Source organism: Streptomyces sp. NPDC006923 (assembly GCF_040635655.1).
Taxonomy (GTDB): domain Bacteria; phylum Actinomycetota; class Actinomycetes; order Streptomycetales; family Streptomycetaceae; genus Streptomyces.
In genome coordinates this window covers 55,391-113,061 of sequence record NZ_JBEYIF010000010.1, presented here as the reverse complement: position 1 = coordinate 113,061, position 57,671 = coordinate 55,391, and the positions used below count along the sequence as shown (strand labels likewise).

Below are 57,671 nucleotides of genomic sequence, written 5' to 3'. Positions count from 1 at the left end.
CAGGTCCGCCAATGCGGCCCGCCGGGCGACGAGTTCCCTGGACTCCGTCAGCGCCGCGTCGTTGGCCACGGTGTCCAGAGCGGGCGGCCCACCGATGTACTGGCCGCTGTTGCCCCACCGGTAGTTGTTGTCCTGCCGGGCGCTGCTCCTGGCGTAGACGACGGTGTCCGTACGGCCGTCCGGCGCGAGCGCGAAGAAGAACGCCGCGCCTCCGCTGCCGGAGTCCAGATGGGCGTGCAGGGCGGTGTTGATCCGGCGGGTGCCGGGGGCCTCCCGTACGCCCGTGGCCGAGGTGGCGATCCGTTCCAGGGCCTCGTGCTGGAGAGGGGTGAAGTCGCCGGGGCCGAGGCGTCCCGCGTAGCGGACCCGGCCGCTGTGGTGCCAGGTGCCCGCGTCGTTCGGACGGAAGTCCCTGAACCGCTCCGCCTGTTCCCGGCGCTCGGCGTCCAGCCGGCTCTCCCGGTCGGACACCATACGGCGCCACGCCACGCCCGCGGCGGCCTTGACCGCCGCGTAGTGCTCCCCGGGGGCGATGTCGACCGACTCCAGGAAGGCGTCGAACTGCCGGTCGAACGAGTCCACGGGGGCGTCACGGTCGACGAAGTTCTCGAAGACGTACGCGTCGAGCCGCTCGGGATGCCGCCGGATCTCCTCGGCCGCCATGGGGGCCGCCGTGAGCAGGGGCAGCAGCTCGGGGTGGCGCGACATCTCGTCCCCGGTCCGCTCCCCCTGGGGGGCGGCCAGGAGGTCCGTGAGTTCGGGGGGCAGCGGCGCGACGCTCCGCGGCACGGGGGCGGGCCGCTCCGCCGCCGACGTCCCGGACTCGACGGCCGGGGAGACGGCGGGCGCCTGCTCCGTCCGGTCCCCGGTGGACGCGGCCTCCTGGGACAGGACCGGGGGGATCCGCTCGGCGCGCGCTGACCGGCCCGCGTTCCGCAGCTCGTCCACCGCGTCGAGGAGCCGGGTGTCGTCGGGGTCCGCCACCAGCTCCCTGAACCAGGGGGCCCGGGTCTCGGACAGACGGCGCACCGTGGCGCTGAACTCGGTGTCCTCGACGGCCCGGCTCTGCCAGGAGCGGCGTGCCAGGAACGCCTTCGCGAAGCCGCTGTGCGCCGCGAGCAGCGGCGCCACCCCGTGGCGGGTGACGGCCTGCCGCAGGAGCTCGGCGTCCTCGGGGCGGAATTCGCCCTCGTGCTCGATGAGGGACCTCGCGGCGCCCGGGTGGCGCTGCATCGCGTTCCTGAGGGAACGGTTGAGGAACTGGGCCAGCACGGGGTGGCGCTGGACCACCTGCCAGACCGGGGTCTGTCGGGTGGCGTCGTCAAGGAGCGTCCTGTTGGCCCGTACGGCGTCGAGGAGCTCGGGGCGGGCCAGGAACGTGTCGAGGAGTTCGGGACGGGCCCCCAGCAGTTCCGGCATGCCGCGCAGACCGGCGACCGCGGCCCGCAGCGCCTCGTTCCCGGCGAGCTCGGTGGCCAGCCGTGGCTGTGCCTGGACCAGCTCCACCACGGCTCGGCCGCCGAGGCCGCGGCGGGCACCGTCGGACGTGGCGGCCAGCGCGGCCACGAAGTCGGGTGCCGCCAGCGCCGCGGGCAGCAGGGACGGTGTCAGGACCTCTTCCATCAGTGCGGGATGCGCGATGAACTGCCGCATCAGAGGCACGTTTCCGAGCAGTCGCTGCCACTGCCCCGGGTCCGCCGCGATCCCGGTCCGGTCGCCGAGGACGCCGGCCAGTCCGGGCACCGCCGCCAGTACGGACAGCAGCTCGGGGTTGGCCGCGGAGTCGGTCAGTCGTCCGTGGGTCGCCGTCGCGGCGCGTACGACGTCGTCCGGCGAGGCGGTCAGTGTCTGCAGGAGCCGCGGGGACCCGGCGATGACCGCGAAGGTCTCGGCGCGCTCGGCGACCGCCTTCGCCACGTGCGTGCTGCTCGCCACGAAGGCGTCGATGTGCTGGAAGCTGGGGAGCAGCAACTGGTGGGAGCGGAGGCTGAACGCCTGGAGGTAGTGGGGGTTGTGCTCGATCCCCCGGACCCAGCCGTCGTCGTAGTTGTCCCGCATGCCGAGGTTCTCCACGAACAGCACGAACGCGTCGTCGTTGTTGCGCAGCAGGCGGGGCAGGCCCTCCACCCGTGCCACTTGGCGCAGCACGTCGGGTGAGCGGTCGAAGACGTCGAGCAGGGAAGGACGGACCTCGATCAGCTCGTGCACGCCCTCCCTGAAGAAGATCACCTGGCCGAGGTACGGGTTGTCCGCCACGGCGCGCTTGAGGCGATCGTTCTCCAGGACGCCCTCGTAGCGGCGCAGCAGCGTGTCCGTTTCGGCGCTCCCGGTGCCTTGGCGCAGCGATTCCCCGACGGTCTCGCGGGAGTCGCCCCGGGCGATCGCCGCGACCAGCTCGCGCACGCGCGGAGCGAGTTCCGTGTCCAGCTCGAAACCGTCGGGGGTGATCTGCATCTCCCCGGTGGCCGTGACCGCCGCGAGCAGCTCGCGCACGGCTGCTCCGGCCGGGCTCTTGCCGCTCGCCCGGAGCGTCCGGGCGGCGAGTTCGTCGAACATCCCGGCCTGCTCGGTCCAGGCGTCGACGAACTCGGGGCGGGCGATGGCTTCGCGCAGCACGGCGGGGTGGGCGGCCAGCGCCTGTGCGGTCGGCTGCTCGATCCGCTCGGCGAGGGTCCTGAGCAGCCGGCCGTCCGTGATGAGCCGCATCCAGTGGGTGGCCGACACCTGACCGGCAAGGGGAAGAAGCCGCGAAAGGATGTGGGGCGCGGCCGTGAGATGGTCCACCGCCGTCTGCCACTGCGCGGGCGAGAGCTCTCTGCTGATGGTCGAGTGCCGGTACATCAGACGCAGGAGGGCGGATCCGTCCGCGACGGCCGCGTCCGCGAACGCCTTGCCGCGGTCCTCCAGGAGGGTCAGGGCGAAGGGGACACGTTCCAGCACGCCGGCCAGCCACGCATTGCCGTCGAGGAAGGGGGCCGAGAGCGACTGGACGGGACGCAGGTCGTAATAGGCGAGTGACGCCAGCGCCGGGCTCTTGTACACGCGCGACCGAAACTGCGCCGACCTGGCCAGCGCGTGGTCGAAGAGGCGCCGCTGATCCAGTTTGGTCGCGTCCTGGTACAGCGCGAGCAGGTCCTCATGGCGTGAGGCGGCCATGAGGCCCGCGATGGCGGCGACATCGTCCCCCGGAAGGGTGACCTCGTCCAGCCTCGGGTCGAAAATCCGGCGGAGCATGTGCGGGAGGCCGACGAGTTCCGGGCGGCGCGCCAGGATGCGCACCCGGTCCTGGTGAGCCAGCAGGCTCCGCACGACGTCCCTGTCGTCCGGATTGGTGAAGACGGCGTTGACCGCGGGGTTCTTCGCCCGGATGTACTGGAGGAGGGCGGGGGTGCCCGCCTGCTGGATCTCCTCGGGCGTGAGCTGCCGCGGAACGGCCCCGGCCGGTGTCCGAGGTACCGGGTTCACGGTCTCCACGAGCGCCGCGAGGAGCTGGTCCCCCTCAAGTCCGTCGTAGCGGCGCGGGCGGTACGAGAGCGCGGCCGCCACCATCTTGTTCTGCACCGCGGCACTGATCAGCCGCTCGTCGGACATCAGCCGGACGGCGGTCTCGGGCATGTCCTCCAGTACGTCGGTCAAGGTCGGGGACTGCTGGAGAAGGGCGGCCGAGCGGGGGTTGGCGCCCAGGACGCCGAGGAGCCGCGGATCCGACAGGAGCACATTGTGCTGCTCGGGGAAGTCCCTGAGGAGCGACCTCAGCCGGTCGTCCTCCAGCAGGCTCCGGTAGAAGTCGACGGTGCCCATACGCCTGCGGAACACCTGGGTCACCATCGCCGAGAGGAGGCCGGCCTCGCCCCCCAGCCGCCACAGCGCCTCGACCGGGTCCTCGACGGACAGCAGCGCGGCCCCGAAGTTCGGGGCGTTGTCGGCGAGCTGGCTGATGTTCGCGCCGAGTTCCATCACCTCGCGGAGGATGTCCAGGCGTCCGCCCAGATTCCGCAGCAGGTAGGCGGATCGGAAGACGTACGAACGCAGGGCGGGGTCGGACTCGAGTCCCCGCAGGACGTCTTCCCTGCCGAGGATGTGGGAGGTCTCCCCGGCCTGCCGCGCGTGCCAGTCCTCGCTCGCCGAGACCAGTCCCTCCAGCACTCCGGGGACACCGCTCAGTTGGTCCACGAGGGCCGGGCTGTCCCGGAAGAGGTGGGACAGGCGGGGCTGCTGGACCACCGCGTACAGCACGTGCGGATGGTTCAGGAGCCGGTCCTGGAGCCCGTGGCTCTCGCCGACCAGCCAGTGGACGGCGCCGACGAGGCCGGAGACCGGGTCGCCGGGCGGATAGGCCATCCTGGGCAGCAGATCGAGGGTGACCGAGACGATCTGGCCGCGCTTCTGCCGGGTCAGGCTGCCCGGCAGTTCGGCGACGGCGTTGCGCACGGCTCCTGCGGTCGCCTCGGAGACCGCCGCCGTCGCGGGGAGGGGTTCCTGAGCCGGTGTCCGGGTCTGTGCCGGGGACTGGGACTGGGACTGGGACTGGGCCGCGGTGTCGCCGCCCTGCCCGCCGGCCGTCGCTCCGCTCCTGGCCTTCTTCTTGGCTCCGCCGCCGAGTTCGGCCTTCTCGCCCCACAGCATGGTCTGCGCGATGATCGCGGCCCGGTCGTGCACCACCCGCCGCAGATCGGTGGCGGACAGCTCGCCGTGCAGCCGCATCACCTCGTCGACATCGACCTGCCCGCCGTCCCAGTCGGGAGTCCGTCCCAGCTCCAGTGCGACAGCGGCGGTCAAGTCCGCGGGCAGGCGGGTGTCGGCGGTGGCGACGGGAGCGGTGGCGGTCTGCCACCCGGCCGGCAGCGCGGGGCTCACGTCCGGGTTCCGCTCCGCCTCCGCGACCGGACGCGGGGCACTCGTGTCGCCCGGTGCCCACACGACCTGCCCCGTACCGGCGTCCCAGGTGCCCGTCCGGTCACCCAGGTTGTCGTAGACGCGGACGATCGCCTGGGGGCTGACGCCCCCGGTGAAGGCGACCTCCTCCTCCTCGGGGAACGGAGGCTGGAGTCTTTCGCTGTCGAGGGTGGCGTTGACATCGATCCCGATGGGGTCGGGGTTGCGGGACGCCTGGATCTCGTAGCGGTACGGCTTCATCCGGTACCACAGGTCGCGGTTGCGGGTCGTGGAGAGGTACGGGGACGCCGGATTGTCCTTCGCCCAGGCGCGCAGGGTCACCTGGACCGATGGGTCGTCCGCCTGGAAACCCTCGGTGAACACCGTGCCCGGCGCCGTCCTGGAGAAGCGCCACAGCGTCTCGTCGGCGTCCGTCTCCACGATGAAGTCGGAGTCCTTCGGATGCACCATGGAGTAGTCGACCGCGGGCCCGACGTCGGCGGCCTGTTCGTCCGCCCAGTCGTCGCGGCCTCCGGGGCGCCAGGTGACGGTTCCGGAGTCCGTGTCCCAGGTGCCGGTGCGGTCGAGCGTCCGGTCGTAGACACTGACAACGGCCTGCGCGTCCAGGCTCCTGGTGAACGCCACCTCCTGCTCGTCCTCGTTGATTTCCCTGGCCGGGTCCTGCTGCGCCTCGAAGGTGGCGTTGACGTCGACGCCGGTCCTGTCGCTGTTGCGGAACGGGTCGATCCGGTAGCGGAACCGCCGCCTCCCGAACCACAGTTCGGCGTCCCGGGTGGTGGACACGAACTGCGCCGCGGGGTTCTCGAAGGCCCAGTCGTGCAGATCCACGACCTGGTTGACGTCGTCGGCCACGAAGCCCCGGGTGAAGACCACCTCGGGGGCCGCGTTCGAGAAGCGCCACAGGGTCTCCCGGGGGTGGCTCTCCCGTACGCCGGTGTCGTCCTCGTGGATCAGGCTGTAGTCGACCGCGGACTCCGTGTCGGCCCCGTCGCGCGGCTGGTCCGGAACACTCGCCGCCCGCTGCGCCGCGAGCGGGCCGCCCGCGTGGACATAGGGCGCGAGGACGTCCGCGATCTGCTGGAGGTGGTCGGACGAGAGGACAAAACGCGGCGGCCCCGTCCGGTCGTCGAACGGGCCCATCAGGCTCGATTCGCCGTCGGCGACGATCTGCTCACCACGCCCTCCGGGGGTGAGCAGCGCGCGGGCGTCGGGCAGGTCGTCACGGACACCGAGACCGTGCACCAGCTCGTGCGCATACGCCGCCGGATGCACTCCGGTGAACCACACCCCCTGGACCATGGAACGGTCCACCGGAAGCCCGTCACGCACCTGGACGACCGTGTGGGCGGCTTCGCCGCTGTCGACGAACTCCGCGGTGAGGTGCAGGACGGGGCCCGGCAGCCGGGGGCCGCTGATCTGGTCGGGCTGCAGCCGGGGCAGCCGGTACCGCTTCTCGTTGATCACCTCGTCGAGGGCCCGGGTGATGTTCTGCCGCAGCGCCGTGAGCTGGGCGGGGGTGGCGTCCGCGGCCTGAAGGTGGACCCGCCGCGTAAAGCGGACCGTCTCGTCGGCGGGTGTGCCGCCGCGGTGCCAGGCCCAGTCGTAACCGATGTCGGTCCGCTCGCCGGAACCCTCCGGGCGGCGCACGCCGACCGGCGAGCCGTTCGGGGACACGGCGATCTCGAACGCCTCCGGTCCCGCCGCGGCGGCGGACCGGGAACCGAACGGAATCCAGCGGTCCGAACGCACCTCCCCGGATCCCCACAGCGAGGTGTCCGTGAGCGCGTCCTGAGCCGCCGCCGGCCCCGCCTCGGTCCGCTCCGGCGTCCCGGTCTGCTCCTGGGCCGCGTCCCAGCCCTCGGGAAGGAGCGCGAGCCCGTCGTACGCGGGCGGCTCCCCCCCGTCCGTGACGGAACGTCCCCCGGCGGTCCATACGACGGTGCGCCTCGCGGGGTCCCAGCGTCCCGTACGGTCCTCGCGCCGGTCGTAGACGCTGACAACGGCCCTGGGGTCGATCGCCCCGGTGAAGGCGACCTCCTGCTCCTCCCCGAAGCCCTCGAACTCCTCCAGGGCCTCCGCCGGGAGGACCGCGCGGGCGGCGAGCTGACGGTCGATCGTGGCGTTGACGTCCACACCGCGCGGGTCCGCGTTGAGGGACGCCTCCACCTCGTACCGGTAGCGCTTCCTGCGGAACCACAGCTCGGGGTCACGGGTCGTGGACACGAACGGCGCTTCGTCCGGATCGGCGACCGCCCACTCCCACAGATGCACGACCTCGGCGCCGTCGCCCCGGAACCCCTCCGCGAAGATCTCCTCCGGCGGGTGGTCGGAGAACCGCCACAGCCGCTCGCTGCTCCGGCTCTCCACCACGTATCCGTGGTCGTCGCGGTGCACCAGGTTGTAGTTCACCGCCGGATCCACGTCCGCGGCGGCGGTGGCGGTCCGCTCCCCGGGCGGCGTCAGATACGGGGGAACGAGCCCGGGGACCGAGTAGAGCCGGTCGACGCCCGCCTCCAGCGCCCGCTCCTCGACCGGCGAGGTGGCGTCGGCCAGATAGGAGCCGCGCAGGACCTCGAACAGGGAGTGGTCCTGGCCCGGCAGCATCCACCCCATCAGGGCCTTGCGGAAGTCGGAGACCCCGGTCTCCGGCACATCGAGCCACTGGAAGGCCCGGAGCATGCGCAGCGCGGTCCCGGAGACCCCCGCGACCAGCGGCATCCCCCGGCTGTCGTGCCACTCCTGGTACCACGGCGACGACCTGTCCACGTCGAAGTAGGCCCGTCCCTCGACCCACTGCAGGGGGAACTCGGGGCCCTGCTCGCCTTCGAGTGTGAGATCGGCGGCACGGGGATTCTGCACGGTGGCGGGGGCACGGACCACCGCGAAGACCTTCTCGACGGCCCCCCGGCCGCTCTCCCCGGTCCGGTCCCCGGCCGGCCGGCGCTGTACCTCCACCGTGAAGACGTCGGAGCGCGCCAGGATCCCCTCGACGAGCGGATCACCGGTCTCCGGGTCGAACTCCAGGGTGCTGAGCGGGATCTCTTCGAGCGCGAAGCCGATCACCGTCAGGGGGCGCTCGCTGCGCGCGAGGAAGGTCCGCTCCCGCTCGCTGAGCGGTAGGCTCAGATAGGTGTAGTCCCGCGACGACTTCTTCCTGGGCCCCGTCCTGTGCTGCTCCTCCGGGAGTTCGGTGCGCGAGAGCTGACTGTGCACCATCTCCATCGGGTCCTTGAGGGTGTCCCGGGTGCGGTAGGCGGCCAGATTGCCCAGCGCGAAGGGGTCGTCCGGGGTGAAGAGATGCGCCTGGGACCGCGTCCGGGGGTCCTGTGCCGTCCGGGCGCCGAGCGCCTCGCGGGCGCCGCCGTGCAGGAACGCCGCATAGGTTTCCAGCGCGGCCCTGTCGAGCCCCAGCCGCGCGGCGCGGTCCATGCCGGTGGCGGAGACCGGGCCCGCGTCCTCGGGGCGCGGCTCCAGGACCGACCGGAGCACGGCGGTCAGTGAGGGGACGCCGCTGTCCCGCTCGTACAGGGCCTTCTTGCCGACGGCGTTGAAGAAGGCGGTCATGAGTCCGCGTACCGAGCCGTCCGCGATCAGATCGTCCAGCCATCCGGTGCTGGTCGTGTCCCGGGGGAGACCGATCTGCCCGGCGCTCGTCGGGTCCTCCGTGAAGAAGGCGGCGTCGAGCACCTCCGCCGGTTCCCCGGGATACGCGGCACGCAGCACCTCCCTGAGCCGGACCACGGCCGCGCGGGCTGCCGCCCGCGCCACGGGGTCGGAGCCGTAATGCGCGCCCAGGACCTGTTCGAACACGGCCCGCTCGGCGTCGAGGTCCCGCTCCACGCCCTCCGCGGTCAGAGGTTCGGAAACCGTCTCCCACCGGTCGGGAAGACCGGACCGGGTGGCCGCGGCCGGGCCGGGGCCCGGAACGTGCGCGTCCGAGCCCGGCCGGGCGAAGGGCGCGAGGACATCGGCGATCTGGCGCAGGTGATCGGAGGTGAGGACGAGCGGTCCGGCCAGGGCGGCGCCGCTGATGGGGCCCATCACACTCGACTCGCCGTCGGCCAGGGTCTGTTCGCCGCGGCCACCGGGGGTGAGGAGGGTGCCGGGCGAGGGCAGGTCGTCGATGACGCCGAGACCGTGGACAATCTCGTGGACGTACGCGGCGGGGTGCACGCCGGTGAACCACACGCCCTGGCTCATGGCCCGTCCGGTGTCGGGCAGACCGCTGCGTACCGTCACGACGCTGTGGGCCGCCGCCGGATCGTCCACGAACTCGGCCGCGACATGCAGCCGGGCACCGGGCCCGGCGGGGCCGGTGATCCGGTCGGGCTGCGACGCCGGGAGCCGGTAGCCCGGTGCGTTGACGATCTGGTCCAGTGTCCGGACGAGGGACGCGCGCAGCTCCGCCACCTCGGCCGGGGTCGCGCCGGAGGGCACCAGGTGGATGCGCCGCGTCAGGCTCAGCACCTCGGAGGCGGGGCCTTCGGAGGCGGACGCGTCGGTCCTGTGCCGGCTCCACTCGTAGCCGACCTCGGTCCGTTCCCCGGAACCGGCGGGCCGCCGTACTCCGATGGGTGTCCCTTCCGCGGACACCGCGATCTCGAACGCCTCGGCGCCGTCCTGCTCCGCGTTCCGGGACCCGAAGGGGATCCAGCGGTCGGTGCGCACCTCTCCGGCGCCCAGAAGTCCGGTGGACCGCCAGGGGTCGGCGAGCGCGACGGCCCGCTCCTCCCCCGCCTGCTGCAACGCCTGGTCCGCGTCGCCCGGCACGGGCTCCGGGGCCGGTGTGTAGTCCACCGACGGCGCCACATCCGTGCTCGGCGCCTGCTGGTCTCCGGCCCGCCAGCGGACCGTACCGCTCCCCGCGTCCCACACCCCCGTACGCCGCTCCAACGCGTCATACACACTCACCACAGCCCGAGCATCAACCCGCCCCGTAAAAGCAACCTCCCGCTCACCCGACAACTCATCCCCGGCATCCAACCGCACCAACGTCGCGTTGACATCCACCCCCACCGGATCACCATTCAACGCCGCACTCACCTGATACCTGTACCGCTTGACCCCGTACCACAACTCCCGATCACGCGTCGTCGACACAAACTGCGCCACCGGATTGTCACTCACCCACTCAAACAACGACACCACCTCGGACACACTGTCCGCCACAAACCCCCCAGCAAAAACCACCACCGGATCAGCATCAGAAAAACGCCACAACGTCTCCCCCGCACCACTCTCCACCACCACCGCCACATCATCCGCATGAACCAACCCGTAATCCACCGACGGCGCCACATCCGCGGAGATCTGCGTGGCGACGGCGGCCTGGAGCTGTCCCTCGTGGCCGCGCGGGCGCCACTCGACGGTGCCGGTGCCCGGGTTCCAGACTCCGGTGCGGTTCAGCTTCCTGTCGTACACACTGGCCACGGCCCGGCCGTCGAAGCTTCCGGTGAACGACACCTCCCGCTCCCAGTTGAGGGAGTACGTCTGCTGTTGGGCGGCCAGTGTGGCGGCGACATCGACACCGGTGCGGTCGGAGTTGAGCGCGGGGCTGAGCTGATACCGGTACCGCTTCCCGCGGAACCACAGATCGGAGTCCCTGGTCGTGGAGACGAACTGCGCCACCGCGTTCCCGTGCACCCAGCGGTGCACCCGCACCACTTCGCCGGTGTTGTCGGCCTCGAAGCCCTCGCCGAAGACCGTCTCGGGCGGGTGGTCGGAGAACCGCCACAGGATCTCGGTGGGGGAACTCTCGACGATCCTCGTGTCATCCGGATGAATGAGGGCGTAGTCGACCGTGGGCTCCCCGTCGGACAGCCGTGCCTCCGCAGACGTCTCCCCGGCGGCTGCCCCACGGGCGGACGCCCCGTGGCTGAAGGGGTGGGCGTGGGGGGCGTGGACCTCGGCGATCTGCCGCAGATGGTCCCCTGTGAGGGTGAAGACATCGGGGTCGACGCCGTGCAGCGTGCCCATCAGGCTGTCGCCCTGCTCGTCGTCGCGGTCGTCGTGCACACCCAGGCCGTGGACGAACTCGTGGACGTGCGCCACCGGATGCACATCGGCGTACCAGACCCGTTGGTTCATCCCGTGCCCGCCGGCCGGCAGCCCTGGCCGGACCTCCACCACACCATGGGCCTCGGCCGGATCGGCGACAAACTCCACCGCGACATGGAGCAGCGGCCCCGGGACCGGGCCGGCCGTCCCGCGCACCGCGTCCGGCTGCAGCTCGGGCAGCCGGTGACCCACGTCGTTCACATACTGCTTGAGACCGTACGCCAGGGCGGCACGGACCCGGCTCAGTTCCGGCTCGTCGGCGCCCTGCGCCGCGACCAGATGGATACGACGAGTCAACGACAGGACCGGAGGACGGTCCTCCGCTCCCTCCCGCCATGTCCACGCGTAGCCGACATCGGTCCGCTCACCCGAGTGCGGCCCCCGCTCCACCCGGCGCGCGCCCGCACCGTCCTCGGTGAACACGAACGCACCAGGCCCGGACCGGTCGGCCACCGGCCGCCAGCGGTCCGTCAGGACGACGCCGGAACCGGTGACACGGCCGTACCGCTGGGCCTCGGCCCCGGCCACCAGATCCAGTCCCGCGAACGCGACCTGCCGTCCGCCGGATTCGAGACCGTAGTCGACCCCCGGGGGCCAGTCCGACTGACCACGCCCGTACCCCCCGTGGTGGCCGCGAGCGCCGCCCCTGCTGCTCTGGGCAGGCGGATTCAGCGCCTGGTACTGGACACGGACCACAGCGGCACGAAGTCGCTCCTGATCGGTGTTCCCCATCTCCATCAGCACGGGATCGAGCGTGGCTCCCCGGCTCACGGCGTTGACGGTGAAGTCCCCGGTCGTCAGACCGCGCGCCGCCGGGCCCGCCGCGGCCAGTTCCGCGGCGATCCGGTCCATGAAGAAGCTCGCGACGGCGTTGGCCCGGCCGAGAGCCGTACGCGTCGCGCCGGAAGACCCCAGCAGAGTACGGCCACTGCCATGCCCTCCGATGTCCACCAGCGTATGTCCGGGGCCGTAGGCGCGGCTGCCGACGGCGGCGGCAACCACCTGGCTCGCCAGATCGGCCACCATGTTCATGGCCCCGGGCGAGAGGACGTCACCGCCCTGGGGAAACGCCACCACGGACACCTGGGGTACGGGGCCGGCGTTCCGCGTCGGGCGGCCCGACGTCCAGAGAACGCGTTCCGTCTGGTGGTCCCACACACCGGTCAGACCTGTCTGACGGTCCAGCACCCGTACAAACGCGGCAGGATCGATGTGGTCGACGAAGACCACCTCCTCCTCACCGAGGAGAGCGGGCTGCCCCTGACGCTGAAGAGTGGCGTTGACATCCAGTCCGGTCGGATCTGAGCTGCGCCACGGCTCGATCTCGTAGCGGTACCGCCGGTTCATGAACCACAGTTGGCTGTCCCGCGTCGTCGCGATGAACTGGGAATCCGCGTTCTGCGTCACCCAGTCACGCGTACTGATCACATTGTTCGAGGCACGAGCGGCGAACCCCTGCCGGAATACGTCCTCAGGGGGCCGCGTCGAGAAATGCCACAGTGTCTCCCCGAGCCGGCTCTCCACCACACTGTTGCGGTCACGACGGGCGACGAGCGCGTAATTCACCGGCGGCGGGACATCGGCGTCGCTCTCCTGAGCCCGCGTGACCACGGCGTCAGCGTGGTCGGCGACGTCCTCCGGGCCCACCCGTTCCCGCGCAGGTGCCGCGCTCCGTCCGAGATCGTCCACGCGGACGGCCTCTCGCGGGGCGAGCTGCTGCTCGCTCTCCGGCCGGGGCTCCGCCGTCTCGGTCCGGTCCGTGCCGACCGGTGGCGCGGAAACGGTCGGCAGGGGGGCGGGCCTGGTCGTGGTCTCATCGGTACGTACCTGGTCAGTGAGCTGCTGGACCGTGCCGTCGGCGCCGCCCGGTGTGTCCTCCCGCTGGTCCCCCGCGCCGTCGGCGGCGGGGGCTCCGGAGCCCTCGGAATCGGCCGGGCGCGGCGGGGCGCCGGCGTTGAGGGGGGTGGCGCGGGCCGCCGTGACGGCCTCTTCGAAGGCGTTCTCGTGCCGGCGCTCGTGTGTGAGCCAGGCCTTGATGTCCTGTTCGACCCGGGCCCAGATCTCGTCGTACCGGGCGATGGTCTCGTCCCGGAAGTCCTTGCCGATCCGCTCGACGGCTTTCTCGTCGACGTCGTAGTGGTGGACCAGGCTGTCGGGGTGGCCGACGATCGCGTGGAACTCCTCGGCGGAGCGGTTCAGGACGCGCTGCAGCTCGGACTCGTGGGTGAGCCGCGGCTCGATGGTCTCCCGCAGCTCCCGGAATGTCTCCTGCCAGGGACGGGGAGGAGGGACCTGGGAATCGGCCGGTGACCCGGCGCTGTCGTCGCGTGCGCCGGGAGACCGCGGATCGCCGGAGGACACCGTGTCGAAACGCGGCAAGGGGGCGGCGTCCGTGTCCAGCGGCCCGTCGAGATCCAGCGCGGTGACGGGATCGAGGGACTCGGCCGCGGGTGGGACCCGGAAGTCCGGCTGTTCCCGGTATCCGAACCAGTCCTCGTCGACGCCCTTCTCGACAGCCTTGTCCCACTCCTCGCTCACCCGCTCCCGGCCCGACTCGTGGAGGTCTCCCCCGTTGGCGAAATCGTCCTCGAACCGGTCGAAGGACTCCGTCAGAAGGCGGCGGGCCTCCTCCGTGCGCTGCTCGCGGAATTCGGCGTAGGCGAACCGTTCGTGCAGCGCCGAGGGCGTGGTGACGCGTTCCAGATGAGTCTCCCAGCGAGCCCCGAACAACCGGCTGGTCGAGTCACCGCCCATCGCGGTACGCAGCGCCACATGCGCCGTACGCAGCTCCTTCTGGAAGTCCTCCCGTGCTCGGATCTCCGCGGCCTCGCTGAGGGTCCCGCCGCCCGCCAGGTCCTCCTGCCAGTCCTCCAGCGCCCGGTCGAAGTCCCGCGTGGCGTGCTCCACATGCCGCTCACGCTCGCTGAGCTGCCGTATCTCCTCACCGAGTCCCGCCCGGAGGCGGGTGAGCTGCTCGTCGAGCGCGGCGCGGCGGACCGGATCGGGGCGCGGTCCCGATTCCGGCGTCCGGTACGCCTCGTCCACCGCGCGCAGGTAGGTGAGCTCTGCCCGCACCCGGATCTCGTGCAGGGTGTGCGGGACGTCGGTGCTCTCCGCCTGCGTCAGCAGGTCTTCCTGCTCGATCTCCCTGCTCCGGGCCGTCTCCTCGGCGCCGTCCTCACGGACGGGGTGCACCTCCTCCGCCAGATAGTGTCCGCCGAACAGGTCCGCGGCCCGGAAATCGGACAGCGCCCGTTCGAAGTCGCCGCGGAACATCTCGGTGTGGCGTTCTCGCTGCGCGCCCCACTCGAAGAAGCGCGTCATCCCCTCTCGCGCCGCGGCATGGGCCGAGCCCCATTGCTCGGGGGTGATCCCTTCGGGACCGGCTCGCCGTGCCAAGTCCTCGTAGGCGGCGCGCAGTTCCTCGCGGTAGCTCTCCTCGGCATGCTCTCGGCCCGGTCCGTCCTCAGGCACATACCGGCCGCCGAACAGGTCGTCGTCCGCGAATCTCCTGGCCCCGTCGGAGAGTTCGTCCGTCAGGTCGCCGGACGCCTGCTGGAACCGCTCCTCGACCGCCAGCCTCCCGTGGTAGGCCGTGTCCCGCTCATTCCGGAAGTCCGCCCACTGCTGGGACCGCGACGGCGGCTCGGGGGCCAGAGGCTGAGGCGGCAGAAGGCCGTCCTCGTGCGGAGAGGTCACCTCGTCGGGCGTGGTGTCGCCATCGCCTTCGAGGTGCTGCTCCTGCGACACCACGGGCTCCGGCTGCTGGGGCGCCGGCTCGGGCTGCGTGGTGGTGTTCTGTGCTGTGGTCGTCCCCGACTGGGGCTGCTGCGCCTCCTGGCCGGTCCCGGTGAGGTCGCCCGACACGGTGGCGAGACGGTTCACCCCTGCCGGATCCGAGTCCGCGGCGGGGACCGCGTCGTCACCCGTGGCGATCTCCGGACCGGAGGAGGTCAGGCGGTCGGCCGGCACAGGCGCGGGCACGCCGAGGCCGGTGGGACCGGTGTCGGCGCGGCCGGTCCCGGCAGGGGCGTTGTCCACGCGGACCTGCCCCGTGTCGTCAAGGGTGATGCTGTCCGGGTCGACACCGAGGTCCCGCAGGCCCTGGGCGGCATCGTCACGCCGCTGGACCGCGTCGGCGAGCCGGCGGTCCGCCACGCCCTGCCCGGCCTGGCCGCCCTGCTGGCCTGGCGGACCCGACGCGGCCTGCGCCGCCGCCCGGACCTGAGCCTGCGCAGCGCCGAACTCGGCGATCCGCTGGTCCCGCTCGGTGACCACGGCGTCCGGCCCGCCGTCCGGCCGCCGCTCCGCCCCGGACGTGCCCCGGTCCCGGACGTCGTCGCCGGACCGGTCGGTACGGCCGCCCTCGCCGTCCCGTACCGGGCTGTCGGTGGCCGTCGTGTTCCCCGAACGCTCCCCGCCGGCCGCGTTCTCCGGGCCGAAGCCCGAGGTGGACGTGGGCAGCGGCCTCGGGCCCGGGACCCCGGCCCCGTCGCGGCCCTGGCTCTGATCCTGGCTCCGGTCATGACCCGGGTTCTGGCCGGTGCCGAACTGCCGGCCGTCGGACGGAACGGTTTCGCCGGCCGCGCCGGAGAAGTCCGTACGGGAGAAGTCCGTACCGGAGAGGTCAGTAGCGGAGAAGTCCGTGTCGAAGGATCCCTCCGAGAGACCGGTGAACTCAGGACTCACCAGCGGCAAGTCGACCGAGCGGACCGCGTCGGCGCCGCCGAACGAACCGTCCCCACCACCGGGCCCCGGCGTCAACGGGCTCCCGGCCGGCGGACCGTCCTGCCCGACGACGAGCCGGAATCCGGCCTTCGAGTCATGGAGCCGGTCACCCGGACCCGAAGCGGGATTGAGCGCCCCCGACAACAGCGAGCCGAACTTGTCCTGCAGGCCAAACTTCTGCCCGATCCCCCCACCCAAACCGGCCGCGTTGCGGCTGAGCACATGCCCCACCAGGCCGGCACCCGCACCCGACAGCCCCGTCTCCCAGGACGTGGTGAACTTCCCCGTCGTGAACAGGTTGTACGTGCCCTCGGAGACATTCTGATGTGCCGCGTTGGCTATCGCGTCCCCCAGATAGCCGCTGAACTTGCGCCCCCAGTCCGCCGACAACGCGTCAGCGACGCCGTGCGACAGCGCCGATCGCAGCCCTCCGCCCAGCTCCTTCGGCAGATCGTCCAGGCTCCGGAACAACGTGTCGCCGAAGTCCTTCTTCCCGAACCGCGTCAGAAAGGCCCCCGCCCACTTCTCCCCCAGCGCTCGCGCCTCTCCCGCCCCCATCGCCCCACCAAGGTCCCGGGCGAAGATGTCCCCCACGTCCGCCACGAAACCATTGCGGACCTGGCGGCCGACCTCACCCATCTCGAACCTCTGCGCGATGTTCGCCGCGGTCACACCGATGTCCCGGCCGAACCCACCCCTGCCGACCCCGCCACCCACCGGCCCCGAACCCAGATCGTCACCGCCCTCCTTCGAGAGGTTCCGACCCAGGTCCTTCACCGAGTCCCGGCCACCCCCGGACATCGCTCCGCTCACCAGGTTGTCAATGTTCCCGACAACGTTCTTGCCGACCGCCTTCGAGAACAGACCCGCCAGCGCCGAACCCGCGTACGGCACAAAGACCATGAAGGCGCCCTGGACCGCACCGAACGCGATCGCCTGCTTCAGATACTGGTCGCCGTTCTCCGTGTACTTGCCCTCGTTCGCCAGCGACCACCGCACGAAAATGTCCATCGCGGCACCGAGGCCGATATTGAGGGCCTCGAACACCGCGATCGTCGCCAGCAATCGGACCAGGAAGCTCCGCAGAATTAGCTGGTAGAGCGCCTTCAGGAAGGTCTGCTCGATAAATGCCGCGATCGGATTGAAGATCGCCAGAATCAGCGTCAACGCCCACTCGAACAGGAACTGCACCACCTGAACGATGATCATCCGGTTCGTGTAATCGATCTGATAACCCGTCTCACGGGCATAGTTCGAAATCTTGCCCGCGGTGTCCTTCAGATTCTTTACATAATCCGCGCCCGCGCCCGCGCCGAACGTCGACATCGCCTTGACATAGGCTTCGTTCCACTGGCCGCTGACCTTACCCGAAACCGACTTCGCGATCTGCGCGATCAGCTCTTGAAACTCATCAAGAGCCTTCACCAGAGCACTGTGCGGGATCTCGACTTCCACATGCATGCGCTGCGAGCTGCCGCGCGGGATGTGCATGCCTGTCAGAAAGACAACGACACCGTCGAGAAACGGGTTGACAGCCATGGGCTAGGGGCTTTCGTTTGAATCCGGCTGGGTCAGGGGGCGGGGTCTGGTGCCGTGGATCGCAAGGCGGAGGAGGGAACCGACGCGGAGCGTCGGCTCCCTGCTGTGACGACAACGCCGCGAGGCGTGGTGCCGGGGCACGCGAGCCCAGCAAGATCCGAACGAGAGGCCCTAGTGTCGTCCTCCTCCACCATTCTGGCGGATGTGCTCCAGGGCACCGTCCTGCGTCTTCTGGAAATTCTTGCCCGACTCAAGAGTGAGCCGGGCCGCGTTGGTGACGGCGTCCGCGAATGAGGCGACCGCGTCACGGAGTTGGGCGTGCGGCTTCACATAGTTCTCGGCGAATCCGTGCCCGATCTGGTCGTTTCCCCACGGAGGATCCTGCGGGTCGAACTCCGTCGCGCTCACGAACGCCTTCGCGGTCCGCTCGATCAACTGGCTGACCTCATCGGTCATACCGCCGCCGGCCTGGACGTGCGACGGGTCCGCTATAAACATGTTGTCGTCAGGCATGCCTGCTGCCCCCGTCCTCGCGCGTGGAAGATTGGCGGTTCTCGGCGGAACCCGGCTGCTTTGTCAACAGCCCCTCGGCGCCCAGTGGTTCGAGAAGCCGGTCGAGATCGAAGCCTTCCATCCCCTTGCCCGCGACCCCCAGTCCACCACCCGAGACGGACTCGAACCGGGCCGCCACCTGGTCGGCGATCTCCTGACGAGCTTTGGCCAACGCCTCCAGAATACTCGTCGCCAGAGCCTGGCCCGACATCTCCTTGTACTTGTTGTTGAGGAACCTCAGGCCACTGGCCTCCCCCTGGGAGCCGACGGTCACCTCCACCGCCCGGTCCTTCGACCTGACGGTCACCGAGAGGGACATCACCTCGTCCCTGGCCTTCATCAGCGACTCGTGCTGCTTGGTGAATTCGGACATGGCCTGCTCAAGCTGATGCTGCAGGGAGTCGTCCATGGTGTCTTCGCCCCTCTGTGTGGTCGTGCGGCGCTGCTTGTTGATCAGAAAGCGGTACGGAGCCGACAGGAGCCGCGCTCAGCGTCCGATGGAAGCGGGAAGTCCGCCTTCCTCGGTGCCCCAGACATCGCCGTCCCCGTCCGACCACGAGCTCTGTGTCGCCGGCCGGGCAGAGCCGCCGCCGTGGCCACCGGGCCCCGACTCCGTCCGAGAGCGGCTCAGCAGGGCGCGTGTGTCCTCTTCCTCCTCCTCGTACGCGTCCTCCGCCGGGGTGGACTGCTGCGGCATCCGGGGGTGTTGCAGAAAAGCGCCGTCGGAGTCGCCGTCCTCGTAGACCTCACGCACGCGTTCCTGGTCGCCGCCCTGCTGCCCTCCCTGCTGCCCCATGCGCGCCATGCCCATCATCATCATCATGGGCGACATCATTCCCATGAGTCCGGGGTCCGCACCGGCGCCCGCGCCTGCCCCGAGACCCGCCCCCAGGCCGCCCACACCGCCGCCGCTCGCTCCGGAGCCACTCACTCCGAAGCCGCCCGCCCCGCCGGCGCCGGCGCCGGCCGTGGCCGGACTCGGCAGCGCCTGGAATTGTCCGTTCGGGCCGGAGACCGAACTGCTCCCGTCCGGGAACGTGGTGGTGGTGAGACCGTCCGGGCCGGTGGTCGCGGTGGCGCCGCTCGGGAAGTGAGTGGTCACGCTGCCGTCAGGGCTGTGGGTGGCCAGCGCGTGGTTCAGGTCGTTCTTCAGCCCGCTCAGGTCGGGGGTCTGGAGACCGCTCGACACGGTGGGGGTGCGTGACAGGTCCCCGAGGTCATTGGCGCCGGTCGGATTCGTCGTGCTGACGGTGCCGTCGGGGTGCAGGGTGAACGAGCTGCCGTCGGGCATCGTGGTCGTGATCTCACCACCGGATCCGAGCGTCGTGGTGCTTCCGTCCGGGTTCACCAGACTCTCGCCGGGGTCGAGTTGGCTGCTGATGGTCTGCCCGTCGGGCGTAGTGGTGGTGACGGTCCCGTCCGGGTTCACCGTGGACGTACTCCCGTTGGGGAACGTCGTGGTGGTGCCGCCGTCCGCGTTCTGCGTGGTGAAACTGCCGTCCGGGCTGGTGATGTGCACCTGGCCGTCCGTGCCCACGCTCTGGACCACACCGTTGGGGAACTGCGTTGTCCGGGACCCGTCGGCGTTCGTGGTGGTGAGGCTGCCGTCCGGATGGGCGGTCAGTGAACTCCCGTCCGGCATGTGGGTGGTCACGCCACCGTCGGAATCGATCCCCGTCGTGCTGCCGTCCGGATTCGTCACCACATCGCCCGCGCCCAGATGACTCACATCCGTCAGACCCTGCGGCGATGTGGTGGTCACCGTCCCGTCCGGGTTCACCGTGGTGCTGCTGCCGTCCGGGAATGTCGTCTTCAGACCCCCGTCGCCGTCGGGCATGGTCACACTGCCGTCCGGGTTCGTCACCTCGATCCGGCCGTCCGGGCCGAGAGTCTGGGTCGAGCCGTTGGGAAGCTGTGTCGTCTGGGTTCCGTCGGGGCTCGTCGTGGTGACGCTGCCGTCCGGATTGGTGGTGACCGTGCTGCCGTCCGGCATCTGGGTCGTCACCCCGCCGTTGGGACCGATCCCCGTCGTGCTGCCGTCCGGATTCGTCACCACATCGCCCGCGCCCAGATGACTCACATCCGTCAGCCCCTGCGGCGATGTGGTGGTCACCGTCCCGTCCGGGTTCACCGTGGTGCTGCTGCCGTCCGGGAACTGCGTCGTGACACTGCCGTCCGGGTTGCTGGTGACGCGGCTGCCATCGGGGTTGGTACGCAGGGGCAGCCCGCCGGCGGTCAGCGTCTGGGTCGAACCGTTGGGGAACGTGGTGACGGGCACTCCGTTCGGGCCCATGGTGGTGGTCGTGCCCTCGGGGCTCACAGGGGGGCCGCCGCCGATGAGCGGGAGACCGCCGGGGCCGAGCGTGGTGCCGTCCGGCAGGCTGGTGACCGGCTGGTCGGCCCCGCCGGTGAGCGGGAGACCGCCGGGGCCAAGGGTGGTGCCGTCCGGCAGGCTGGTGACCGGCTGGTCGGCCCCGCCGGTGTCCAGCAGGCTCTTGAAATCGTCCGGTCCTGTGACGCCCTCGGGACCGCCGAGGAGATTGTTCGCACCGTTCGGCATGTCGGTCACAGGCGGCGGAATATTACTCAGATTATTTCCAAAACCGCTCAGATTGTCGCCGAAATCTCCAATGTTCTTCCCGAAATCTCCGAGATTGTTGCCGAAATCGTTGAGCCCTTTCTGGAAATTCTCGTTCTGCCCTGCCAGCGCTTCCTGATTCTTCTTGTTCTGATCTTCGAGTTCTTTTTGCTTATTGTCCAGTTCTTCTTGCTTCTGTTCCTGCACCTCCTGCTGGTACACCTGGTCGAGGCTCACCGAAGGCGTGTCCTCGAACGCGAAGCGGGTGTTCCAATTGGGGTCCAGGACCCGGGTCCAGTTCTGCTGGAGTTCGGTGACCACAGGTATTGCCGGGGCGTCAAGATTGGTCTGCACATTGGTCGTCCACCGGCGTACGGCCTCATTCGCGATGGCCGACCAGGTGGAGGTGTCCTGCAAGTTCCCCCACGCCGGACTGGAGGAGAAACCGTCTGTCGTGTCCCAGATGGGCGCGGTCCCGTTGCCGTTGTATCCGGCTCCGCCGCCGTTCGCCGTGTACGTGACGTGATTCCAGTTGTGCTGGGTGATCCAGTTGGCGATGTCCACCATCATCTGGTTCATGATGTCCCGCGGGTCGGCAGGGAGATTCTGCGAACTGGACGAGCCGTCCGCGTTGGTGTACGAGACCGGCTGACCCTGCTGCCAGAAGAACTTGAAGTACTGGTCGTACAGTTTTTGTATCGCGGCGTGCAGGGACAGCTCCGCCCCGATGAGCGAGTCACCGTGCAGCGTGGTGGTCTGATAACCCGGATTCGCGAGCGACTGGTTCTGCGGCTGGAACCCCGGCGGCCGCAGCTCCGAGGTGAAATTCTCGTACTTGTTGTGCAGGTCGTCCAGAAGATGCCAGAAGACGCCGGCGGCCGTGCCCTTCCAGGCAGCTTGCTCGTCCCCCAGACTCTCCAGCCACTGTTTCAGGATCTCTGTACGGTTGGCGAAGAAGTCACCTGCCGCGTCGAAGGACGCGGCCGCCTTGGCGAAGCTGTGCATGTCGACGCCACCGGTGCCCGTCGGCCCGCCGCCCACCGGATCGGTCAGGCCGACCGTCGTGTGATTGTTGAGCAGGTGCCACAGCGCGAAGTCGCTGCGCGTCCAGAACTGCTTGCCCAGGGAAATATCCGCATAGCTGATGTCCGCCTGGTACATGCCTACCGAGAAACCCTTGGCGGTGTAGAACTGGAATGTCGCGCCCATGTCGCCGAGGCTGTTCTTCGGCGACAGACTGTTCCCGATCTCCTTGATATTCACATTCATCCACGGAATACCGCTGTCGCCTTTGGCACCCGTGATCTCTGAACGTTCCGGCAACGTCCAGCCCGTCACCAGGTTGAGGATGTGTTCCCAGTTGTCAACGGCCATGGTGAGGGCTCCAAGGGGACTGGCACTGCTGACGTGCGTCAGCCGGTCCTCGGCCGGCGCACGCGCTCAGAGGGCTGCAAGTGTTTCGGTGGTTTCTGCTGTGCCCGCGTCAGCCGGCCGTCGGCGGCGGAATCGTGTTCGACTTGCCCCCGCCCATGTCTCCGTTGTAGTCGGCGATCGCGGTGAGGAACTTCTGACCGTCGACGGCCGCAAGGTTGTCGCCCTGCGTCTTGAGCATGGTGGTGACAACGTTCCGGAGATTGCGCTCCAGGTCGTCGATGGCGGTCGAATGCCTGTTCAGTACCCCGTCGATCGCCTTGGCCGCGGTCACGATATTGGTGACCACGTTCTTGCCACCGGAGTCACCGTCTTCGGACATCGGACCGATCACGAGTGGGAGCGTCGTGGTCGCGAGGTCGTACAGGGACTTCCGGTCTTCACTCGTCGTACGGAGTGTCACGATATCGGTCTTGAACTTGTGGACGTCTTCATCGATGAAGGCCCGGAGGGCAGGCGCGTCCAGTTTTGTCAGGTCAGCCATCGCATCCCCTTTGTAGCGTGAATGAGGACAACGTCGCCGCCCCTGCGCCCTCAGGTAGCGCAGGGGTTACTACGTGGTGTCAGAACTTGATCTCTTCGAAGCCCTGCGCGTTCTGGTAGACCGTCCGCTTGTAGCCGTCCGAGACATTGTTCAGGGTCGTGGCGTGGCTCTGCAGAATGGTGCCCAGAGACTGCACTTCGGCGTCCCACGTGGGCTGGACCTTCTGGAAGTACACATCACGGTCCGGGCCGAGCCAGCTGTTCACGAGCGGGGCGAGCTTGCCCTCAAGCCTGTCGATAACGCCCGCGATGGCCCTGGTCTGGGCCATCATGTCTTCCGAGAAGGTGGAAGTCTGGCCGTGGTCAATGTAAATGCCGTCTTCAGCAGCGCCCATGAGGCTCTCCTAGGAAGTTCATGCGGATGGAGTGTTCGCGGCCGGTTCCCGGCCACACCGGGAAGGCTGATCAGTTGCCGGTCATCGCCGAATAGGCGCCGCTCTCGATGGAGCTGCCGAACGCCGTCAGCTTTCCCTGGTCGGAGACCGCCTGGAGGTTTTGCTGCTGCACGTTGTTGGACGTCTGCATGGAGATTCCGAGCTCGTTCTCCATCGCGTCACAGGTGCTCTTGATGCGGTCCACCTCGGCCAGCCAGGTGTCCATGACCTGGGAATACGCCTGACCGTCCGGGCCCTGGTAGCGGACCTGCAGAGCGGCCTTCGCCTCCAGAACCTGCCCCTGGATGGTGTTCATCTCCGTCTTGGCGTCCTCCAGTGCCTGGATCGCCTGGCCGTATGTAGCGGTGGATGACTGCTGCTGCCCTATCGGGGTGCTCATGCACATACCTTCCGTTTGAATGGCATTTCAGCGGAAGCGCTACCGCTCAAATGTTGATTCCCGCTCACATCTGCCGGAATCAGACTGCCGCCATTGCCGAGTGTGCCGGAATGCACCGGTCCACTCAATCAGAGGAGCCTAGGCTCCACATATCAGAAATTGCAAGGAGAGAATTGACCGGAAGGCGAGGAGACGCCCGTTTTCACCCTGCCCGGTTCAGGTGCCCGAGCTTTTTCAGGCACTGTTTTTACCCGCGCAATGCTGTGCACCCCGTGCCGCACTGAGGCCCGCCTTCGCCGCTTCCGGTGACAAATCCGGCCCCGTCGGCACCATGCTGAGCAACGGTGACGGCAACGCCTGGGCCGCCGTCAGGTCATAACCCAGCGCTGCCGCCGCCGCCTGGGACGGTATCCGGTACTTCACTCCGGTGTCCGTGACCAGGTAGGTGGTGTCTCCCACCGCACCGCCCGCGCTGCTCAGCACGCGGATCAGGCTGCCGCCCGAGGGCGGCACGGAGATGGAGTCCACGGCCAGGCATGCCTGTACGAGCGCCTGCGCCGGCTGCACCGAGGTCGCCCGGAGGACCGCCGACTCGACGAGCACGACGCTCACTTCGGTGCCCTCGTCGCCGTGGGGAGCGATGCGCACACAGGCGTTGTGGTCGTCGCCGACCTCCAGCACCTTCGGCGGAGAGGACGGCAGCGCGGCTCCCGCCTCCAGCACGCTCCGCCCCTCACCGGACGGATCCCTGGGAGCCAGCGCCCCGTTGAGAGCGTCGGCCGAGATGGTGACAGCCACCGGGGTGCCGCCCGCGTACGCCTTCTCCCGGACCCCGGGACCACTGAGGGCCAGTGCCGCCTGTGTTGTGCTGATCGGTACGAGTCCGGCCCGTTGCAGGAGGTAGTACTGTCCGGCCGAGCCCGGTGTCTGGACCAGGAAGACCTGGCCCGCCCTGGTGCGCTTGCCGTCCAGCTCCGGGCCCTTGTCGCCCTGTCCGCTCACGGCCGGCGCGGCGAGATCGGCGCCGGCGGGCAGCGAGTCCAGGAACGCCGCGGAGACCTCCAGCGGTTCGGACGCGCTGTAGCCGAGGGCGTCCATGGTCGCGCTGCCCTCGGCGAGCCTGAACCGGTTGCCGCGCCAGAGCAGGAAGTAACTGCGGTCCCCGTGGACCAGCACCGCTTCCTCCGCCCGGACCGCTGTGCCGGGCTGTTCGGAGTCCACGACCAGGGATGTGGTGGTCTCGCGACCGCCGGAGTCCGTGGGCCGTGTCCCCGCGCACACCTCCCACGGGCCCGAGTTGAGATCACCGCCGGACGGGAAGACGTCCGGGGCGCCCTCGATGCCGACGGGGCTGCCGTGCGGAGTACCGGCCAGCGACGCGGCCGAGACCGTCTCGGTCTTCATGTCCGCGCCGACGAGCAGGCGCGCCGAGGCGTAGTTGCGTACCGGCCGCAGACTGCCGTCGTACAGGTAGCGGGTGCCGGTGCCCTTCTCCACGAGCAGCGTTCCGCCGTCGCGCCAGGAGGTGGCGCCGCCGGGACGGATCAGGCCGAAGACCAGGAAGCCGATCGATATGAGAACACCGATGACGGCTCCGATGACGACCCCCCTGGTGGTCCGCCGGGTGGGGGTCTCCGGGTCGTCCGGGTCGGCCCGGAGCAGACCGGTGGTCAGCCGGGAGACCACGAACTGGTGGGCCTGGACCTGATCCCGTCGCGTCTGCATGCTCTGTTCGTCCTTCCGGTCAGCCGTTGACGGCGCGGAGCGCCTGGTACACGCCCAGCGTCCACAGAACCGTGGGGAAGAGCGCGACAGCCGTCACCGACTGCAGCACGTCCCCGGCCCTTCCCCAGTGGGGCAGCATCCGGCGGCCCGGCACCGTCCAGCCCATGACCGCCAGCAGGGCCGCGACCAGCAGCAGGACCCCGGCGGCCGGCAGCCGGGCGCCCTGTCCGCGGTCGGTGGCGTAGGCGATGACCAGCGTCAGGAGACCGAGGGCCGCGGGGGTCGTCAGCGCGAGTCGCTGCCAGGACGTGCCCAGGTTTCTGGCGTGCAGCACGAGCAGCAGGGCCAGCAGGGCGGAGGTGACGATCTGCGCGGCGCCCGGGTGGCGCGCCATGCCCGCCATGGACACGGCGCAGATGGCCCCGACCGCCAGGTAGAAACCGCTCATCCAGTGGTCCGTGGCGCGGGCGCGGTCCGCGATGTCGTCGCCCGAGTGCGGTTCGATGCCTTCCTGCAACTGCTCGGCGTTGGTCGGCAAAGGTGGCAGCCGCAGTCCGGACAGGGAGAACGACATCATCGGCACGAAGGCGCCGAAGATGACGGCGGCGATGGCGACACCGGCTGCCGCGTTGGAGAAGGACGTGTCCAGCGACAGCATCAGGACACCGCCCACGATGCCGGCCAGGCCGAGCAGCGCGGCCGCGGTGAAGACGACGGCGAACGCGGCCACGGCCGTCAGCGCCAGCACGGCGCCGATCGCGCCCGCGGCCGATCCGGCCAGCAGTTGCGCGCCGGCCTCCCGGTGCGTACGCGGGGAGGAGAGCGGATCACCCACCACGAGAACGCCGCATAGCGCGAGGAACCCGCTGGCCACCAGGCCGAGCAGGACGCCGCCCGGCCGGTCGTCCAGGACTCGTGCCGCGGCCCCCGCGCCGGCGAGGATCAGCAGCGCGGCGCCCGCCGACAGCACGCCGCGTGACGCCACGTCGCCGGGGAGCGCGAGCATCGCCAGGCAGCCGAGGAGCGCCCCGGTCATCATGAGCCGCAGCGTCCACCGGCTGACGGTGGCCGTCCAGGCGAACGGGAGACCGCGGATCGTGGTGGAGACGGCGTCCACGAGATTGTCGTAGCGAACCGGCGGCAGCGCCTCGGTCCCCGGGCGCAGCAGCAGGATTTCACCGTCGCGCAGTTCGAGGGAGTCCGGGGTCCCCTCGCCGTCCAGCGGTTCACCCCCGATGCGCTGGAGCACCCATCCGCCGTGTTCGATGCCTGCCTCGTCCAGCCCGTCCCCGGCCTGACTGACGATGACCGGCAGGAGGTCGGAAAAGGGAATGTCCGAGGGAACGGCGAGGTCGAGGGCTTTGTCGGGGGCCCTGATGGTAAGGCGGCACAGACCCGCCACGGAGCCTTCGCTCATGCTAATCGTTCCAAGCCTCTCCGAAAGCGTGCAAACTGCACGGAGCCGTAGGACCAACGTCCGGGGGTTACCGACCAGTTGTGAAACCTTGGTGGTCGACTCGTGGACCGCGCGACTTCACTGCCTGGCGGCCGACGTGGTCAACGGCTTGCCGCCGGGTCATCGGCGCCCGGGACACATACGGCGCTCCGCCGGAGCATGTGGGTCCACCCCGGCGATGACCGATAATCTCATGGGCGTCACACTGATGTGTCAACAGCCCGGTGAACTGTGCCAAGGATTCACCCGTGTTAATCCCGGCGGCCCGATGTTCCGGCCCGCCGGCGGACCGGGAGTCGTCGGCGGGGCGCGGTCCGTTCGCGCCCGCCGTCCCGGATCCCCCATTCACAGCAGCTCGAAGGAGACGTTCCGTTGGGCGTGGTTTTCTTCCGCAGGCCCGCAAGGCGACGGGGGCCCGAAGTACCCGACGGCGAGATGGCGTTGCAGGAGCCGCCCGTCATGTCGGAAGAGGTGCCCAGCGGCGGCGCGGGCATGATGACCTATCTGCCGATGGCCATGATGTCCGGCGCCATGGTGCTGCTCTACATGCGGCCCGGCTCGGCGTCGAGCCCCATGACCTATCTTGTCGTCGGCATCATGGTGGTCGCGATGGCCACCATGCTCATCGGCCAGCTCATGCGCAGCGGCAGCGAGCGCAAGCAGAAGCTCAAGGGAGCGCGCCGCGACTATCTGCGGTATCTCGGCGGCGCGCGGCGCAAGGTCAGGGCCGCGGTCGCCGAACAGCAGCAGGCGCTGGCCTGGCGCCACCCGGAGCCCACGGCGCTCTGGTCGCTCGCCCGCACGAGCAGGCTGTGGGAACGCCGTACCTCGGACGCGGACTTCGGAGAGGCTCGGCTGGCCGTGGGCGAGCAGCGTCTCGCCCTGCGGCTGACCACCTCCGCGACCAGGCCGGTCGAAGACCTGGACCCGCTGAGCGCACACTCGCTGCGCGCGTTCGTGAACGCGTACTCCACCGTTCCCGACCAGCCCATCTCGATCTTCCTGCCCGCCTGGACGCGCGTACTCTTCCGGGGCGAGCGTGACGAGATCCTGCCTGCCGCCCGCGCCCTGCTCGCCCAGATGTCCGTGCTGCACTCCCCGCAGGACCTCGTCGTCGCCCTCTGCCTCGCCGGCGACCGGCGCGAGGAGTGGGACTGGGTGAAGTGGCTGCCCCACACCCTGCACCCGCACGAGACGGACGGGGCCGGTCCCACCCGGCTCCTCGCGAGCAGCGCGGACGAGCTGGAGGATCTGCTGGGCAAGGAGTTCGGCGAACGGCCCCCGTTCGAGGCCGGTGCTCCGGCGAGCGGCGACGAGCCGTTCATCGTCATCGTGGTGGACGGCGGCCAGATCCCCTCGGGCCATCAGCTCGGCCGCCGCGGCTTCCGTAACACCGTCGTTCTCGACCTCTCCGGCGAGCTGCCCTGGCGGCCCGGCCGCACGACGCTGCGGCTCGACGTCCGGGACGGCGAGGTCGGGCTGGTCCGCACCGACCGCAATCGCAAGGAGTCGATCACCCGGCTGGGCCGGGCCGACCGCCTCGGCCCCTCCGGCGCCAGGTCTCTCGCCTCGGTGCTGGCCCCGATGCGTTCCGGCGTGAACGCCGAGGCGGCGCAGCCGCTGTCCGCCGACGTCCAGTTGACCTCGCTGCTGGGGATCACCGATCTGCACCGGCACGAACCGAACGCCTACTGGGAGCGGCGCGGCGGCTCGGCGGCCCAGCGCCTGCGGGTGCCGATCGCGGTCGGTGCCGACGGACGCCCGATCGAGCTCGACATCAAGGAGTCGGCCGAGAACGGCATGGGCCCGCACGGCATGCTCATCGGCGCCACCGGCTCCGGCAAGAGCGAACTGCTGCGGACACTGGTCCTGGCGCTGGCGCTCTGCCACTCCTCCGCGACCCTCAATTTCGTGCTCGTCGACTTCAAGGGCGGCGCGACCTTCCTGGGCCTCGACCAGCTCCCGCACACCTCCGCGGTGATCACCAACCTGGCGGACGAGGCCGCGCTGGTCTCCCGTATGCAGGACGCCCTGCACGGTGAGCTCATCCGCCGTCAGGAGCTGTTGCGCAGCGCCGGCAACTACTCCTCGGCCCTGGAGTACGAGAAGGCCCGGGCCTCGGGCACGCCGCTGGCGCCGCTGCCCAGCCTGTTCGTCGTGGTCGACGAGTTCAGCGAGCTCTTGTCGGCGCACCGCGAGTTCATGGATCTGTTTGTGATGATCGGCCGACTGGGCCGGTCGCTCGGCGTGCATCTGCTGCTCGCCTCGCAGCGGCTGGACGAGGGCCGGATGCACCAGTTGGAGAGCCATCTCTCGTACCGGATCGGGCTGCGGACGTTCTCCGCGATGGAGAGCCGCGGCGTCCTCGGTGTCCCGGACGCCTACGAACTGCCCTCGCAGCCGGGCGCCGGATATCTCAAGAGCGGCATCGAGCCGCTCACCCGCTTCCGGGGCGCCTATGTCTCCGGTACCTACCGCCAGCGGACGGGCCCGCTGGCGCAGGCCCAGGTCGCGAGCCAGGTGGTGCCCTGGACCAACGAGTGGGTCGCCGCCAGGAGCGCGCCCGTTGTACCGGAGGCCGCGCGCATCGCGGAGGCGGAGAAGGCCGAGGAAGAGGAGAACTCCGGCTCGCTGCTGTCGATCGCCATCGAGCGGCTGCGGGATTCCGGGCCGGCGGCCCACCAGGTGTGGCTGCCGCCGCTCGTCAAGCCGCCCACCCTGGACCGGCTGCTGCCGCCGCTCGCGCCGGATCCCCAGTACGGTCTGACCACGGTCGGCTGGACGGATCGCGGCGCGCTGAAGGTGCCCGTCGGCATCATCGACCGTCCTTTCGAGCAGCAGCGCGATCTGCTCATCGCCGACCTCGGCGGCGCGGGCGGCCACATCGGCATCGCCGGCGGTCCGCAGAGCGGCAAGTCCACGCTGGTACGCGATGTGATCGCGGCGCTCGCGCTCACGCACACCCCGCGCGAAGTGCAGTTCTACTGCCTGGACTTCGGTGGCGGCGCCCTCGCCGGCCTGTCGGGGCTGCCGCATGTGGGCTCGGTCGCGGGGCGGCTGGACACCGAACGAGTCGGCCGTACCCTGTCCGAGATCACCTCGCTGCTGGCCCGGCGCGAGCGGCTCTTCCTGGAGCACGGCATCGACTCCATGGCGGCGCTGCGCCGCCGCAGGGCCGCCGGTGAGTTCCCCGAAGAGGCACACGGCGACGTGTTCCTGGTCATCGACGGATGGTCGACCGTCCGGCAGGACTTCCAGGACGACATACCGACCATCAACCAGCTCGCGGCCCGTGGGCTGAACTACGGCATCCACCTGATGACCACCACGTCGCGCTGGGTCGAACTCCCCGCGGCCGTACGCGACCAGGCGGGCACCAAGCTGGAACTCCGCATGGGTGACGCGCTGGACTCCATGGTCGACATCCGGCGGGCCGCGAGCGTACCGCGCAGTCCCGGCCGCGGTCTGACGAGCGACAGCAAGCTGCACTTCCTCACCGCTCTGCCCCGCATCGACGGGGTGGAGGACGGCGGCGACCTCTCGGACGGCGTGGCCGACCTCGTGTCGTCCGTGGCGGAGAGCTGGGCGGGACCCGCCGCCCCGCCGGTGCGCATGCTGCCGACGCTGCTGGACGCGCGGGAGCTGCCCCCGGCCCCCGAGGGCCGGCGGCTCAAGTTCGCGCTCGGAGTGGAGGAGAGCGAACTGGGTCCTGCCTGGCAGGACTTCTCCGACACACCGCATCTCGTGCTGTTCGGCGACACGGAGTCGGGCAAGACGAACCTGCTGCGGCTGATGGCCAAGCAGGTCACCGAACGGTTCACCCCGGCCGAGGCGAGGATCCTGGTGGTGGACTACCGGCGCGAGCTGGTGGAGGCCGTGCCGGAGGAGTACCGGCTGGGCCACGCGATCTCCATCGACCAGCTCCAGGAGCTGGTGAGCGGGGTCGGCAAAGCGCTCAAGACCAGGGTGCCCGGCACCGACATCTCACCGGCGCGCATGCGCAAGGCGGACTGGTGGAAGGGGCCGCGGCTGTTCGTGCTGGTCGACGACTACGACCTCATGGCCCGCCCGATGCAGACCCCCTTCGAGCCGCTGCTCGAATACCTGCCGCTGGGATACGAGCTCGGCTTCCACATGGTCGTCGCCAGGGCGGCGGCCGGGGCCATGCGAGGCGTGAACGATCCCCTCGTCCGCCGCATGCTGGAGGTCAACGCACCCGGGCTGCTGATGTCCTGCCCGCCCTCGGAGGGGTATGTCTTCGGCAACGTCAAGCCACGGATCCTGCCGCCCGGACGCGGGATGTACATCACCCGCAGGAGCACGGTGCAGATGCAGACGGCTCTGGTGGACACCGGCGCGCCGAAGGCCGACTGAGCCGTCCCGCGGACCGGCCCCCGTACCGTCAGGCGCGGGGGCCGGCCGGGGTGTGGTTCACCCTCAGGCATCGGAGCCGGAGAGCCGGTCGGTCCTGCGGCGGCGGACCAGCGCCAGCGCCCCCCAGATCCCGGCCCCCAGCGCCGCACACCCGCCGGTCAGCACCAGCGCACGCCGTGTCGCGCCGTCGTCGCCCCGCTGCGGGACGAGGTGGATCTCCGACGAGGCCCGGGGCTGTGAGCGCGCCCCGGCGGGCTGGATACGGGTCAGCGCGCCGTTCACATCGAGGACGGGCACGTCCGCCGGATAGCTGGTGTTCTTCAACCGCTCAGCGACCTGCTGGGCGGTCAGTTCCGGGTGGTACGAACGCACCAGGGCCGCCGTCCCGGCGACAAACGCGGCGGCCACGGAGGCTCCGTTGGCGATGTAGTGCCCCTTGCCGGCCGGCCCGATGCCGCTCACACCGGCGCCGGGAGCCGCCAGATCCGCCTTCTTGGGTACCACCGCGTCGTCGGCCCGCCTGCCGTCAATGTCGATGTCCAGCACCGAGACCACACCGTCGGACGCGGCCGGCCAGAACGACAGGGGCTGCGGGCTCTCTCCGTCGGCAGGCCGGGGCAGCGTGCCGTCCGGGACCGCCGCCGCGATCAGCAACACGTCGTGATCAGCCGCGTACTTCACGGCGGAGGTCAGGGCGGCGCTGCCCTTCAGGAGGGCGGCCGACACCTCAACGACCTTGGCCCCGCCGTCCACCGTGGCCCTGATGCCCTGCGCCACCAGCGCGGCGTCCGGCACACCCGCCACATCGGTGCCGCGGGCCGCGATGATCCGTGCCGCGGGTGCCACGCCGGAGAACCCGGCGCCCTCGCGCGGAGCCGCGGCGATGATCCCGGCGAGGAACGTTCCGTGCCCCACACAGTCCTGACCGGCCTCGCCCACCGCCGACGCCCGTCCTGACAGGCCCGACACCTTCGTCGCGACACCGGTGTCGACAACGCCGACCGTCACCCCCGCCCCCTGGGTGAACCGCAGGGCCCGGCCGAGTCCGAGCTGCCGCTGTGCCCAGGGCACCGCCGTCATGACGGTGCCGGACGCCTTGGTGCACTCGTCCGCCCCGAAGCCGAGCTGCGAGGGCACCACCGGCAACCGGAGCTCGCTCCCGGGGGACGGGGAAGGGCCCGGTGCCGCGGCTGCGGGTGCCGCACCAACGGCGACCCCCCATGCCAATACCAGGGCACCGGTGCAACGGCCGCGCGCGGAAAATTTCCGCAAAAAGCTGTTCTCGGTCATGTTCTCTCCGTCGCTGCGCAGCGGGTTTCCGGAACAGCGGCTCGGTGGGCTCTGCTGAATTCCGGGGCGGGGCGCGCGAATCCTACCTTTGCTGTGACCACCCGCCCACACCCGCCCACCTGTTGCGGCGTCCGGTGCGTGCCCGGCGGCGCACGGACCGTCACCACCTGCCCCACCTGCACTGCGGACGAATGCCGCGCTTGCCGTAACTCGGCCCGCTTTTCGGCAGCCAATCCGTTTCCGATTTCCAAAGCGGTCCCACCACCGGCCGTTCTGGCTCCGCTTACCTGTACCTTTCTCCTGTACGGATATGCGCGAGCACACAACGCTCCGAGCTTGGTTGCCCCTTGGCGTAAGAGATGGCGCGCCCGCGAATACACGCGGGCTCCCTCCCGCCCCGGTCCCGGAAACGGCCACGGCTGCGGGACAGCGACCATCAGCACATGAAGGCGAGTTGAGGACGCATGATACGGAACGGTCTTTGAGCCGCAGGACACCCGCCGGACGCGGCCGGACCACGTCCCCGGGATCAGACACGGGCGCCGGCGGAGGCGGCCGGGGAATCGGTCCGTCGCTCATGGTGTCCGGCGGGGACGGCGTCCACATCGTCCACCGCGTGGGCGAGCCACCGGCGTTCCCACCCGACGGCTTCGACGCGCTGCGCGACGGTTCCATGACACAGGTCACGGTGCTGGTCGGCACACGAATGGCGGACGACGACCTCGACGAGCTCTCCGGGGCACTCGGCCCGGTCCTCGCGGAGTGCCGGGAGAGGGGCGTGGTGCTGGTACGGCTCGTGATGTCCGCGGGAGCGGCCGAACGAGCCGGAGCGCCCGCGCCCGCCCGCCGCATCTGCGAGGACTGGGGAGTCGACGTCGTGGCACCGAGCGGTGTCGCGGTGGTCGTACCCGGCGGCTCGCTGTTCGCTCCCGACGGGCCCGGCACCATCGGCGGCTGGTGGCACTTCTCACCGGGTCTCGTGCCCAAGCGTCTCGGTGCCCGCCTGCCGGCGCCGTCCTGGGAAGGCCCGGTGGGACGAGTCGATCCCGAGGTCGCCGAGAACCATCTCGTACAACAGGTGCCCGCAGGGCTGCTCGTCCAGCCTCTGGGGGCACCGCCCGAGGGCATCGACGCGATCCGTTACGCCGTGCCCCCCGATCCGGGCCGGCCCGTCCTGCTCGTCGGCGTCCCCGGCTCGCCGCCGGTGAGCGCCGACGCGCTGGCCGAAGTCCTCGCGGCGCTGCCCGGTCAGGTACGGCACGCCGTACGGCTGGTGCCGGGCGACGGCCGCGACCTGCTGTCCGACGGCCAGGAAGTCGCGGACGCGCTCGGACTCGAGGTCCAGGTCGTCAATGGACTGCCCGTACTCCTGGAACAGGAGTCCCCGCACGGAGCGGAAGCCCGCGTGCTGCTCGTGGGACCGGACGGCACGCCGTCCTGGCAGCCCTATGTCGGGGCCGTCACCTGCCTGCCCGCCGACGGCGGCAGTGCTCCCGCGCCGCGCCTCGCCTCCTGGCGGATGCCCGCGGCGGGCCTTGAGGAGGGTCCGGAGCCGGGCGTCCTGCTGCTCGACGGACGCTGGCAGGTGACGCTGACGAGAGCGGGTCTGTGGGTGGGGCCCCGGGGCGGGCAGCCCGCGGTGGTCGCGGGCCGCGCGGTCGACACCGACGTGATGGCCATCGACCTCGGGCTGCCGGGGCGCGCTCTGGACGACACCCTGTGGCCTGCCCTGGAGCGGCTGTTCGCGGCGCTGGAGAACGACGTACGCGACCGCGCCATGATCCAGGTCCACGGCAACTCCAGCGTGGAGGGCATGAAGACGCTCCGGCGGCTCGCCGTCCGGCACGGCCTGGCGCTCGCGCCCAAGGGCTGGCGTTCCGGTACGACCGAGCAGTCCGTCCTGACCGTGTCCTCGGCGCCGCTCGCCTCACCGGCCGTGCCCGCCACCGCGCGCACCCCTGTCGCCGCGGCGGCCACCGCTCCGGACGAGACGCCTGCCGCTGCGGCCACCCCCACACCGGCTCCGGTCGCTCCCGCGAAGCCCACCATGACGACGTCGGGGGGTCCCGCCGCCGAAAGCGCGCAGGAGCCCCCGGCCGCGCACCCCCGCCCCGCTGTGCCCACCACGACGGTCCCCACCAACACGGTGAGCGCCCACGACTGGAGCACCGCGGCGGCGACGGTCCAGCCGCCCCAGCCCCCGCCGGCCACGGCGCCGGCAGCCGCCGGGCCCCCGCAACCGACCTTCACCCCACCGCCCCCCACGATGCCCTCGGCCCCGCAACCGACCTTCACCCCACCGCCCCCCACGATGCCCTCGCCTCCGGAAGAAGCCGCGCCCCCGTCGGAGCGACCCGCGCCGGCGGAACCACCGGAACGGGAGCCGGCACCCCTGCCGGAGCCACCGACCCCGCTGCTCACCACGGCGGGCGGTCCCGACTTCGGAAGCGCCCCGGAGATCCGCTCGGAGATCCTGGAGCCGCCGTCCGAGTCGGCACCGGAGCCCGAGCCGAAGCTGGTCTGGAAGGAGCCCGTACCTCCGCCGGCCGTACAGCCGAAGGCACTCGCCAGTACGCTCCGCGAGATCACTTTCGTCCCCGTCCGGGCGTCCCACCACAGCAGCGCGCAGGAACGAGAAGCGCTGCGGAGCCACCTGGGCGCCGACTGGGACCGGCACGCCGGCGCGGTGCAGCGCGTACTCACACGCCTTCCGGGACTGCGCACCACGGAAGACCAGGACGACCTCGCCGCCGACCTCGCCGCCGTACACGCTCATGTCAACGCCGAGGGCGGCCGGCCGGCCGAGGCCCGGCTGCTGGCCGGAGTGGAACGACGCGACACCGACATCCTGGCGTTCCTCGCCTGCCTGGCCTCCGGCCTGCGCCGGCTGCCTTCCTTCAGGGGAACGGCCGTACGGACCGCCGGCCTCATCGGAGAAGGCGTGGAGCTGCTGCTGCCCGGTGAGGAGTTGGGCGAGCCGATCGCGGTCAGCGCGCTCGCACTGGACAAGGAGTACCCGTCGGTGCCGGACGACCATTACCTCATCTGGTCGATGACGGGCCGCCACGCCGGTTCACTCGCGGACGACGAGAGCTCCCACGACCCGGACGAGGTCTTCTTCGGCCCGGGCACCCGTTTCCGCGTCCTCCAGGTCCTCAAACGCGCCGGGGCCCATGTGGTCCTGCTGCGCGAGCTGGCCGAGAACTCCCCGGTCGGCGTACCGGGCCGGCTCACGGACTCCGACCTCCGGATCCGTGACCGCCTGAACGCCACCTCCGAGCGGAGCTCCTCCCTCGGCACCGGCCGCGCCTGGCCGGTCCGCTGTACCGGACCGCTCGGCGTCCTGGCCCCCGAGATGCCCGGCACCGACTGAGCCGCCCGGTCCGGGCCCCCCGACCCCGTCCGCTCCTCCTGAGGACGGCTTCTGCCGCCGGAGTCGAGACGGCTTCACAAAAAATGAACTATCCATGTAAGGAGCACGGATGTCTCAAGACTATTTGGCATCCTCGGGTGCGCCACCGAGTGGGGGGGCCGCCGTCTCGGCGGGCCCGCCCCGAATCCGGCGGGCGATAGCGATGCCCTCCGAGGACGAGAGCCTCAGCGGCTCTTCGCCCTCGGGGGTCACGCGCGGCGCCGCCTTCCTGACCACGGCCTCGGCCGGCGGGAGTTCCGCCGGTCCCGTGGCCGTGGCGTCCACTGCCGTGTCCGGCGAGGGCGCGCAGGCGTCGGGGCCGGCCGGCAGTGGGCACGGCCGGCGCGGCGGGAAGATCTTCTCGTTGCCCGGGCGCAGGCAGCACTCCTCCCAGGGCGACAGCGCCTCGGCGGCCGAGGCGGGCCTGCCCGGCGCCGCCGCGGTCAGCGCCGGTGCCCGGACGGCGGGCGCCGCACAGGCGGCCGGACGTCCCGGCGCCACCGCCACCCAGACCGGCCGTGGCGGCCGTCCACTGTTCGTGGCCGCCGCTGTGGCGGGTGCCGTGCTGGCTACGGTGCCGTTCATCCACGGCCGTGGCGGTACGACGAACTACGAGGGCCTCGGTCAGGCCGTACCGATCGCCTCGCTGTCTCCGGACGGCGACGGCAATCTGATGGCCGAGCCGGACGGCAACGCCAGTTCGATGCCGCTCCAGGACACGTCCGCGGGCACCCAGGAGCCGATCGTCCCGCAGCCGCAGATCAGCCCGGTCTTCCGGCCGGGAAGCAAGAGCGGCGTCGCGTCCGGTCCGGCGGAGGGCGCGTTCGACCTGGGCAACGAAGCGGCGCTCGCGCCCGGTGGGCACGGACCCCTGGTGGGTCCGAGGCTGTACACCGACCAGCGGGGTCTCGGCCCCACGGTCGGTTCGCCGACCGGTCCGAGTCCTGCCGTCCCGGACGGTAAGGACGGGCCCCTGCTCGGCAAGGGCCTCGGTCTCGCCCTGCCCGCCTCCGGCGACAAGCCGGAGGACGAGAAGACGGAGCCCAAGGGCTCGAAGCCGGTGGAGGCGGATGACGCCTCACGTCCGGAGGAGAAGCGGAAGACCGTCACGGAGGACGCGCCCGCGACCTCCACCAGCGTGTCGCTGCTGTCCGCGAAGTCGTCGGACGCCACCGAGGCGAAGCCCGCGGTGAAGACCGAGGCAAAGCCCGCGGTGAAGACCGCGGACAAGGCCACGGCCACGTCCGAGGACACGTCCGTCGCCACGCAGAGGAAAGCCACCGTCAAGGCAGCCACTTCCGCGAAGGAGGCGACCCCCGTCAAGGCGGAGGTCAAGTCCGCCGCGGTGAAGGCGACTCCGGTCAAGGCCACCGCGGCCAGGGCGGCGACGCCCGTCAAGGCGGCTACGCCCGTAAGTGCGGCTACGCCCGAGTGGGGCACCCGTGTCGTGCAGGCCACAACGGTGATCGGTCCCGGCGAGTCCGTGGCCTCGAACCGTATGCGGATCACGATGGGCACCAACGGCAATCTCGTCATCTCCGACGAGAACGGCGTGGTGCGCTGGTCCTCGCACACGGAAGGCCGCGGCTACAAGGCGGTCTTCCAGGCCGACGGTCACTTCGTCGTCTACACGCAGGACAACCAGACGGCCTGGTCCTCCGGCACCGCGGGCAACCCTGGTGCCCAGTTGGTGATCCAGGGTGACGGAAACGTCACGATCCAGTCCGCCAGTGGCGCGGGCCTCTGGTCAGCGGGTACGCAGCACTAGTGAAACCTCCGGCTCGGGCCGCCCGCTGAGGCCGGGTGTCCGGTTCGCGTGATGGCCGGCAACACGGCGAGAACGCGGACCGGGCACCGCGCCGGGGCGACCCCGCCGGAAGAACCACTGGTCGACGCCGTACACGCGCACGTGCCCTCCCCCGTTTTCGGGGGAGGGCACGTGCCGTTCGGTGGCCCAGTGTGTTTCGTTCGGATCGGCGGGTCGGGAAGCGGGGCCTGGTGCCGTGGACCGCACGGCGGAGGAGGGAGCCGACGCGGAGCATCGGAGACCGACAACAACACCGCGAGACGCGGCACCAGGGCACGCGAGCCCAGCCGGAGCCAGACGAGAGCCCCAGGGGCTTTCGTGCGGATCCCGCTGGATCAGGGAGCGGGGCCTGGTGCCGTGGACCGCACGGCGGAGGAGGAGCCGACGCGGAGCGTCGGAGACCGACAACACCACCGCGAGACGCGGCACCAGGGCACGCGAGCCCAGCCGGAGCCAGACGAGAGCCCCTACACCCCGCTGGTCATGCCGCGCGGCCCCCGGGCGGCAGTGGAACGCGTGGCGGGCAGCACGCATGCGGCGACCGCGATCCCCACCGACACACAGGCGAGCAGGGACAGAACGCCCCGGGACGGCGGTCGGGCGATGCCGGCGCCGAGTCCGCTCGATCCGCCCTGGAGATCGATGAGCCAGCTTGAGAGCGGCACCCCCAGCCCTATGCCCAATACCGCCGCGGCCAGGGCCAGCAGCCCGATCTGGGCGACCATGATGCCCGCTGCCTGATGGGGCATCAGGCCCACGGCCCGGTAGGCACGCAGATCCCGGGAGTGGTCACGGACCGAGGTGAAGATGGCGGTGGACAACTCCGCCAGGCCGATGAGCGACAGCACCACGACCAGGCCGACGATCACGCCGCGGACGGGCGAGAGATCGGGGGCCGAGCCGGTGACGGAGCGGATCTCCAGGGTGCCGTGCGAGGACGCGGCGAGGGCCGCCCGTACCTCGCCCGGCCGCTCGCCGTCGCGCAGCTCAAGGCTGTAGTAGGCGGGCGTGATGCCGGCGTCCTGGGCGTGCAGTGTGTCGTACGTGGTGGATATGACGCGGCCGTTGTCCTCGGTCTCGATGCAGCGGCCCACGATGTGCAGGATGTGCGGGGTGCCGCCCACGGTCAGCCGGACCCACTGGCCGACGGACACGTCCAGGGCGTCCAGCAGCCCCTGGCCGGCCACGGCTTCGCCGGGACCGGTGGGAGCCCGGCCCGCGACCACGGCGAACGGGTACGGACGCGCCGCCGTCCCCAGACCGCGCAGGGTGACCGATTCGGACTGGCCGGGGGCGAGGGCCGCCAGTTCGACGCCGGGGTGCACGGCGGCGACGCCCGGGCCGTTGTCGAGGGCCCTGACCGCCACCGCGTCCGGAACGCCGTTGGGCCGGGCGATGAGCTGACCGGCGAGGCCGACCTCCCCCGGGCTGTGTTCGAGCCGGTCCACGGTGGCCCAGGTGGCGAAGGCCACCGTGGCGATGAGGACGGGCAGGGCGAGCCGCAGGACGACGGCCGCCGACCGGCCGGGCCGGTGCAGGACGGCGCGGGCGCCCAGGACCAGGGCAGGCGGGAGGTGCGCGCGGAGCGCCACCCTGGCCGCCCCCGACATTCTGCGGCGCCCCGGCGCGGCGGTCCTGGCGGCGGGGATCGACGGGACACGGCCCGCCCGCCAGGCGGCGAGGGTCGTGGCGGAGGCGATCACCACCGTGGTGGCCACGGAGACGGCGGGAACCGTCCAGGTGTGCTCCGGCAGCGCCCGCCAGACCTGCATGGCCTCACTGAGGGAGCCGGGGATCAGAGGCCCGAGGAACTCGGTGGCGGCCACTCCGCAGAGCACTCCGACGACGGCGAGGAACACGTGCTGGAGCAGGAACATGGCCACGACCTGGCCGGGGGTGAAGCCGATCGCCTTCAGTACGGAGATGTCGCGCGCGTGGGCGAGGACCCGGGCACCGACACCTCCGGTGACCGCGATGGCCGCGGCCAGCAGCGCCCCGAGACCGAACAGGCCGACGAGCAGCCCGCGCAGGTGGTTGTCGCCCTCGGCGTCGGCGCGGGCGTCCCGCCAGGTGGACACGTCCACGACCTGCGCCGGTCCGACCGCCGCGACGGCCCTCTGCACGACGAAGCCGGTGTCCCCGGGGTCGGCGAGCCGCAGGCCGAGCGTCTTGCCGGCGCCGCCGGTGCGGGCGGCGAGCTCGTCGACCACCTCGGGGGCCGCCCAGCCGATGCCGGGCGCGTCGCCGTCCGTGTAGGCGGGTTCCGCGGTCTCGGCGATGCCCACGACCCGCAGGCTGCGGGCGGTGCCGTCGCGGGGCAGGCTGATCCGGTCGCCCGGTTCGACCCAGAGCGCCGTGGCGAGGGACTTCTCCAGGACGATGCCGTCCCCCGGGGCGCTGGTCAGCCAGCGCCCGCTGTCGATCTCGGGGCGGCCGACGGCCGGGGGCCTGGCCCCGGCCGCGCGCAGATCGAGGACGGCCTGGTCGGGGCCGTTGCGCACGGTGACAGAAACGGTCCGGAACGGCCCGGCGACGGCGGTGACGCCGTCCAGGCCGCTGAGCGCCGAGGTGTCGGTGCCGCTGTCGACGCGCATCCAGACATGGGCTCCCCGGCTGGCGGCGAAGAGCCGCTGCCAGGGATCGGCCGCGTAGACGAGCAGGGCCACGGAGATCAGCAGGGCGGCGGTGATGCCTCCGGTGGCGAGGAGGAGGGAGACGGCCTGGCCGCGATGGGTACGCAGGTCCGCCAGGGCCCAGCGGGTGAGGGCTCGCATCCCGGTCAGCCCAGGAGCCGGACGACGTCCGCCGCGGCCTGGCCGCTCGCGGGAAGGTCCTCGAAGGAGATGTCGTCGACGACCCGGCCGTCGTGGAGGCTGACGACCCGGTCGGCTCCGCTCGCCACATTGGCGTCGTGGGTGACCAGCACGATGGTCTGGCCCTGCCGGTGGTGCCGCGAAAGCAGGCGGAGCACCTCGCGGGTGCCCTTGCTGTCGAGGCTGCCGGTCGGCTCGTCGGCTAGCAACAGGCTCGGGCGGTTGATGAGCGCGCGGGCCAGGGCGACGCGCTGCTGCTCGCCGCCGGACAGGTCGCCCGGAGTGCTGTCTTCCTTGCCTTCCAGGCCGAGTTCGGCCAGCAGCTCCTTGCGGTCCTCCCTGACCTGGCGGGGCGGCCGGCCGGCGAGCAGTCCGGGCAGTTCCACGTTGTCGGCGACCGTCAGGGTGGAGACGAGGTTGAAGAACTGGAAGACGATGCCGACGCCGCGGCGCCGCAGGGTCGCCCAGCGGGCTTCGCTGAGGGTGTCGACCCGGCGCCCGTCGAGCCATATCCGGCCCCGGTCGGGCCGTTCCAGGCCGCCCAGCAGATGCAGCAGGGTCGACTTCCCGGCGCCTGAGGGGCCGGTGACGGCGACAAACTCGCCGGCCCGTACGCGCAGGTCGACGCCGCGCACGGCACGTACCTCCGACCCGTCCACGCGGTGGGTCTTGACGAGATCCTCGACGACCAGGACATCTCCGGCGGCCCGGCCGCCGGGTGGCTCGTTCCGCTTCATTCCATCTCCTCCTGGCACCGCTCAAGCCAGTCCAGGTCAGCCTGCAGATGCAACATCGCACCCTCGATCAGAAGTTGGGCGACGCGGTTGTCCCGGTCCTCCGTGGCGGCCAGCCGGGACATGGCCCGCATCAGGTTGAGATAGTGGCGGCGCTGTTTGTTGATCAGGCCGATCTGATCGGCGACGCCGGTCAGCGGGGCGAGGGCCAGTTTCATGAAGAACTCGTCGCGTACCCGCGGCTCGTCCGAGGTCTGCTCGAACCAGGCCGCGACCGCCTCATGGCCCGCTTCGGTGAGTTCATAGATGCGTTTGTTCGGTCTGCTGGACTGCTCCACCGCCTCTCCCCGGATGAGGCCCGCTTTCTCAAGACGGGTGAGAGTCACGTAGACCTGTCCGACGTTCGGCTGAGGGTAGGCCGAGCCGAACAGGGTCTCAAGGCTCTGTTTGAGTTCGTATCCGTGCGCCGGCCCCTTCGCGAGGAGCGCCAGCAGGGGAAGACGCATGGGTGCTCAGCCTCCTCCACTCTCCCCGTGTCGCCGGTGCCGGTACCGGTGGCCCGGCGGCGGCTGCCACTCGGGCCGTGTCCGGGCCTAGTATCCCGCATGCTCAGCGGGTATAGATAACAGTTGGGGCGGCGGCGAAAAATCACGCCTGCCGGCCCCTGAGGAGGAGCGCATGCGGTGGGCGCGGGCCGCGCGGCGGGGCATGCTGATCGCCGCACTGCTGCTGACGGGCTATGCGGGCGGCGGTACATCACCGGCCGGACCGGCCGACAGCAGAGGTCCCATCACGCTCGCCACCGGCCGGGACCTGACGGGTTATCTCCAGCAGGTGCTCGACGGGTGGAACAGTACCCACCCGGACGAGCACGTGAAACTGGTGCAACTGCCCGAGGCCGCCGACGAGGTGCATGCCCAGATGGCGGACAGCCTGCGGTCCGGCAGAGGTCGCTTCGACGTCCTCAACATCGATGTGGCGTGGACCTCGGAATTCGCGGGGGCCGGCTGGATCGCCCCGCTGGACCCGGCCGCGCTGCCGCTGAAGAGCCTGCTCCCCTCGGTGCTGGACACCGCGACCTTCCGCGGCAGGCTCTACGCCGCGCCGTATGTCACCAACGCCGGCCTGCTCTACTACCGCAAGGACATACTGGACCGGGCCGGCCTCGAACCGCCCCGCACCTGGGCCGAGTTGGAGCGCGACGCGGCGACGGTCGCGCCACGCCACGGCCTGGCGGGGTACGCCGGCCAGTTCCTGCCCTACGAGGGGCTGACGGTCAATGTGGACGAGGCCGTGGAGTCGGCCGGCGGGACGATCCTCGGCCCGGACGGCCGGACGGTGACGGTGAAGTCGGCCGCCGCCCGTGAGGGGCTGGGTTTCCTGATGCGGGGCGTCCGGGACGGCTGGATTCCCCAGGAGGCCCTGACGTACAAGGAGGAGGAGTCCCGGCTGGCGTTCCAGGACGGCGGTCTGCTGTTCCTGCGCAACTGGCCCTACGTGTACGACATGGCCTCGGCACCCGGCTCCAAGGTGGCGGGCAAGTTCGGAGTGGCGCCGCTGCCGGGGCCCGACGGGCCGGGAGCCAGCGTCCTCGGCGGCTCCAACCTCGCGGTCGACGCACACTCACGTCATCCGCGGACGGCTGCCGACCTGCTCGCCTACATGACGAGCGAGGACGTACAGCGGCAGGTCCTGACCCGGGGCTCGCTGCCGCCGGTGTGGGCCGACCTCTACTCGGATCCCGAACTGACGGCACGGTACCCGTATCTGCCGGTGCTGGAGCAGAGCGTGAAGGCGGCCAAGCCGCGCCCCAAGAGCGCCGAGTACGAGCAGGTGAGCCTCGCGGTGGCCGCTGTCACCAGCGACGCCCTGCGGCAGCACGCGTCGGTCCGGGCCTCGATCGCCCGGCTGGACCGGGAGTTGCGGCACATCGTGTCCCGCGACAAGTGATCCGGCCCGCCACCGCCCCCCGCCTTCCTAGTTACATGTTAAGTAGCGGGCCCCCTTCACATATGGGCGCCAACTAGGGCCTTACGCACCCTTGCCTGCTTAGTTTCCCCGAAACCTTGTGCCACAGCGTTGACACCTGCTGGTTGCGCGTACTTAACATGAATGCATAACAGCAGCGGCGCTCATGGGCCGCAGGTCCGCGCTTGCCAGCGCATCGCTGTTGCTCACGACTCCGCGCCGACGCTGCTCGCGCGCCCGGAATCAGGATGGTGTCAGGTGCTACGAGCCCCCTCGGCGGTCGAGTCGGTCTCCCCCGTCATCGACGGCGGCCCGCCGCTGGACCAGTGGTGGCGGGACGCGGTGCTCTACCAGGTCTACATCCGCAGTTTCCTCGACAGCACCGGTGACGGTGTGGGCGATCTGGCGGGAGTCCGCGCCGGTCTGCCCTACCTCAGCAAACTGGGCGTGGACGGCATCTGGCTGAGCCCGTTCTACCCCTCTCCCCAGCACGACCACGGCTACGACGTCACCGACTACTGCGCCGTGGACGGCGTCTACGGCGACCTCGACGAGTTCGACCGCCTCGTGACCGACACCCATCGCCTGGGCATGCGCCTGGTCATCGACATCGTGCCCAACCACTGTTCCAGCGAGCACATGTGGTTCCGGGCGGCGCTGGCGAGCTCTCCCGGCAGCCCCGCACGGTCGATGTTCCACTTCGCCGACGGACGCGGCACGGACGGCGAACTGCCCCCGAACAACTGGCGCGCGATGTTCGGCGGACCCGCCTGGTCCCGGATCACGGAGGCCGACGGCAGCCCCGGACAGTGGTACCTGCACCTCTTCACCCCCGAGCAGCCGGACCTCAACTGGCGCGACCCGCGCGTCGGACACTACTTCGAGCAGGTACTGCGCTTCTGGCTCGACCGAGGTGTGGACGGTTTCCGTATCGATGTGGCGACCGGTCTGTTCCGCCACCCGGAGCTGCCGGACTCGCCCGACCCCGAGGCCGATGAGCGCACCCGTGACTCCGTCAACCCGCTCGCCTGGAACCAGCCCGAGGTGCACGGCGTGTGGCGCGAGTGGCGCGCGGTCTGCGAGGAGTACACCGCCCGCGACGGCCGTGAACGCCTGCTGGTGGGCGAAGTGTCCGTCAGGACCGCGGCCGACCAGGCCCGCTATGTACGCCCCGACGAACTGCACCAGGCGTTCTTCTTCGACCTGCTCAGCGCCCCGTGGAACGCGGACACCTTCCGGCGGACCATCGGCGAGGCGCTCCGGGACATCGCCGGCACCGGCTCCACCGTCACCTGGGTGCTCAACAACCACGACCAGGTCAGGAGCGTCACACGGTACGGCGGCGAGACGGGTGTCTTCGGCGCCACCCGCGCCCGGGCCGCCGCGCTGCTGATGCTGGCGCTGCCCGGAGCCGCGTACATCTACCAGGGCGAGGAACTCGGCCTGCCCGAGGTGGTCGACCTGCCGGACGAGGCGCTGACCGACCCGATCTTCCGCAGGACCGGCAGCCGCCGCTATGTCCGTGACGGCTGCCGTGTGCCACTGCCCTGGTCGGGGCACGCCTCGCCGTTCGGCTTCACCGAGGAGGGCAGCACCGCACAGCCCTGGCTCCCGCAGCCCGCGTGGTTCGCCGAACACACCACGGACCGCGCTCTGCTGGACACCAACTCCTTCTGGCACCTGTACCGCGACGCGCTGAGCCTGCGGGCCCGCCTGCCGCAGCTCGGCGAGGGGGATCTGCGCTGGCTGGACTCCCCGCCGGAGGTACTGGCGTTCCTGCGCGGCGACGGACTGCTCTGCACGGTCAACTTCGGCGAGGAGGCCGTTCCCGCGCCTCTCCGCGGCACTCCGCTCCTCTCCAGCGCGCCCTGCCCGCCCGGCGTGCTGCCCGGCAACACGGCCGCGTGGTGGATCGACGCCACCGGCGTCCTCGGATCCGTCGGCGAACCGTAATCCCGCCGGACCTCCCCGTACGGCGTCACCCCCTTGATTTCGAGCACACCCGCACAGCAAGAGCGCGCACGGCTCACCGAGCGCGCTGACGAAGGGACTTCAATGATGAAGCGCACCGTTGTGGCCACCGCCCTCATCTGTGGCCTGGCTCTCTCCTGCACAGGGTGCGGAGGCGGCGACAGCGACCCGGCCGCCTCCGCGCCGAAGGGCGGGCAGGCCCTCAAGGGACAGAAAGTCACCGTGGCGGCCGTGTGGACCGGCGAGGAGCAGGCCAGCTTCAAGAAGGTGCTCGACGGCTTCACACGGAAGACGGGAGCCGAGATCCAGTTCGTCTCGACCGGCGACAACGTCTCCACCGTCATCGGCAGCAAGATCCAGGGCGGCGACGCCCCCGACGTGGTCATGGTCCCGCAGGTCGGCGTCGTCCAGCAGTTCGCCAAGTCGGGCTGGCTGGCGCCGCTGTCCGCGAACGTGAAGGCCGCCGCCACCAAGAACTACGCCCAGGTGTGGCAGGACTACGGCACCGTGGACGGCACCTTCTACGCCCTGTACTTCAAGGCGTCCGACAAGTCGACTGTCTGGTACAGCCCGACGGCCTTCGCGAACGCCGGTGTCACTCCGCCGACCACGTACGAGCAGATGATGACCGACGCGAAGACGATCGCCGACTCGGGGCTCAGCGCGTTCGCCATCGGCGGGCAGGACGGCTGGACGCTCACCGACTGGTTCGAGAACATCTACCTCTCCCAGGCGGGCGCCGAGAACTACGACAAGCTCGCACAGCACAAGATCCCCTGGACCGATCCGACCGTGGTCAAGAGCCTGACGACGCTGGGCGAACTGTTCAAGCAGAAGACACTGATCGCGGGCGGAGCCGAGGGAGCCCTGCGGACCGACTTCCCGACGTCGGTGACCCAGGTCTTCGGTGACGAGCCGAAGGCCGCCATGACGTACGAGGGCGACTTCGTCAGCGGCAACATCACCAACGACCTGCACAAGAAGGTCGGCACCGACGCCAAGTTCTTCGCGTTCCCCTCAGTGGACGGCGGCCCCGCTCCCGTTGTCGGCGGCGGTGACGCGGCCGTGGCTCTCAAGGAGGGCAAGAACCCGTCGGGCGGCATGAAGCTGCTGGAGTACCTGGCCACCCCGGAAGCCGCGGGGATCTGGGCCAAGTCGGGGGGCTTCCTCTCCCCGAACAAGTCCCTGCCGCTCTCCTCGTACAGCAACGACACCCTGCGGCAGACCGCCAAGTCGCTGATCGGCGCCGGCGACAACGTGCGGTTCGACATGTCCGACCAGGCACCGGCCGCGTTCGGCGGCACCGCCGGCACCGGCGAGTGGAAGCTCTTGCAGGACTTCCTCGCCGACCCGTCCGACCCCGCGGCCACGGCGAAGAAGCTCGAAACCGCCGCCGCCAAGGCCTACAAGAACTGATGGGGCGTCATGTCCACTGCCACGGCCCCCACCGGCCCCGCCATGTCGCCCGGGACATCAGCGCAGTTGCTGGCCAATCGCCGGCGTAAGCGCAAGGCCCGGGTCACCGCCGTACTCTTCGCCCTCCCCGCGCTGACCCTGCTCGGTGCGCTCGTGGGCTACCCGATCCTCTACTCGGTTGTCCGCTCCACCTACGACGCGGGTGGTACCCACTTCGTCGGACTCGGCAACTACGGTGAACTGTTCCAGGACAAGGCCACACTGACGGCTCTGCGCAACACCGCGGTCTGGGTCATCGTCGTACCGGCCCTGCTGACCGGGCTCGGGCTGATCCTCGCGGTCCTCACCGAGAAGATCCGCTGGGCCACCGCGTTCAAGCTGCTGATCTTCATGCCGATGGCGGTCTCCTTCCTGGCAGCCGGTATCACGTTCCGGCTGGTGTACGACCAGGACCCGCAGCGCGGTGTGCTCAACGCGGCGACGGTCGGCATCCACGACGCCTTCACCGACTCGGCCGGCTATCCCGGAGCCCGTCCGCGCGATGCCGCCGTCCTCAAGCACGCCACGGGCGGCGCGTACACCACCGTCCGCACCACCGGCCCCGGCGCACCCCTCACACTGGGGCTGGTCGGCCTGCCGCCGACCGGGATCCCGGCGGAGGCGAAGCAAGCCGTGAACCCCGCCACCACCCGGGCGGCGGACGCGGTGACGGGTGTCGTCTACGTGGACTTCGCACCGGGCGGCGGCGGAAAGCCGAACCAGGTCGATCCCCGTGAACGCGGGCTGCCCGGCGTCAAGCTCCAGCTCACCCGCGACGGGAAGACGGTCGCGGAGACCACCAGCGCCTCCGACGGCGCCTTCGCCTTCAAGGACAGCAAGCCCGGCACCTACGCCGTGCGGCTCCCGGCGGAGAACTTCGCCGAGCCCTACGGCGGCATCGCCTGGCTGGGCCGCACCCTCATCACCCCCGCGATCATGGGCGCGTACCTCTGGGTCTGGACCGGCTTCGCCATGGTCCTGATCGGCGCCGGCCTCTCCGCACTCCCCCGCGAGATGCTGGAGGCCGCCCGCATGGACGGCGCGAACGAATGGAACGTCTTCCGGCGGATCACGGTCCCGCTGCTGGCGCCGGTGCTGAGTGTTGTCTTCGTGACACTGATCATCAACGTGATGAAGGTCTTTGACCTCGTCTACATCATCGCGCCGGGACCTGTGCAGCAGGACGCCAACGTACTGGCCCTCCAGATGTGGCTGGTCTCCTTCGGCGGCGGCAACAACCAGGGCCTGGGCAGTGCGATCGGCGTGGTCCTGCTGCTCCTGGTGATCCCCGCGATGGCTGTGAACATCCGACGCTTCCGCAGGAGTCGCTGATGGCCGCCCAGAGTTCCACCGAGCAGTTGCTGCCGGTCATCCCGGGCGGCGAGGAGAAGACAGCGGCACCGCCCACCGCACCGCGGCGGCCGGGGTCGGGTGCGGCGAGCCGCGCCACCGGGTGGCTGCGCAACGGCCTTGTGCAGGCTGTCCTCATCGTGATCGCGCTCATCTGGCTCACTCCGACGGTCGGCCTGTTCGTGGCCTCCCTGCGTTCGTCGACCGACCAGAGCAAGAGCGGCTGGTGGACGGCGCTCACCCACCCGGGAGGGCTGTCGTTCGACAACTACGGCCGTCTGCTGGACGACAGCGACATGACGCGGGCGTTCTTCAACACCGTCATGATCTCGGTCCCGACCACCGTCGGTGTCGTGGTGCTCGCCGCCCTCGCGGGCTACGCGTTCGCCTGGCTGGAGTTCCCCGGCCGGGACTGGATCTTCCTGCTCGTCGTCGGCATGCTCGTGGTGCCGGTGCAGATCGGCCTGCTGCCGGTCGCCAAGCTCTTCGGCGCCCTCGGCATCTTCGGCTCGATCCCGGGCGTGATCCTGTTCCACATCGCCTATGGGCTGCCCTTCGCCGTCTTCCTGCTGCGGAACTACTTCGCCGAGATACCGCGCGAGATGCTGGAAGCGGCTCGTATGGACGGCGGAACCGAGTGGATGATCTTCTGGCGGCTCATCCTGCCCATGGGCCGTCCGGCCATCGCCAGCCTGTCGATCTTCCAGTTCCTCTGGGTCTGGAACGACATGCTGGTGTCGCTGATCTTCGCCGACAGCGGATCCCAGCCGCTGACCGTCGCCCTCCAGTCCCATGTCCGCCAGTTCGGCGCGAACATCGACGTCCTCGCTCCCGGCGCCTTCCTCTCGCTGATCGTTCCCCTCGTCGTCTTCTTCGCCTTCCAGCGGCACTTCGTCGAAGGAGTGATGGCCGGCTCAGTCAAGTAACGAGCAGGGGCTTCCGGCCACCTCCCCCGGCCGGGAGCCCCACCCCACCAGTGCGGCCGAGGCGGTCGCCACCCGTACCGAACTCAGGCGGTACGGGTGGCGTCCGGCCCGGCCGCACTGTCCGTTGGAGGCACAACGAAATACTTGACACAACATACGTGTCGTGTCATCTTTCTCTTGTGACGACATACGCGAACCACACAACCGCCCCCGTCCAGCAGGTCTCCGTGCTCAGCACCGGCGAGGTGATGATCCGTCCCGAGCACCGCGCCAGGACCCGTAAGCCGATGTACTGGTGGCTGGCCACCTCGCGGCGCTGGACCGAGCCGCTGCCGATCAATGTGTACGTGGTCGAACACCGCGACGGACTCGTACTGTTCGACACCGGACAGGACCGCGCCTCGGTGACCGACCCGGCCTACTTCCCCGGGGGACCGACCGGCCTGATCTACCAGCGGCTCGCCCGCTTCGACATCGCCCCCCACCAGACCCTCACCGCCCAACTCGCCGCGATCGGGTACGACATCCGCGATGTCACCACCGCCGTCGTCTCCCACCTCCACCAGGACCACATCGGCGGCCTGCGCGAACTGACGGGCGCCGAGATCGTCGTCAGCCGCCGTGAGTGGGAGACCCTGCACGAGCCGGCCCCCGAACAGCGCGGACTGCTGCGCTCCCACATCCGGATCCCCGGCCTGCGCTGGACGTACATCGACCCCCGGCCGCTCACGGATCCCGCCCTCGCCCCCTTCACCACCGGCCATGACCTGTTCGGCGACGGCAGCATGGTTCTGCTGCCCACCCCCGGACACACCCCCGGCTCCCTGTCGATGCTCGTCCGCGGCCCCCACCACGCCCCGCTCCTCATGGTCGGCGACGTCACCTACGACTCCGCCCTGCTCGAAGCAGGACACGTTCCCGGCGTGGGTGAGAAGACGCGCCTCACCGATACCACCGCGAAGATCAATGAGATGCGCCGGCGCACCCCGGGGCTGACGGTGCTGGCCGCCCACGACCCCGGCGCGGCCTCCGCACTCGCCGCCGCCACCCGCGCACCCCGGCACACCGGCGCCGTTCGGAGCGCCCACGCCGCTCGCGACTGAACGGAGCGCACACCCCGCCGCCGCACCCAGGCCCCCTCCCGTACCCGCACAGCCCTGAGAAGGAGTTCGACATGACCGGCCGGCAAGCCACCCGATTCCTCGACGCCACACCCGCCCAGGTCCGCGACGCGCTTCTGAATCCTCTCGCCCTGCCCGGCTGGAACCCGGCGTTCAAACATCTCGACGGGCCCGCCCGCGCCACCACCGGCGTCCCCTACGGGCTCACCGTGATCGGCGGATTCACCGGGACCTGGCACTACACCCGTACCGAGGAGCGGGAGATCGCCTACACCTGGCAGATCCCCGGCTTCCGTGAGACCGGCACCTGGCACCTCCGGCCCCTCAACGAGGGCACCCGGGTCACCCATGGGTTCACCCACGAAGGCCCTCTGGCTCGCGCACTCGCCAAGGCGTACCGGGGTGTGGCCGAGTTGCGGCTGGACCGTCTCACCGGACAGTCGGCACGGCCACGGCTCCTCACCGACGCAGCCGTATGAGGGAGACAGGCACTGATCTGGGAGGATGCCCCCATGCCCGCCATGCGTCCCGCTGAGGAACTCCGCTACCTGATCCTGGCCGCCCAACGCGAGGGCAACCGCCTTCTCGGCCAGGCCCTCAAGCCCCTGGGTGTCACCACCTCCCAGGCAGAGGTCATTCGCGTCCTGGAAGACCGCCGGCCTCTCACCCTGAACGGTCTGGGCGAACTCCTGGTCTGCGAGAGCGGCAGCCCCAGCCGCCTCGTGGACCGGCTGGTCTCCGCCGGCCTGGTCAGCCGGGAAGCAGCCGCGCACGACCGCCGCCACATCGAACTCTCGCTCACCCCGGAGGGCGCCCAACTGGCCCGCCGCATCGCGGAGATCGAGGAAGACCTCTACCAGTCCATGGACGCCCTCACCCGCACCCATGACACCGGACAGCTCACGGATTTCCTCCGCGCGTTTGTGGCCGGCCTCCCCGCCGGCCGCGCCCTGGTCCGGCGTACGGCATGACAGCGCACCGGGCCTGACCAGGCACCCCCACCGTCCTCTCGTCCCGCCCACAGGAGCGGCGAAAGCCGGGAGACCGACAGACGCCGCTCGGGCAGACGTTGCTCACTCGCGAGCGAGCGAGTCCAGGAGTTCCCGCGCGGTCTCCAGATCTCTGCTGTCAGCGGTGTCGCCGAGGGCGAGGATCTGGCGGAGGCAGGAGCGGGCCTCCGTGGTCTCTCCCAGCTCGATCAGGGCCTGCCCCAGATCCAGGAGCAGGCTGCCCTCCACGTCGGGGACGCCGATGCGCCGCATCTGGAGCAGACCCCTGCGAAACTGGTCGGCCGCCTCGCGCCACCGCCCCAGAGCGGCGTAGTCGCGGCCGAGCCCGCTGATCGTCTTGGCCCGGCACCTCTCGGCGATGTGCTCGCGCACCGGGCAGTCGGGCGCGTCCAGAAAGGCGATGATGCGCTCGTGCAGGGCCAGGGCTTCCTCGGCACGGCCGAGTTCGCGCGGGAAGACCCGGTAGAAGGTCATGGCTGACAGCCAGGCCTCGTGGTCGCCGGCGGCTTCGAACAGGTCGACGGCGGCGCGGACCTTGTCGAAGCCCTCCTGGGTCTCACCGAGGTAATAGTGGGCCAGTGCCGCGTAGTTCAGTGCCCAGCCCTGCTGGGAGGCGTCCTGGGCGCGGCGGGCGCACTCCAGTGCTTCGTCGGCTCGTTCGAGGGCCTCGCGGTAGCGCTGCTCGCAGTCGGCCAGGGTCCAGGAGTAGAGGTTGAGGTGGACGGCCCGCAGGTACGGGTCGTCGAGTGCGGCGGCGGCCTCGCTGGACAGGCGGAAGACCTCGGGCCAGTGCTCCCAGAGGACCCACAGGCCGACGAGCCATTCCATGGCGGCGGCGGTCTCCACCACCCGGGTGTGCTCGCCCCGGGCGGCCGCGGCGCGCAGTGCGGCGAACCAGGCGGGGACCTCACTTTCGAGCCAGGCCCGGGCCTGCTCCGGGCTCTCCAGCGGGACCAGGCCCTGCCAGGACACGGGCGGTGCGCCGTCCACCCACCGGCCGGCGACGGTGGCGGTCTCCAGCAGCCAGGCGCGCAGCCGGTCCTCGGCCGCGTCCCGCTCGCCGGGTCCCTCCTCGCGCGACAGGCGGGCGCGCGCGAACAGCCGCAGCAGGTCGTGCAGTTGGTAGCGGCCGGTGAAGGATGCCTGCAGCAGCCCGGCCTCCACCAGATCCTCCATCACGTCCTCGGCCTCGGAGACGTCCGTGGCGGTCAGTGCGGCGCCATAGGCGGCGGTCATGTCCGGCCCCGGGACCAGGCTCAGCAGCCGCAGCATCCGGGCGGCCCGGGGAGCAAGCTGGCGGTAGGAGAGCTCGAACGCCGCCTCCACCCGCACGTCACCCGCGGCCAGGGCGCCCAGCCGGCGTTCCTCGTCGGTCAGGCGGCGGGCCAGATGCTCCACACTCCACTCCGACCGGACCGCCAGCCAGTTTCCCGCCACCCGCAAGGCCAGCGGCAGACGTCCGCACAGCTCCGCCACCCGCGCCACGGCCCCGGTTTCCGCCTCGGCCCGTTCCCTGCCCAGGATGCGGCTCAGCAGCTCGACGGCTTCGGACTGCGCCATCTCCGACAGCGCCAGGCGGTCGACGTCCTCCAGCCCGGTCAACGGCCGCCGGCTGGTGACCAGCACCAGACTCCGCCCGCCCGGCGGCAGCAGCGGACGTACCTGCGCCTCGTCGCGGGCGTTGTCCAGCACCACCAGGCACCGGCGCTCAGCCAGCAGGGCCCGGAGCAGTCCCGCCCGCCCCGGCGTATCCTCCTGCGCCAGCCGGCGGTCCGGCACCTCCAGGGCCTTCAGTAGCTTCAGCAGCGCCTCACCCGAGTCCACAGGGCCTTCCACCCCGTGCAGGTCCACCACAAAACACCCGTCGGGGAACTCCCCCGCCAGGTCCGCCGCCGCCTTCAGCGCCAGCGTCGTCTTTCCGCACCCCGGGGCACCCGAGATGACCGACACCGGCACGCCCTCGCCGGTGCGTGACCGGTCCGCGGCCTCCCGCAGCCGTGCCAGCTCTCGATCGCGCCCCGTGAAGTCCCCCACTGATCGCGGCGGCACAGCCGCCCCCACCGCCCTCGCCGGACGCCGCGCCCGCGCAGCCGCCAGCAGAGCCTTCCGCTCCGTATCCGCCAGCCCCAGCCCCTCCGCCAGCGCCACCACCGACCGCCGCTGCGGAACCCGGCTGCGCCCCCGCTCCATGTCGCCGATCGCCCGGCCGCTCACACCCGACGCCTCGGCCAACTCCTCTATCGTCAAACGCGCCTGCTGCCGCAGACCACGCAGCACAACCCCGAACGGCCGCTCCCCGGACACAACCCCTCCTCCTCTCTCCTCTCCGGCCCCGACGCGGTGGTGGACGGTCCGCCGGGCACCGGACTCCCCCGGCGTCTCCCGGCGCCGCCCGCCGGTCCTGAACCGCCGCGTCGCCGGAACGCCCCCATACGCCCAGTATGCGACGCCCCTCCGCCGTGCGACGCACCGCGTCCGACGCCGGGCGCCGATCCACCCGGGGTGCCGGGACAAGCCCTGGGGGTGACCGACGACGGCGTCGTCACCCGGGCTGTCCGTCGCGCCGCGTGTCCACTCAGCGAAGCGTACTGACAGCGCGGGCGATGACGAGGAGTGAGGTCACCAGGGCCGCTACGGCCTGGACACTCATCATGAGCTTGGCCCGGCTCGACAGGGGCATGGTGTCCGTCGGGCTGAAGGCCGTGGAATTGGTGACGGAGACATACAGGTAGTCGGTGAGAACGGGGACCCAGTCGGAGCTGCCGCTGGACCCGTCCGCGACCTCCTGGACGGCGTCGTCATTCTCGTCCTGCGAGAAGCGGAAGTCGGCCAGAGGCAGTGCGGCACGGGGTATCTGGGTGCGGCTGACGGGCCCGCCCCTGTCGAGTTCCCAGTAGGCGAGGCCGAAGACGATGACATTGGTGAGCCAGACCTGAAACGCGGCCAACAGGAGGGACGGTCCGTCTTTGACACCGGCGTGGACGAGTTCGTACACCAGGATCCCCAGGGCTGCCAGGTTGCTGAAGGCGATGAGTGCCACGAGTGTCAGCGACAGGACGCGGAAGGCCCTGGTCTGGCGGGTCAGCCGTTTGGGGTTGATGGCGATCAGGGGTATCAACAGCACTATTTCCAGCGCCGGCAGTACATAGCGCGGGGCGATCAGCAACTGCTCCGGCAGGGCGAGATAGAGGGTGATCGCGATCAGCGTCGCCATGACGCCCGGCAATCGCGCCTCTCCGCGCCTCTGGTGCCGGGGATGCCGGGTCCGGGCGTCCGCACGATTGCGCGACATGTCGTGTTCCCTCCATGTCCGGCCGGGCGAGTCACAGCCGGGAGGCGAACGGACATCGGCCTGAGGCCGCCCGCCATGCGGATCGCCCTCTGCGCGTTCCATGGCCGGGAAGGGGCGCGAAGAGGGGCACCGAAAAACACTCCGGCGGATTGTCAGTCATAGGCCGCTCCAGCGGTCTCGGCGAAACCCGCGCTCAACGGGGCACGGTCCGCCGCCACGCCCTTCGCACCCGGTCAATTCCCGATCGGTGCTCCACCAATTCTTCGCGGTATCCGGTTTCCTTGGGAACTCTTCCACGCCCGAGGAATTCCTACAGCATGGCGGGCCGATGGTAATCGAGTAACAAACGGTCAACGCCTGCGGAGGACCATGACAAGGGCAATGACGACAATGACCAGGATGACCGTACCGAAGCCGATGTACATAGGAAGTTCCTCAATCCGCGTCGGAGGGCCAAGGAGACCGGCCCTGTTGGCCGGCCTCACCCTCACGGCTGCTCTGGTGCCCCGCGTCTCCCCCTGCAAACTGATGCCGTCAGGCACGTCGCCCAAAGGTCCGGCAACGTAAAGGAGGATTGGCGGCCAGGGATTCCACAACGGTCCCGGAGCGCCGGCCCCGCGCCGTGTTGTGACATGCGGAAGAACTGACGGAGCGTCAGCAGGCCCTCGCCGAGCGCTGGTTGCCCGCCCACCGCACGACCGGCTGCCGCCGCCCCAGCCAAGGACGCTGCAACACGCATTTAATATTAAATCCAAGATTGAACCGTTGCCCTCACTGGGCGCCTGATGACACATTGCGTTGCGCACCAGGTCTCCAACTGCCCGGGGTCGGGGCGCTCGCGTTCATCACGCGGGTCTGCCCGACAGCAGCGCGCGGCACCCAGGCATCGCACCAACCATCGTGGCGCGGCGCTGCGCCACTCACACGTACGGCGTTGTACGACACCCCGCAGACCAGCGAAGTCGACCAACCCTGACTCCGTGACGGACAACGGCCCGGCCCAACCGGACCGTGAAAGGCGATGTCGGTAGATGACTAGCAGTGAAAGCTCAAGACTCTCCCGCAGGACGCTTCTTCGGACCACCGCGGCGGCCGGCGCCGGAGCGGCCGCGACGGTGATCCACCCGGGCGCCGCCTCGGCAGCGCCCGCGACCCCCCTGACCGACCACGACCAGCAGTCCACCGGGCCCAGGAGCGGGCGCATCCCGGCCCCGGCGGACTACTTCGGAACTCCGATCGGCACCGACGGCTACCTGGCTCAATGGAGCAGGATGGTCCCGTACTTCCAGCTCATCGGCGCTCGCAGCGACCGGGTGAAGTACGAGGAAATCGGCAAGACCACCCAGGGACATCCGTATGTCCTGCTGACCATCAGCTCTCCGAAGAACCTGGCCAATCTCGACAAGCTGGTCGCCACCAACGCCAGGCTGGCCGACCCCCGCGGGCTGTCCGAGGCCGAGGCCAAGAAGCTGGCCACCAAGGGCAAGCCGTTCTACTACGTGCAGGCGGGCATCCACTCGACCGAGGTCGGCAACTCCCAGGCCGCCATCGAATGGGCCTACCGGCTGGCGACCGAGCGGTCCGACTACATCGAGAAGATCCTGGACAACCTGGTCATCCTGCTTCAGCCGTGCCAGAACCCGGACGGCATCGTCCTTGTCAACGACTACTTCGCCGCGACGGCCGGCACCGACTACGCGCGCACCTACCCCGACCTGTACACCAAGTACACCGGCCACGACGGCAACCGTGACTGGATCATGCTGACCCAGGTCGAGAGCAAGTACAACGTCTCGATCCTGAACAAGTACCGCCCCCAGGTCTTCCAGGACTCCCACGGCGCCGGCGCCGGTTCTCCCCGGCTTTTCACACCGCCGTACCTGTCGCCGTACGACCCCAACATCGACACCATCCTGGTGCAGCAGACCGACACGGTGGGTCTGGCGATGCAGCGGGGCATGACCGTTGCCGGTATGAAGGGCAACGGCTGGGGCTCGGAATACGACTTCTGGTCCGCTTCCCGGCAGTACTGCGCCTACCACGGCGCGGCGCGCATCCTGACCGAGGCGGCGGCCGCCTCCAATCTCGCCTACCCGCAGGTGGGTACGGGACCGCTCGGCCGGCAGACCACCGACATCAACTTCATCGAGCCGTACGACTCAGACACCTGGACGCTGCGCAACATCATCGACTGGGTCTCCCAGGCCTTCTACTCGGGCCTGGAGACGGTCGCCTACGACACCTACAACTGGCTCTACAACTCCTACCGCATCGGGGTCAAGGCGGTCACCCGGACCAGCCCGTACGCCTACGTCATCCCGGCCGGGCAGCGCGACCCGCAGGCGGTCTACGACGCCCTGGAGATATTCCACCTCGGCGCGGTGGAGATACACCAGGCACAGGCCGCGTTCACCGCCGGCGACAAGCGGTATCCCGCCGGGTCGTACATCATCTATATGCAGCAGCCTTACGCCGGGTTCGCCAAGACGCTGCTGGAGGTGCAGGACTACCCGCATCTGCTGGAGTACCCCGGTGGCCCGCCGCAGCGGCCGTACGACACCACCGCGCAGACCCTGCCGATGCTGCTCGGCTTCGAGGCCGACCTCATCGCTACGTCCTTCTCGGCCGGCACCAAGCTGCTGAGGTCCGTCAAGCCCCCGGCGGTCGTCACACCGTCCGCACCGCCGAGCAGCGGGGCGTACGCGATCGGACCGGAGTCCTACGGTGTGTTCCGGATCGTCGCCGCGCTGCAGAAGCAGAACATCCCCACCTTCCGCACCGCGGCCCCATTCAACGACGGCGGTCGCACTTTCCCGGCCGGCACCTTCCTCGTGCCGCCGTCCTCGGCGGCCCGGCAGCTCCTTCAGGCCCAGTCGAAGGCCACCGGCATCCCGGTGTCCGCCCTCCGCACGGTGCCGGCCGTGGCCGGCATCCAGCTCAAGCCGGGCACAAAGATCGGCCTGCTCAAGCCCCCGGGCAACATGCCGTCCGGCTGGCTGATGTGGACGTTCGATCAGTACGGGGTGGACTACTCCGTGGTGACGGCGAGCGACTACGCCAATCTCGGCACGTACGACGCCATCATCATGCCGAAGGGGGTCAGCAGGAACTCCATCGTCAACGGGCTGAACTCGAAGAATTATCCGCCCGAGTGGGCCTGGGCGTTCGGCGTCGGCACGACCGGCTGGAACCAACTGCGCGACTTCGTGACCGGTGGCGGCACACTGGTCACCTACGGCAGCGGGACCGCCACCGCCCAGTCGCTGTTCAGTCTGCCCATCACCTCCGCGCTGCCCGGCGGCTCCTCCTCGGACTTCTACTGCCCGGGATCGCTGCTGAGCCAGGAGTTCGACACGAACAACCCGGTGGCCTGGGGCGTGCCGGAGAACAACCCCGTGTGGTTCGTGTCGAACGACGCGTACAGGGTCACCAGCACGAGCACCTACCCGGTGGACGTGGTGGCCAAGTACCCCGACAGCGGCGAGCAGTTGAAGAGCGGCTGGCTGATCGGGGGCGAAGACCTCAACGGGGCGGTCAACGGGCTGTCCTGGACGATCGGCAAGGGGTACGTCGTCACCTTCGGCAGCGAGATCGGGTTCCGCACCTGGAACCGGTCCGAGCAGCGGACGCTTTTCAACGCCGCTTACTACGGGCCGTCGACGAAGCTCCCGGCCGACCAGTTCACACGCCTCGGACGGTAAATCGTGTGGTGGGGGCGGGTGCTTCCGTCCCACCGCCGGCCCATCCCGGCCAGACAGAGAGGAAGACCCGGTTGCACCCCGACGACGGGAGCTGGACCGGCGCACCGACCCACCTGGAGTGTGGACGATGCGCCGAGCGGTACGACGCGGACCTGCCGCCGGAGGCCA

27 protein-coding genes (1 of these 27 cut by a window edge) are annotated in these 57,671 nt (G+C 70.3%); 12 read left to right on the top strand and 15 right to left on the bottom strand.

Translation table 11 applies throughout. The features are described from left to right. From ABZ707_RS21255 to eccD, 9 genes are all read right to left on the bottom strand, one after another. Nucleotides 1-17,220, bottom strand: partial view of a hypothetical protein gene (locus ABZ707_RS21255; RefSeq protein ID WP_360177007.1) — the start only. It extends 21,402 nt beyond the left edge of the window; 17,220 of the gene's 38,622 nt are visible here — the first part of the coding sequence; it begins with the start codon at nt 17,218-17,220; its stop codon lies off the left edge, out of view. A gap of 171 nt (nt 17,221-17,391) precedes the next feature. After that, entirely contained in the window at nt 17,392-17,733 is a 342-nt protein-coding gene (locus ABZ707_RS21250) for a hypothetical protein (protein WP_360177004.1), read from the bottom strand. After that, nucleotides 17,726-18,181 carry a YbaB/EbfC family nucleoid-associated protein gene (locus ABZ707_RS21245; protein WP_360177001.1) on the bottom strand — a complete coding sequence of 152 codons (456 nt, stop codon included), beginning with the start codon at nt 18,179-18,181 and terminating at the stop codon, nt 17,726-17,728. The genes ABZ707_RS21250 and ABZ707_RS21245 overlap by 8 nt, the downstream gene beginning before the upstream one ends. Nucleotides 18,182-18,259: 78 nt before the next feature. After that, nucleotides 18,260-21,724, bottom strand: coding sequence for an AAWKG family protein (locus ABZ707_RS21240; RefSeq protein WP_360176998.1), 3,465 nt, complete (start codon nt 21,722-21,724; stop codon nt 18,260-18,262). 109 nt (nt 21,725-21,833) lie between these two features. Beyond that, entirely contained in the window at nt 21,834-22,265 is a 432-nt protein-coding gene (locus ABZ707_RS21235; protein WP_360176995.1) for a type VII secretion system-associated protein, read from the bottom strand. 79 nt (nt 22,266-22,344) lie between these two features. Continuing rightward, complete coding sequence (locus ABZ707_RS21230) at nt 22,345-22,659, bottom strand: WXG100 family type VII secretion target (protein WP_360176992.1); 315 nt, start codon at nt 22,657-22,659, stop codon at nt 22,345-22,347. Nucleotides 22,660-22,729: 70 nt separating this feature from the next. After that, nucleotides 22,730-23,098, bottom strand: a complete 369-nt coding sequence (locus ABZ707_RS21225; RefSeq protein WP_360176989.1) for a hypothetical protein — start codon at nt 23,096-23,098, stop codon at nt 22,730-22,732. Between the two features lie 234 nt (nt 23,099-23,332). Then, entirely contained in the window at nt 23,333-24,823 is a 1,491-nt protein-coding gene (eccB, locus tag ABZ707_RS21220) for a type VII secretion protein EccB (RefSeq protein WP_360176986.1), read from the bottom strand. 19 nt (nt 24,824-24,842) lie between these two features. Next, the gene (gene eccD / locus ABZ707_RS21215) at nt 24,843-26,240 is read right to left on the bottom strand and encodes a type VII secretion integral membrane protein EccD (RefSeq protein WP_360176983.1); all 1,398 of its coding nucleotides are present in this window, start codon (nt 26,238-26,240) and stop codon (nt 24,843-24,845) included. A 417-nt stretch (nt 26,241-26,657) separates the two neighbouring features. Between eccD and eccCa the strand changes: the two genes are divergently transcribed. Then, on the top strand, nt 26,658-30,653 hold the full coding sequence (gene eccCa / locus ABZ707_RS21210) for a type VII secretion protein EccCa (protein WP_360177438.1): 3,996 nt from the start codon (nt 26,658-26,660) through the stop codon (nt 30,651-30,653). A 63-nt stretch (nt 30,654-30,716) separates the two neighbouring features. Here eccCa and ABZ707_RS21205 read toward each other — a convergent pair whose 3' ends face one another. Further along, the gene (locus ABZ707_RS21205; protein WP_360177435.1) at nt 30,717-31,793 is read right to left on the bottom strand and encodes a S8 family serine peptidase; all 1,077 of its coding nucleotides are present in this window, start codon (nt 31,791-31,793) and stop codon (nt 30,717-30,719) included. Nucleotides 31,794-32,559: 766 nt separating this feature from the next. Between ABZ707_RS21205 and ABZ707_RS21200 the strand changes: the two genes are divergently transcribed. Both ABZ707_RS21200 and ABZ707_RS21195 read left to right on the top strand, forming a co-directional pair. Next, nucleotides 32,560-35,316 (top strand): hypothetical protein, encoded by a 2,757-nt coding sequence (locus ABZ707_RS21200; protein WP_360176980.1) that lies wholly within the window; start codon nt 32,560-32,562, stop codon nt 35,314-35,316. A 202-nt stretch (nt 35,317-35,518) separates the two neighbouring features. Next, nucleotides 35,519-37,123 (top strand): hypothetical protein, encoded by a 1,605-nt coding sequence (locus ABZ707_RS21195; protein WP_360176975.1) that lies wholly within the window; start codon nt 35,519-35,521, stop codon nt 37,121-37,123. Between the two features lie 506 nt (nt 37,124-37,629). On the opposite strand, the gene ABZ707_RS21190 is transcribed toward ABZ707_RS21195, so the two are convergent. Genes ABZ707_RS21190 through ABZ707_RS21180 form a run of 3 tightly spaced genes read right to left on the bottom strand, consistent with a single transcriptional unit; the run spans nt 37,630 to nt 41,215 of the window. Beyond that, the gene (locus ABZ707_RS21190; protein ID WP_360176972.1) at nt 37,630-39,936 is read right to left on the bottom strand and encodes an FtsX-like permease family protein; all 2,307 of its coding nucleotides are present in this window, start codon (nt 39,934-39,936) and stop codon (nt 37,630-37,632) included. Nucleotides 39,937-39,941: 5 nt separating this feature from the next. Further along, nucleotides 39,942-40,712, bottom strand: a complete 771-nt coding sequence (locus ABZ707_RS21185) for an ABC transporter ATP-binding protein (RefSeq protein WP_360176969.1) — start codon at nt 40,710-40,712, stop codon at nt 39,942-39,944. Next, nucleotides 40,709-41,215, bottom strand: coding sequence for a PadR family transcriptional regulator (locus ABZ707_RS21180; RefSeq protein ID WP_360176966.1), 507 nt, complete (start codon nt 41,213-41,215; stop codon nt 40,709-40,711). The genes ABZ707_RS21185 and ABZ707_RS21180 overlap by 4 nt, the downstream gene beginning before the upstream one ends. A gap of 172 nt (nt 41,216-41,387) precedes the next feature. Here ABZ707_RS21180 and ABZ707_RS21175 point away from each other — a divergent pair, with 172 nt between their 5' ends. From ABZ707_RS21175 to ABZ707_RS21140, 8 genes are all read left to right on the top strand, one after another. After that, complete coding sequence (locus tag ABZ707_RS21175; RefSeq protein ID WP_360176963.1) at nt 41,388-42,659, top strand: ABC transporter substrate-binding protein; 1,272 nt, start codon at nt 41,388-41,390, stop codon at nt 42,657-42,659. A 318-nt stretch (nt 42,660-42,977) separates the two neighbouring features. Further along, nucleotides 42,978-44,630 carry a glycoside hydrolase family 13 protein gene (locus ABZ707_RS21170; RefSeq protein ID WP_360177432.1) on the top strand — a complete coding sequence of 551 codons (1,653 nt, stop codon included), beginning with the start codon at nt 42,978-42,980 and terminating at the stop codon, nt 44,628-44,630. 102 nt (nt 44,631-44,732) lie between these two features. Next, nucleotides 44,733-46,064, top strand: coding sequence for an ABC transporter substrate-binding protein (locus ABZ707_RS21165; protein WP_360176960.1), 1,332 nt, complete (start codon nt 44,733-44,735; stop codon nt 46,062-46,064). 42 nt (nt 46,065-46,106) lie between these two features. Beyond that, the gene (locus tag ABZ707_RS21160) at nt 46,107-47,435 is read left to right on the top strand and encodes an ABC transporter permease subunit (RefSeq protein WP_360177429.1); all 1,329 of its coding nucleotides are present in this window, start codon (nt 46,107-46,109) and stop codon (nt 47,433-47,435) included. After that, entirely contained in the window at nt 47,435-48,379 is a 945-nt protein-coding gene (locus tag ABZ707_RS21155; RefSeq protein ID WP_360176957.1) for a carbohydrate ABC transporter permease, read from the top strand. The genes ABZ707_RS21160 and ABZ707_RS21155 overlap by 1 nt, the downstream gene beginning before the upstream one ends. A 179-nt stretch (nt 48,380-48,558) precedes the next feature. After that, a complete protein-coding gene (locus ABZ707_RS21150) occupies nt 48,559-49,482 on the top strand; it encodes an N-acyl homoserine lactonase family protein (RefSeq protein ID WP_360176954.1) in 924 nt (307 codons plus the stop codon). Between the two features lie 71 nt (nt 49,483-49,553). Further along, nucleotides 49,554-49,979, top strand: a complete 426-nt coding sequence (locus ABZ707_RS21145; RefSeq protein ID WP_360176951.1) for an SRPBCC family protein — start codon at nt 49,554-49,556, stop codon at nt 49,977-49,979. Between the two features lie 33 nt (nt 49,980-50,012). Continuing rightward, nucleotides 50,013-50,471: a MarR family transcriptional regulator gene (locus ABZ707_RS21140; RefSeq protein ID WP_360176948.1), complete on the top strand. Its 459-nt coding sequence runs from the start codon at nt 50,013-50,015 to the stop codon at nt 50,469-50,471. A 102-nt stretch (nt 50,472-50,573) separates the two neighbouring features. Here ABZ707_RS21140 and ABZ707_RS21135 read toward each other — a convergent pair whose 3' ends face one another. After that, entirely contained in the window at nt 50,574-52,814 is a 2,241-nt protein-coding gene (locus ABZ707_RS21135; protein WP_360176945.1) for a helix-turn-helix domain-containing protein, read from the bottom strand. A gap of 271 nt (nt 52,815-53,085) precedes the next feature. Beyond that, nucleotides 53,086-53,802: a hypothetical protein gene (locus tag ABZ707_RS21130; protein ID WP_360176942.1), complete on the bottom strand. Its 717-nt coding sequence runs from the start codon at nt 53,800-53,802 to the stop codon at nt 53,086-53,088. A 1,031-nt stretch (nt 53,803-54,833) separates the two neighbouring features. On the opposite strand from ABZ707_RS21130, the gene ABZ707_RS21125 reads away from it, so the two are divergent. Beyond that, entirely contained in the window at nt 54,834-57,503 is a 2,670-nt protein-coding gene (locus ABZ707_RS21125) for a M14 family zinc carboxypeptidase (RefSeq protein ID WP_360176939.1), read from the top strand. Nucleotides 57,504-57,671 lie beyond the last annotated feature (168 nt).

Bases quoted from the DNA above. Each gene is read 5' to 3' on its own strand.
- ABZ707_RS21225 (WP_360176989.1), bottom strand. From the start codon at position 23,098: ATGAGCACCCCGATAGGGCAGCAGCAGTCATCCACCGCTACATACGGC.
- ABZ707_RS21180 (WP_360176966.1), bottom strand. From the start codon at position 41,215: ATGCGTCTTCCCCTGCTGGCGCTCCTCGCGAAGGGGCCGGCGCACGGA.
- ABZ707_RS21245 (WP_360177001.1), bottom strand. From the start codon at position 18,181: ATGGACGACTCCCTGCAGCATCAGCTTGAGCAGGCCATGTCCGAATTC.
- ABZ707_RS21240 (WP_360176998.1), bottom strand. From the start codon at position 21,724: ATGGCCGTTGACAACTGGGAACACATCCTCAACCTGGTGACGGGCTGG.
- ABZ707_RS21130 (WP_360176942.1), bottom strand. From the start codon at position 53,802: ATGTCGCGCAATCGTGCGGACGCCCGGACCCGGCATCCCCGGCACCAG.
- ABZ707_RS21165 (WP_360176960.1), top strand. From the start codon at position 44,733: ATGATGAAGCGCACCGTTGTGGCCACCGCCCTCATCTGTGGCCTGGCT.
- ABZ707_RS21155 (WP_360176957.1), top strand. From the start codon at position 47,435: ATGGCCGCCCAGAGTTCCACCGAGCAGTTGCTGCCGGTCATCCCGGGC.
- ABZ707_RS21190 (WP_360176972.1), bottom strand. From the start codon at position 39,936: ATGCGAGCCCTCACCCGCTGGGCCCTGGCGGACCTGCGTACCCATCGC.
- ABZ707_RS21250 (WP_360177004.1), bottom strand. From the start codon at position 17,733: ATGCCTGACGACAACATGTTTATAGCGGACCCGTCGCACGTCCAGGCC.
- ABZ707_RS21175 (WP_360176963.1), top strand. From the start codon at position 41,388: ATGCGGTGGGCGCGGGCCGCGCGGCGGGGCATGCTGATCGCCGCACTG.
- eccB (WP_360176986.1), bottom strand. From the start codon at position 24,823: ATGCAGACGCGACGGGATCAGGTCCAGGCCCACCAGTTCGTGGTCTCC.
- ABZ707_RS21185 (WP_360176969.1), bottom strand. From the start codon at position 40,712: ATGAAGCGGAACGAGCCACCCGGCGGCCGGGCCGCCGGAGATGTCCTG.
- ABZ707_RS21125 (WP_360176939.1), top strand. From the start codon at position 54,834: ATGACTAGCAGTGAAAGCTCAAGACTCTCCCGCAGGACGCTTCTTCGG.
- ABZ707_RS21140 (WP_360176948.1), top strand. From the start codon at position 50,013: ATGCCCGCCATGCGTCCCGCTGAGGAACTCCGCTACCTGATCCTGGCC.
- ABZ707_RS21230 (WP_360176992.1), bottom strand. From the start codon at position 22,659: ATGGGCGCTGCTGAAGACGGCATTTACATTGACCACGGCCAGACTTCC.
- ABZ707_RS21145 (WP_360176951.1), top strand. From the start codon at position 49,554: ATGACCGGCCGGCAAGCCACCCGATTCCTCGACGCCACACCCGCCCAG.
- ABZ707_RS21160 (WP_360177429.1), top strand. From the start codon at position 46,107: ATGTCGCCCGGGACATCAGCGCAGTTGCTGGCCAATCGCCGGCGTAAG.
- ABZ707_RS21195 (WP_360176975.1), top strand. From the start codon at position 35,519: ATGCCCTCCGAGGACGAGAGCCTCAGCGGCTCTTCGCCCTCGGGGGTC.
- eccD (WP_360176983.1), bottom strand. From the start codon at position 26,240: ATGAGCGAAGGCTCCGTGGCGGGTCTGTGCCGCCTTACCATCAGGGCC.
- ABZ707_RS21235 (WP_360176995.1), bottom strand. From the start codon at position 22,265: ATGGCTGACCTGACAAAACTGGACGCGCCTGCCCTCCGGGCCTTCATC.